Origin of the sequence: Mesorhizobium sp. CA14, from assembly GCF_020165195.1 — a bacterium.
GTDB lineage: Bacteria > Pseudomonadota > Alphaproteobacteria > Rhizobiales > Rhizobiaceae > Mesorhizobium.
Window position 1 is genome coordinate 1 of the sequence record NZ_JAIUHR010000026.1, and the last position, 57671, is coordinate 57671.

The 57671-nt window shown below is 64.4% G+C and carries 49 protein-coding genes and 2 pseudogenes (1 of these 51 running past the window's edge); 17 read left to right on the forward strand and 34 right to left on the reverse strand.

Features of this window, described 5'->3' with window-relative positions; all coding sequences use genetic code 11:
* The coding region (locus LB565_RS22890) for a hypothetical protein (RefSeq protein WP_224588044.1) at positions 1-289 on the forward strand (289 nt) is incomplete at its 5' end.
* A 64-nt stretch (positions 290-353) separates the two neighbouring features.
* Positions 354-2675: a PAS domain-containing sensor histidine kinase gene (locus LB565_RS22895; protein ID WP_224588047.1), complete on the forward strand. Its 2322-nt coding sequence runs from the start codon at positions 354-356 to the stop codon at positions 2673-2675.
* Between the two features lie 131 nt (positions 2676-2806).
* Here LB565_RS22895 and LB565_RS22900 read toward each other — a convergent pair whose 3' ends face one another.
* The 14 genes from LB565_RS22900 to LB565_RS22965 form a co-directional block, all read right to left on the reverse strand.
* Positions 2807-3049, reverse strand: coding sequence for a hypothetical protein (locus tag LB565_RS22900; RefSeq protein ID WP_224588049.1), 243 nt, complete (start codon positions 3047-3049; stop codon positions 2807-2809).
* 242 nt (positions 3050-3291) lie between these two features.
* Positions 3292-6267: a bifunctional [glutamine synthetase] adenylyltransferase/[glutamine synthetase]-adenylyl-L-tyrosine phosphorylase gene (locus LB565_RS22905; RefSeq protein WP_224588051.1), complete on the reverse strand. Its 2976-nt coding sequence runs from the start codon at positions 6265-6267 to the stop codon at positions 3292-3294.
* A gap of 12 nt (positions 6268-6279) precedes the next feature.
* Complete coding sequence (locus tag LB565_RS22910) at positions 6280-7761, reverse strand: sensor histidine kinase (protein ID WP_224588052.1); 1482 nt, start codon at positions 7759-7761, stop codon at positions 6280-6282.
* A gap of 8 nt (positions 7762-7769) precedes the next feature.
* Positions 7770-8444 carry a response regulator transcription factor gene (locus LB565_RS22915; RefSeq protein ID WP_224588053.1) on the reverse strand — a complete coding sequence of 225 codons (675 nt, stop codon included), beginning with the start codon at positions 8442-8444 and terminating at the stop codon, positions 7770-7772.
* A 308-nt stretch (positions 8445-8752) separates the two neighbouring features.
* Entirely contained in the window at positions 8753-10309 is a 1557-nt protein-coding gene (locus LB565_RS22920; protein WP_224588054.1) for a Do family serine endopeptidase, read from the reverse strand.
* A 272-nt stretch (positions 10310-10581) separates the two neighbouring features.
* Positions 10582-11046: a cytochrome c-type biogenesis protein gene (locus LB565_RS22925; protein ID WP_224588055.1), complete on the reverse strand. Its 465-nt coding sequence runs from the start codon at positions 11044-11046 to the stop codon at positions 10582-10584.
* Complete coding sequence (locus LB565_RS22930; protein WP_224588056.1) at positions 11043-13028, reverse strand: heme lyase CcmF/NrfE family subunit; 1986 nt, start codon at positions 13026-13028, stop codon at positions 11043-11045. Before LB565_RS22930 ends, LB565_RS22925 begins: the two co-directional genes overlap by 4 nt.
* On the reverse strand, positions 13028-13468 hold the full coding sequence (gene ccmE, locus LB565_RS22935; RefSeq protein ID WP_224588057.1) for a cytochrome c maturation protein CcmE: 441 nt from the start codon (positions 13466-13468) through the stop codon (positions 13028-13030). Before ccmE ends, LB565_RS22930 begins: the two co-directional genes overlap by 1 nt.
* Before the next feature lie 4 nt (positions 13469-13472).
* On the reverse strand, positions 13473-14609 hold the full coding sequence (gene ccmI / locus LB565_RS22940) for a c-type cytochrome biogenesis protein CcmI (protein ID WP_224588065.1): 1137 nt from the start codon (positions 14607-14609) through the stop codon (positions 13473-13475).
* A 130-nt stretch (positions 14610-14739) separates the two neighbouring features.
* Complete coding sequence (locus LB565_RS22945) at positions 14740-15177, reverse strand: hypothetical protein (protein WP_224588066.1); 438 nt, start codon at positions 15175-15177, stop codon at positions 14740-14742.
* The gene (locus LB565_RS22950) at positions 15174-15314 is read right to left on the reverse strand and encodes a hypothetical protein (RefSeq protein WP_224588068.1); all 141 of its coding nucleotides are present in this window, start codon (positions 15312-15314) and stop codon (positions 15174-15176) included. Before LB565_RS22950 ends, LB565_RS22945 begins: the two co-directional genes overlap by 4 nt.
* Positions 15314-16702 (reverse strand): ATP-binding protein, encoded by a 1389-nt coding sequence (locus tag LB565_RS22955; protein ID WP_224588069.1) that lies wholly within the window; start codon positions 16700-16702, stop codon positions 15314-15316. The genes LB565_RS22950 and LB565_RS22955 overlap by 1 nt, the downstream gene beginning before the upstream one ends.
* A gap of 22 nt (positions 16703-16724) precedes the next feature.
* Entirely contained in the window at positions 16725-17390 is a 666-nt protein-coding gene (locus LB565_RS22960) for a response regulator transcription factor (RefSeq protein ID WP_224588071.1), read from the reverse strand.
* A 65-nt stretch (positions 17391-17455) separates the two neighbouring features.
* Positions 17456-17755 carry a hypothetical protein gene (locus tag LB565_RS22965; protein WP_224588081.1) on the reverse strand — a complete coding sequence of 100 codons (300 nt, stop codon included), beginning with the start codon at positions 17753-17755 and terminating at the stop codon, positions 17456-17458.
* Positions 17756-17964: 209 nt separating this feature from the next.
* Between LB565_RS22965 and LB565_RS22970 the strand changes: the two genes are divergently transcribed.
* Positions 17965-18351, forward strand: a complete 387-nt coding sequence (locus LB565_RS22970; RefSeq protein ID WP_224588083.1) for an ester cyclase — start codon at positions 17965-17967, stop codon at positions 18349-18351.
* A 198-nt stretch (positions 18352-18549) separates the two neighbouring features.
* Here LB565_RS22970 and LB565_RS22975 read toward each other — a convergent pair whose 3' ends face one another.
* From LB565_RS22975 to LB565_RS22985, 3 genes and pseudogenes are all read right to left on the reverse strand, one after another.
* Positions 18550-18957 (reverse strand): DUF3168 domain-containing protein, encoded by a 408-nt coding sequence (locus tag LB565_RS22975; protein WP_224588085.1) that lies wholly within the window; start codon positions 18955-18957, stop codon positions 18550-18552.
* Between the two features lie 144 nt (positions 18958-19101).
* Positions 19102-20654 (reverse strand): annotated as a pseudogene (locus tag LB565_RS22980) (trimethylamine methyltransferase family protein).
* A gap of 12 nt (positions 20655-20666) precedes the next feature.
* Positions 20667-23077 (reverse strand): annotated as a pseudogene (locus LB565_RS22985) (GcvT family protein).
* Positions 23078-23188: 111 nt separating this feature from the next.
* On the opposite strand from LB565_RS22985, the gene LB565_RS22990 reads away from it, so the two are divergent.
* The 5 genes from LB565_RS22990 (at position 23189) to LB565_RS23010 (ending at position 28756) form a co-directional block, all read left to right on the forward strand.
* The gene (locus LB565_RS22990) at positions 23189-23827 is read left to right on the forward strand and encodes a TetR/AcrR family transcriptional regulator (RefSeq protein WP_224588087.1); all 639 of its coding nucleotides are present in this window, start codon (positions 23189-23191) and stop codon (positions 23825-23827) included.
* 166 nt (positions 23828-23993) lie between these two features.
* Complete coding sequence (locus LB565_RS22995; protein WP_224588089.1) at positions 23994-26150, forward strand: transglycosylase domain-containing protein; 2157 nt, start codon at positions 23994-23996, stop codon at positions 26148-26150.
* An 80-nt stretch (positions 26151-26230) separates the two neighbouring features.
* The gene (locus tag LB565_RS23000) at positions 26231-26815 is read left to right on the forward strand and encodes a DUF1214 domain-containing protein (RefSeq protein WP_224512332.1); all 585 of its coding nucleotides are present in this window, start codon (positions 26231-26233) and stop codon (positions 26813-26815) included.
* Entirely contained in the window at positions 26808-27356 is a 549-nt protein-coding gene (locus tag LB565_RS23005) for a DUF1254 domain-containing protein (RefSeq protein WP_224588091.1), read from the forward strand. Before LB565_RS23000 ends, LB565_RS23005 begins: the two co-directional genes overlap by 8 nt.
* Before the next feature lie 392 nt (positions 27357-27748).
* Positions 27749-28756: a hypothetical protein gene (locus LB565_RS23010; protein ID WP_224588093.1), complete on the forward strand. Its 1008-nt coding sequence runs from the start codon at positions 27749-27751 to the stop codon at positions 28754-28756.
* Between the two features lie 5 nt (positions 28757-28761).
* Here the strand turns inward: LB565_RS23010 and LB565_RS23015 are convergent, their stop codons facing one another.
* The 3 genes from LB565_RS23015 to LB565_RS23025 all read right to left on the reverse strand — a co-directional run bounded on the left by LB565_RS23015 (position 28762) and on the right by LB565_RS23025 (position 31680).
* The gene (locus LB565_RS23015) at positions 28762-29109 is read right to left on the reverse strand and encodes a DUF1491 family protein (RefSeq protein ID WP_224588095.1); all 348 of its coding nucleotides are present in this window, start codon (positions 29107-29109) and stop codon (positions 28762-28764) included.
* A 71-nt stretch (positions 29110-29180) separates the two neighbouring features.
* Complete coding sequence (locus LB565_RS23020; protein WP_224588097.1) at positions 29181-29972, reverse strand: peptidoglycan-binding protein; 792 nt, start codon at positions 29970-29972, stop codon at positions 29181-29183.
* Positions 29947-31680, reverse strand: coding sequence for a sensor histidine kinase (locus LB565_RS23025; RefSeq protein WP_224588098.1), 1734 nt, complete (start codon positions 31678-31680; stop codon positions 29947-29949). The genes LB565_RS23020 and LB565_RS23025 overlap by 26 nt, the downstream gene beginning before the upstream one ends.
* 555 nt (positions 31681-32235) lie before the next feature.
* Here LB565_RS23025 and LB565_RS23030 point away from each other — a divergent pair.
* Positions 32236-32628: a DUF5330 domain-containing protein gene (locus LB565_RS23030; RefSeq protein WP_224588100.1), complete on the forward strand. Its 393-nt coding sequence runs from the start codon at positions 32236-32238 to the stop codon at positions 32626-32628.
* Between the two features lie 293 nt (positions 32629-32921).
* Positions 32922-33350, forward strand: a complete 429-nt coding sequence (locus LB565_RS23035; protein WP_224588106.1) for a SufE family protein — start codon at positions 32922-32924, stop codon at positions 33348-33350.
* A 70-nt stretch (positions 33351-33420) separates the two neighbouring features.
* Here LB565_RS23035 and LB565_RS23040 read toward each other — a convergent pair whose 3' ends face one another.
* Complete coding sequence (locus LB565_RS23040; RefSeq protein ID WP_224588108.1) at positions 33421-33846, reverse strand: MucR family transcriptional regulator; 426 nt, start codon at positions 33844-33846, stop codon at positions 33421-33423.
* A 418-nt stretch (positions 33847-34264) separates the two neighbouring features.
* Positions 34265-34519: a hypothetical protein gene (locus tag LB565_RS23045; RefSeq protein ID WP_318012186.1), complete on the reverse strand. Its 255-nt coding sequence runs from the start codon at positions 34517-34519 to the stop codon at positions 34265-34267.
* A 222-nt stretch (positions 34520-34741) separates the two neighbouring features.
* Between LB565_RS23045 and LB565_RS23050 the strand changes: the two genes are divergently transcribed.
* Both LB565_RS23050 and LB565_RS23055 read left to right on the forward strand, forming a co-directional pair.
* A complete protein-coding gene (locus LB565_RS23050; RefSeq protein WP_224588112.1) occupies positions 34742-36853 on the forward strand; it encodes a S9 family peptidase in 2112 nt (703 codons plus the stop codon).
* 112 nt (positions 36854-36965) lie between these two features.
* Complete coding sequence (locus LB565_RS23055) at positions 36966-37355, forward strand: SET domain-containing protein (protein WP_224512317.1); 390 nt, start codon at positions 36966-36968, stop codon at positions 37353-37355.
* Between the two features lie 15 nt (positions 37356-37370).
* Here the strand turns inward: LB565_RS23055 and LB565_RS23060 are convergent, their stop codons facing one another.
* The 4 genes from LB565_RS23060 to LB565_RS23075 all read right to left on the reverse strand — a co-directional run bounded on the left by LB565_RS23060 (position 37371) and on the right by LB565_RS23075 (position 40705).
* Complete coding sequence (locus tag LB565_RS23060) at positions 37371-38315, reverse strand: cytochrome c (protein ID WP_224588113.1); 945 nt, start codon at positions 38313-38315, stop codon at positions 37371-37373.
* A gap of 10 nt (positions 38316-38325) precedes the next feature.
* Positions 38326-38763, reverse strand: coding sequence for a c-type cytochrome (locus LB565_RS23065; RefSeq protein WP_224588116.1), 438 nt, complete (start codon positions 38761-38763; stop codon positions 38326-38328).
* Positions 38764-39014: 251 nt separating this feature from the next.
* Positions 39015-39617, reverse strand: a complete 603-nt coding sequence (locus tag LB565_RS23070) for a superoxide dismutase (RefSeq protein ID WP_224588119.1) — start codon at positions 39615-39617, stop codon at positions 39015-39017.
* A gap of 209 nt (positions 39618-39826) precedes the next feature.
* A complete protein-coding gene (locus LB565_RS23075) occupies positions 39827-40705 on the reverse strand; it encodes a branched-chain amino acid aminotransferase (protein ID WP_224588121.1) in 879 nt (292 codons plus the stop codon).
* A 254-nt stretch (positions 40706-40959) separates the two neighbouring features.
* Between LB565_RS23075 and LB565_RS23080 the strand changes: the two genes are divergently transcribed.
* Positions 40960-41622, forward strand: a complete 663-nt coding sequence (locus LB565_RS23080; RefSeq protein ID WP_224588123.1) for a haloacid dehalogenase type II — start codon at positions 40960-40962, stop codon at positions 41620-41622.
* Positions 41623-41794: 172 nt separating this feature from the next.
* Positions 41795-42616 carry a L,D-transpeptidase gene (locus LB565_RS23085; RefSeq protein ID WP_224588126.1) on the forward strand — a complete coding sequence of 274 codons (822 nt, stop codon included), beginning with the start codon at positions 41795-41797 and terminating at the stop codon, positions 42614-42616.
* Between the two features lie 12 nt (positions 42617-42628).
* Here LB565_RS23085 and LB565_RS23090 read toward each other — a convergent pair whose 3' ends face one another.
* Complete coding sequence (locus tag LB565_RS23090) at positions 42629-44044, reverse strand: PLP-dependent aminotransferase family protein (RefSeq protein WP_224588228.1); 1416 nt, start codon at positions 44042-44044, stop codon at positions 42629-42631.
* A gap of 86 nt (positions 44045-44130) precedes the next feature.
* Here LB565_RS23090 and LB565_RS23095 point away from each other — a divergent pair, with 86 nt between their 5' ends.
* A complete protein-coding gene (locus LB565_RS23095; protein WP_224588128.1) occupies positions 44131-44754 on the forward strand; it encodes an FMN-binding negative transcriptional regulator in 624 nt (207 codons plus the stop codon).
* A 49-nt stretch (positions 44755-44803) separates the two neighbouring features.
* On the opposite strand, the gene LB565_RS23100 is transcribed toward LB565_RS23095, so the two are convergent.
* From LB565_RS23100 to LB565_RS23130, 7 genes are all read right to left on the reverse strand, one after another.
* Positions 44804-45280, reverse strand: a complete 477-nt coding sequence (locus LB565_RS23100) for a DUF4189 domain-containing protein (RefSeq protein WP_224588129.1) — start codon at positions 45278-45280, stop codon at positions 44804-44806.
* 49 nt (positions 45281-45329) lie between these two features.
* The gene (locus LB565_RS23105) at positions 45330-46049 is read right to left on the reverse strand and encodes a hypothetical protein (protein ID WP_224588132.1); all 720 of its coding nucleotides are present in this window, start codon (positions 46047-46049) and stop codon (positions 45330-45332) included.
* Between the two features lie 12 nt (positions 46050-46061).
* A complete protein-coding gene (locus LB565_RS23110; RefSeq protein ID WP_224588134.1) occupies positions 46062-46601 on the reverse strand; it encodes an invasion associated locus B family protein in 540 nt (179 codons plus the stop codon).
* A 100-nt stretch (positions 46602-46701) separates the two neighbouring features.
* Complete coding sequence (locus LB565_RS23115; RefSeq protein ID WP_224588137.1) at positions 46702-51087, reverse strand: YadA-like family protein; 4386 nt, start codon at positions 51085-51087, stop codon at positions 46702-46704.
* Positions 51084-51539 (reverse strand): hypothetical protein, encoded by a 456-nt coding sequence (locus LB565_RS23120; RefSeq protein ID WP_224588138.1) that lies wholly within the window; start codon positions 51537-51539, stop codon positions 51084-51086. The genes LB565_RS23115 and LB565_RS23120 overlap by 4 nt, the downstream gene beginning before the upstream one ends.
* A 191-nt stretch (positions 51540-51730) precedes the next feature.
* The gene (locus LB565_RS23125) at positions 51731-52036 is read right to left on the reverse strand and encodes an AraC family transcriptional regulator (RefSeq protein ID WP_224588140.1); all 306 of its coding nucleotides are present in this window, start codon (positions 52034-52036) and stop codon (positions 51731-51733) included.
* Between the two features lie 512 nt (positions 52037-52548).
* A complete protein-coding gene (locus LB565_RS23130; RefSeq protein WP_224588142.1) occupies positions 52549-54072 on the reverse strand; it encodes a helicase HerA-like C-terminal domain-containing protein in 1524 nt (507 codons plus the stop codon).
* A gap of 247 nt (positions 54073-54319) precedes the next feature.
* Between LB565_RS23130 and LB565_RS23135 the strand changes: the two genes are divergently transcribed.
* Both LB565_RS23135 and scpA read left to right on the forward strand, forming a co-directional pair.
* Positions 54320-55762 (forward strand): methylmalonyl-CoA mutase subunit beta, encoded by a 1443-nt coding sequence (locus LB565_RS23135; RefSeq protein ID WP_224588143.1) that lies wholly within the window; start codon positions 54320-54322, stop codon positions 55760-55762.
* A protein-coding gene (gene scpA / locus LB565_RS23140) for a methylmalonyl-CoA mutase (protein ID WP_224588145.1) crosses the window boundary here: on the forward strand, positions 55759-57671 show its 5' portion. The gene runs 208 nt beyond the window's last position; only the first 1913 of its 2121 coding nucleotides appear in the window; it begins with the start codon at positions 55759-55761; its stop codon lies off the right edge, out of view. Before LB565_RS23135 ends, scpA begins: the two co-directional genes overlap by 4 nt.

Consider the following 57671-nt stretch of genomic DNA (forward strand, 5'->3'; position numbering starts at 1 on the left):
TCTGCTTCACCGCCATTGCGATTCCCTCCGAGCTTCCTTCTCAGAGAATCACAACCAGCCAATTACGCAACAGGCCCCTTGCGGGAGAAGGTCGTCGCCGAAGGCGACGGATGAGGGCAGCTCCAGGGAAAACCAGCGTCTCACTCCGCTGGAACACCCCTCATCCGTCTCGGCGCTATCGCGCCGATCCACCTTCTCCCACAAGGAGAAGGAAAAGACGAATTTCAATCAATTTTTAATCTTTTTCGCCCGCGCCTCTGGACAAGGCGAATCGGCTTTGATTCTTTAATGGCGATTCGGGCGTGCGGCGTATCCGGATCATCCAGTATACGGCAGATCGGGGAGTGCCATTTATGGCCAAGGCGGACGCGTGGGGCGCGCCCGGAGGGAAGGCTTTTGCGCGTCGCAAGGCAAGGAACGATGGACTTGCCGGCAATACGCGCCTGATCGCCGAACCTGCCTATCAACGGCTCTTAGCCGCCGAGCCGCTGCTGCGCCGTTCGATCCCGGCTCTGATCATCATCTTCCTGATCGTCATCGCCGCGCTGCGCTTCCTGTCGCTGATGAACGAGCATGATGAGATCGAGCGCGACGCCAAGGCCGTGCTGGCGCTGGGCGCCGGCCAAATGGCGCAGGCCGTCACCGCCGACCCCAGCGCGGCCGGCACCAACGCCATAAGCCTCCTGGAGAACACCAGCCGCCAGGGCGCCATGAGCCGCGCCCATGTGCTTGCCATCACCGACGCCGACTTCAAGGTCATCGCCGTCTCGCCGCTATCCACGGGCTGGCAGGGCCGCACGCTCGACAGCCTCGTGCTGGGCGGCCAGCCGCTGTTCATGTTCGGCGACCGCGCCGGGGTGATGGATGTCAGCATCTCGGGACAGGACTGGTTTGCCGCCGTCAGCCTCGGCGGCGATCGCAAACATGCAGCCGCCGTGCTGGTGCCGCAGGAAGCGGTGTTCGACAGCTGGCGCAAGTCGATGTCGCTCAACGTCACGCTGTTCGTGCTGACGGCGGGCGTGCTGATCGTCATCCTCTATGCCTATTTCGGCCAGGCGGCGCGTGCCCAGGCCGCTGACCGCATCTATCTCGAGGCGCATCAGCGCATCGACATGGCGCTGGTGCGCGGCCGTTGCGGCCTGTGGGACTGGGACATGGTGCGCGGCAAGATGTATTGGTCGCGCTCGATGTACGACATGCTGGGCTACGAGCCCTGCGACACGATGCTTTCCTTCGGCGAGGTCGACGAGATCATCCATCCCGACGACGGCGACCTGTTCGAGCTCGCCAACCGCATCGTCGAACGCGAGATCGACCATATCGACCAGGTGTTCCGCATGCGACACGCCGACGGACAGTGGGTGTGGATGCGGGCCCGCGCCCAGGTGATCGATCCGGAAGCGCCGGAGATCCAGCTGATCGGCATCGCCGTCGATGTCACCGAGCAGCGGCACCTGGCGCTCCGGTCGGAAGCGGCGGACATGCGGCTCAGGACCGCGATCGAGAACATCAACGAATCCTTCGTGCTGTGGGATGCCGCCGAGCGGCTGATCATGTGCAATTCGAAGTTCCAGAAGGACAATGGGCTATCGGACCGCGATGTCGTGCCCGGCATTCTCCGAGACTCGGTGGAGGAGCGGATGCTGGCCTTCGCCTCGGAGCGCAGGCTTGCCAACGCCAACGGGCCGCAGGGCGGCGTCAGCTTCGAGCGTCAGCTCGCAGATGGCCGCTGGCTGCAGGTCAATGAGCTCAGAACCCGCGACGGCGGCATCGTCTCGGTCGGCTCCGACATCACCCAGATCAAGCTGCATCAGGAAAAGCTGGTCGATAGCGAGCGCCGGCTGATGGCGACGATCCACGATCTCAGCCTCGCCCGCCGCGCCGAGGAGGAACGCGCCAGCGAGCTGGTCGAGCTCAACCGCAAATACATGAAGGAAACCGAGCGCGCGGAGGCGGCCAATCGGGCAAAATCCGAATTCCTCGCCAACATGTCGCATGAGCTGCGCACACCGCTCAACGCCATCATCGGCTTCTCCGAATTGATGCAGCAGGGCCTGTTCGGGCCGCTCGGCTCGGAGCGCTACGAGGAATACGCGACCGACATCAACGGCAGCGGCAAATACCTGCTCGGCGTCATCAACGACATCCTCGACATGTCGAAGATCGAGGCCGGCCAGTTCTCGCTCGACCGCGAGGAGATCGACCTCTGCCCGCTGATCAAGGAGACGGTACGGGTGATCTCGCTGCAGGCGGCGGAAAAGTCGATCAATGTCGAGACGCGCATCGCCGACGCGATGCGGGTCTACGCCGACCGCCGCGCGATCAAGCAGATCGCCATCAACCTTCTTTCCAATGCGGTGAAATTCACCGGACAGGGCGGCAAGATCACGGTCAGGGCGCGCAACACCTCAGGCGCGCTGCTGCTCACCATCGAGGACAATGGCTGCGGTATCCCCAAGCAGGCGCTGAGCAAGCTCGGCCGGCCCTTCGAGCAGGTGCAGAACCAGTTCTCCAAAAACCACACCGGCTCGGGCCTCGGGCTCGCCATCTCGCGCTCGCTGGCCGAGCTGCAGGGGGGCGCGCTAAAGATCCGCTCGACCGAAGGCGTCGGCACCATCGTGTCAGTGCGAATCCCGCTGAAGAAGGCACCGCCGACGGTGAAGGCGGCGGCTTAGGTCGGAATGCGGAATTTCCAAAAGCTCCGGCGGACAGCGCCCGCTCCGTCCTGCTGGACATCTCCTCACTTCCGGCTTGCCCCGGGCCGGTCAGGGCGGCAGTCAGTCAAACCCAACGGACTGTCGGGTCGCTAAACTGGACCGGTAGGGTTTAAATCATTTGCTGCTGCAGATGCCGGACTTGCATCGGCGCCATTCGATGCCCGTCTATAGGTCAAGCTGACGACCAGACCGATATATCCGACCTGCAGAATGATCATGGCCAGGATTGCCCATCCAAGCATCGCCCAGACAAAACCAGTTTCGTTGTAAGCCCAGATCGCCACGATGAATGACGTCGTGAACATGCCTACTAAAAATTTCGGAAGATCCATAGTTGCCCAGCGCCCCAATGCATGGCGATTTAGGCGGCTTTCAAATCAGCCGTTAAGAACCCGCCGCTCCATTTGCGAAGCGGCGGGGCCCCCCATCGTCGGGGTGATGGTTGACCCCGGCATTGCTGACAGTGCAATTGCGGTGCCAGACCTATTGACCCGTTACGGGACACCTCTGCCAATGACGCAAGACCGGATCCCCGATTAATATTAACTGTGGCTAATGTGCCACCCGGAGAATCTCATGGCGACGATGCGGTTGATGGCGACGCTCCCGCACGAAGCAGACGGTCGAAATCTCTCCTGACCTTCCGCGACGTCTCCCTAAGATGCGCTTCCAGCACAGCGAAATCCGGCAGGTCGGTAACCGCCAGCAAGAGATCCGCAAGCCCCGGAGGGACATCGTCGCGCTGGAACTCGCCGGTGAGGCAAAGCCTGATCATCTGCGTCAGCGCCAGATAGAGTCTATCGGCTTCATCAAGCTCTTCGCGGATATCAGCTGTGGCGAAATCCGGAGAAAGGCGGGCCAAAATGTCGGCGGTCGCCGTAACCCGACGGCCGGGCTCGACATTGCCGGTGATAGTCGCGACCTGGGCGATGAATTCGAGATCGATGAGCCCGCCCGGGATCAGCTTGATGTCCCAGAGGTCGCGCGGCGGCTTCTCATTCTCGATCAAGGCCCGCATGTCCGAAGCTTCGGCTTTCACCTTGGCGGCATCGCGCGGCTGCGCCAGCACCGCCGCCACTTCCGTCTCGAGCTCGGCGCAGAGCTCGGCATCGCCGCCGATGGCGCGGGCCCGTGCCAGCGCCATATGCTCCCAGGTCCAGGCGTCCTGGCGCTGATATTTCTTGAACGCGTCGATATGGGTGGCGACCGGTCCCTTGTTGCCGGAGGGGCGCAGGCGCAGGTCCAGATCGTAGAGCACGCCTTCGGCCGTCGGCGCCGAGACGGCGGCGATCAGGCGCTGCGTCATGCGGGTATAGTAATGCGAAGGCGCCAGCGGCTTCTCGCCGTCGGAGTCCTCGGCATCGGCATCATGGTCGTAGAGCAGGATGAGATCGACATCCGAACCCGCCGTGAGCTCGCGGCTGCCGAGCTTACCCATGCCGAGCAGCGCCACCCTCCCGCCGGCGATCCTGCCATGGCGCAGCGCGAATTCGCCGATCACCGCGTTGAGTGCCGCCTCGATGGTGAGGTCGGCGAGATCGGAAAAGGCGCGGCCGGCCCGCGCGGGATCGATCGAGCCGGCAAGCAGGCGCACGCCGATCAGGAATTTCTGCTCGGAGGCGAAGATGCGCAGGCGGTCGAGCACATCCTCATAGGCGCGGTCGCCTTCGATGAAGGCGGCAAGCCGGGCCGAGAGATAGGCGCGATCCGGCAGTTCGGTGAGCAATGCCGGATCGAGCAGGCCGTCGAAGACGTGCGGGCGGCGCGTGATGATGGCCGCCAGCCGAGGCGCGGCCCCCATGATGGTCGCCATCAGCTTGAGCAGCGCCGGGTTCGACTGCAGCAGCGAAAAAAGCTGGATACCCGCCGGCAGGCCGGCGAGGAACTCGTCGAAGCGCATCAGGGCCTCGTCGGCGCGCCGCGTCTGGCCGAAGGCCTTGAGCAGCGCCGGGGCCAATTCCGTCAGCCGCTCGCGGGCTTCGGCCGATTGCGTGACGCGGTAGCGGCCGAAATGCCAGCCGCGGATGACGCGGCAGATGTCACTCGGCCGCTGGAAGCCCAGGCGATGCAGCGTCTGCAGCGTGTCGGGATCGTCGACATCGCCGGTGAAGACCAGATTGCCGACGCCGGCCGAAAGCTCCGGAGCGGTTTCGAACAGCGCCGCATAATGGCGCTCGACCTGCTGCAGCGAGGCGCGGAAAGCCTGCGTGAATTCCGCCTCGCCGGCAAAACCCAGCATCAGCGCGATGCGTTTCAGCTCCTCGTCTTCCTCCGGCAGGATATGCGTCTGCTCGTCCGCCACCATCTGGATGGCGTGCTCGACGCGGCGCAGGAACCAGTATTGCCGGGTGAGTGCATCGCGCGCGTCGGCGGTGATCCAGCCTCGCGCGGCGAGCGCTGCGAGCATCGGCACCGTCTCGCGGCCGCGCAGTTCCGGGAAGCGGCCGCCAGCAATGAGCTGCTGGGTCTGGACGAAAAACTCGATCTCGCGGATGCCGCCGCGGCCGAGCTTGACGTTGTGGCCCTTCACCGCGATCTCGCCATGGCCCTTGTGGGCATGGATCTGGCGCTTGATCGAATGGACGTCGGCGATCGCCGCATAGTCCATGTATTTGCGCCAGACATAGGGCTGCAATTCCTTGAGGAAGGCCGCGCCCGCGGCAAGGTCGCCCGCCACCGGCCGCGCCTTGATCATGGCCGCGCGCTCCCAGTTCTGGCCGCGCGCCTCGTAATAGCGAAGTGCCGCCTCGACAGGGATCGCCAGCGGCGTCGAGCCGGGATCGGGGCGGAGCCTCAGATCGGTGCGGAAGACATAGCCATGCTCGGTGCGGTCCTGGAGGATGCGCACGAGACGACGGGTAACCCTGGAGAACAGCTCGGTCGCGTCGAGCGGATCGATGACGGCCGGCGCTTCCGGATCGAAGAAGACGACGAGGTCGATGTCGGAGGAGAAATTCAGCTCATGCGCGCCGAGCTTGCCCATGCCGAGCAGGATCCAGCCCGAACCCTTTGCCGGTTCCGCCGGATCCGGCAGCTTGAGCTTGCCTTGCCGGTGCGCGTCGAGCAGCAGGAAATCGACGGCGGCTTTTGTGCAGGCATCCGCGAGATCGCTGAGACGGCGCACCGTCACCGAGGTCTCCGCTTCGCCCGAAAGATCGGCCAGCGCGATCAGGAAATGCGCTTCGGTCTTCCATTGGCGGAGCGTCATCATCAGGCTCGATTCGGAGGCGTCATCCGCGCTGGCCGCGCCGCCGATCGCCTCGCCGATGGCGCCGAGCCGCGCTTCGATCGTCCGGTCGAACAGCGTGTCGAGAATTGCCGGCCGCCGGCGCGCGACATCGCGCAGGAAGGGCGAGAGGTCGAAGATGGCCGCCAGCAGGTCCTGCAGCGGCCCCTCGCCCGCCAGGAACGCAGCGAGGCGGGAAAGCCCGTCTTCCTCGGCGGCATCGGCGATTTCCGACAATTCGCGCCGGGCATGGCCTGCATCCAAGGGGCGGAGCGCCAGCGTCGGGCTAAGCCGGAACTCGGATTCGATTTTCTTCTTCGCCATTTATCCGCGCCATCAATGCGTCTCCCGCAACGGGAAACTCATGACCACGGACAATCCGGGATTGGCGGGTAAAAGATCAAGCCTTCCATTGTGGAAAGTCATGATCGCCTTGGCCAAGCTGAGGCCGAGGCCCGAGCCCGGCTGCGAGCGGCTCTTTTCCAGGCGCACGAAGCGCTCGGTGGCGCGGGCACGATCGGCGTCGTCGGGAATGCCGTGGCCATTGTCGGTGACCGTAAGCTTGATCTCGTTGCCGAGGCGCTCCAGCACCACCCGCACTTTCGGCGCTTCGGCAGCGTCGGTCGAATATTTGATGGCGTTGTCGACGATGTTGGACAGCGCCTGGCCGATCAGCTCGCGATTGCCGTTGATCGTGAGGGCTTCGGGCGCGGTCGCTTCCAGCGCGACGCCCGCTTCCTCAGCCACCGGCTCGTAGAGCTCGACAACATCGCTCACCGTGGCGGCGAGATCGACGGGGCCGGTCTGTTCCGAGGAATAGCCGGCCTCCAGGCGCGAGATCATCAGGATGGCGTTGAATGTCTTGATGAGCTGGTCGGATTCCGCGATCGTGCCTTCCAGCGCCTGGCGGTAATCCTCGATCTTGTGCCGGCCGGCAAGAGTCGCCTCGGCGCGGTTGCGAAGCCTGGTCAGCGGCGTCTTCAGATCATGGGCGATGTTGTCGGAGACCTGCTTCAGCCCTTCGTTCAGCATGGCGATCCTGGCCAGCATCGAATTGAGGTTTTCGGACAAGCGGTCGAATTCGTCGCCGGCGCCGGTGACCGGCAGCCGTCCGGACAAATCGCCGCCCATGATGCGGCGGCTGGCGTCCGAGACACTGTCGATGCGCTTCAGCGCGGCGCGCCCGACAAAGAACCAGATCAGAATGCCGCCAAGTCCCATCATGCCGAGCGCCAGGGTCAGCGCGCGGCTGATGACCGCGCGGAAGCGCTCCGGCTCACCGAGGTCGCGGCCGACCAGCATGATCATCTGGTTGGGCAGTCTCAGCACCAGCGCGATGGCGTTGTGGCCCTTTTCCCCTGTCGACTGGGGAGTGTTGCTGCTGTCGCCGGTCTGGGGTGCGGGTTGGTCGGTAGCCCCACTGCGCAGCCGGTCGAGTTCGCCCTCGCCGAAGCGCTGGTAGGAGAAGGGCTCCGTCGTCCAGCCCTCGGTCTCTATCACCCCGGGCTCCAGGCTCTGCACATTGCCGGTCAGGATCTGGCCGTTGGCATCGGCGATAAGATAGAGATTGGCGCCAGGCTGGCGCGAACGGGCTTCGACGACGCGCACCAGCACCGGCAGGCCGCCGCGCTGATAGGCGCGGGCCAGGCCCAGCACCTCGTCGTTGATGGTCTCCTGCGTCTGCGCGGTCAGCATGCGCGCCGACAGCGACGTCATGTAGAGGACGAGCAGCACCGCGCAGAGCGCGAAAAGCAGAAGATAAAGCGCCGAAAGCCGGGCCGCCGTCGTCTTCATGATGGCCGGCAGGGAAAGAGCCATCTTGCTCCCTAGCCGCCTTTCAGCATGTAGCCGGCGCCGCGGATCGTGTGCAGGATCGGCTTGTCGAAACCTTTCTCGATCTTGCCGCGCAGGCGCGAGACGTGGACATCGATGACATTGGTCTGCGGATCGAAATGATAGTCCCAGACATTTTCCAGAAGCATGGTGCGCGTCACCACCTGGCCGGCATGGCGCATCAGATATTCGAGCAGGCGGAACTCGCGCGGCTGCAGCGTGATTTCGCGGCCAGCGCGCTTGACCGAGTGCGACAGCCGGTCGAGCTCAAGATCGCCGACACGGTAGACGGTCTCGGACTCGCGCGCGCTGGCGCGGCGGTTCAGCACCTCGACGCGGGCAAGCAATTCGGAAAAGGCATAGGGCTTGGTGAGATAATCGTCGCCGCCGGCGCGTAAACCGGTGACGCGGTCGTCGACCTCGCCCAGCGCCGAAAGGATCAGCACCGGCGTGGTGTTGCCGCGCGAGCGAAGCGCGGCGATCACCGACAGGCCGTCGCGGCGCGGCATCAGCCGGTCGACCACCATCACGTCATAGTCGCCGGCATCGGCGAGCGCGAAGCCGGTCTCGCCATCGCCGGCGACATGGGCGGTGTGGCCCGCCTCGGCGAAGGCTTTCTGCAAGTAGTCCGCCGCCTCGCGATCGTCTTCCATGATGAGAATCTTCATGGAGCCGTTATACGCGATTTCATTGGAAAGTTGAGGGGCAGTCATTCTTCATGCCTTGCATTCATTAGTCGCATATCTTCTTCCCAAAACCGGCGACCACTTTTGGGCGACATGCATTTCGTTCCGCATGTCGTGATCCCAAAACCGGTGCCCACTTTTGGGCGACATGCGATAAGCGGCAGCGGGTGATGGGAAACCCGCTGCCGCCAGGAGCGAAACACGGTGACTGACTTACGTGCTCGGCCCCATGTTTCCCCACGGCGGCTCGGGGGTGTTGATACCGCTATGGGGAAAGCTGAAAGTCGATGTCAGCCCTTGCCGACCGGCAACGCGACGAAGCGGTTCGAGTCGTCGCGGGTGATCTGCATCAGCACGGCCTTGCGGCCGGCCTTGGCGGCATCGGTCATCGCCTTAGAGACGTCGTCGGTGGTGTTCACCTCGTTCGAGTTGATCGAGGTGATGACGTCGCCGGGCTGGATGCCGCGATCGGCCGCGTTGCTGTCGGGATCGACGTCGGTGACCACGAGGCCCTTGCCATTGTCGGCCTTCGTGACGGTCAGGCCGAGATCGGCGAGCGTGTCGGGTTTGGCGGCGGGCGCCGACTGCTTGTTGCTGTCGCCGTTCGAGGCCTGCTTGTCGCTCGCGGGCAGCGTGCCGAGATCGACCTTGACCGTCTCGTCCTTGCCGTTGCGCCAGACGGTGACATCGACCGGTTTGCCCGGCGCGAATGCACCGATCATGCGGGCGAGTTCCTTCGGCGAGGCAACGTCCTTGCCGTCGACCTTGGTGATGACGTCGCCGGCGGCGATGCCCGCCTTCTTGCCGGGCCCGCCGTCCTGGGCGCTCGAGACCAGCGCGCCCTTGTCCGACTTCAGGCCGAGCGACTCGGCGATGTCGGAGGTGACCGGCTGAATCTCGACGCCGAGCCAGCCGCGCTGAACCGAGCCGCTCTTCATTAGATCCTGGACGACCTGCTTGGCGGTCGAGGCCGGGATGTCGAAGGCGATGCCGACGCTGCCGCCCGACGGCGAGAAGATGGCAGTGTTGATGCCGATCACCTGGCCGTTGAGGTTGAAGGTCGGACCGCCCGAATTGCCGCGGTTGACCGAAGCGTCGATCTGGATGAAGTCGTCATAGGGGCCGGCGCCGATGTCGCGGCCGCGGGCCGAGACGATGCCGGCGGTGACGGTGCCGCCAAGGCCGAAGGGATTGCCGACGGCAACCACCCAGTCGCCGATGCGGACCTTGGAATCGTCGGCGAAGTCGACATAGGTGAACTTGTTGCCGCCGCCATCGACCTTGAGCACGGCAAGGTCGGTGCGCGGGTCGGTGCCGATCAGCTTGGCGTCAAGCTCCTTGCCGTCATTGGTGACGACGCTGAAATCCGAGCCTTCCGACACGACGTGGTTGTTGGTGACGAGATAGCCGTCTTCCGAGATGAAGAAGCCCGACCCTTGAGCGACCGGACGCGGCTGGCCATTGCCATGGTCGCGATGGTTGAAGCGGCGCATGCCGAACTGGCCACCCTGACCCTGGTCGCCAAAGCCGCGGAATTCCTTGAAGAAGCGGCGCAGCTGGGGATTGTCGGGCAGATTGTCGAAGCCGTCCTGATCGTCCGAGCCGTCGTCGGCCGTCGGCTGGATCTTGGCCTTGACCTTGACGCTAACGACCGCCGGCGAGACATGCTCGACGACATCAGCGAAGCTCGGCACCTGCGGGGCTTCGACGCGCACGGCATCGGCCAGCACGGGGGCGGTGCCGGTGGCAAGCGCGCCCGCGCCGACCGCACCGATAACGGCCAGGGACGCTGCAGCCGCCATTAGGCGCTTTCGGGTGCGGGAATATGAATTGGGGGCAATGTTCATGGATTTCGTTTCCTCTTTCGAAGGGATGCGCTCAGGCGAAGCATCCTCGGGCAAGAGGATTAGAGAGCCGCACATTACGGCGCCATTTCCACTACATGAAAGTTTTGTAATGTTGGGATTGGCGACGTGCGCGAGATCACGAGGTTCAAATTGACCAAAGGCCGTACCAACCGAACTCGAGTCTCAGTCGAATCGGGGACCAAGACGATCGAAAGCATCAAGCGCACGATAGCCAAGGGCGGTTGCGGTCAATCGCCAAGCTCGGCATGGCGCTAGTCGCGCAGCATCTTATCCAGCGCCGCCTGTTCCTCGGCGCTCAAGGTGCTGTCCGGCACAGTTCGGCGCGAGCGTGCGCTGAATACGATGAAGATGCCACCTGCGATAAGCAGAAGCACCGGCGTGCCCCACAAAAGCGCGTTGCGCAGGCTGAAACGCGGCTTCAAGAGCACGAACTCGCCGTAGCGCGAGACGATATAGTCCATCACCTGCTGGTCGGTGTCGCCGGCGAGGAGGCGCTGGCGCACGAGGACGCGAAGATCGCGGGCAAGATCGGCGTCGGATTCGTCGATTGACTGGTTCTGGCAGACCATGCAGCGCAGGCCTTCCGACAGCACGCGCGCCCTCGCCTCCAGCGCCGGGTCCTGCAACACTTCATCGGGTTTCACCGCCTGTGCCGCACCAGCGAAAAACAGCGCCAGCAGCAGGACCAGCGAGGCGAGTGAAAACCTCGCGCTCATGTCGGGTTCGCCAGGGCTGCGGCCGGCGTTCGCCGCTTTGCCGGCGCGCCAACGCGCAGGCGACGGTCGAGCAGCGACACGGCCGCCCCCGCCATCATCACCAGCCCGCCGCCCCAGATCAGCGTCACCAGTGGCTTCCACCAGAGGCGCACGACGACGGAACCGTCATTGTTCTCGTCGCCGAGCGACAGATAAAGCTGGCTCAATCCAATCGTCCTAATGCCGGACTCCGTCGTCACCGTCTGGCGCACCGGGTAGAAGCGTTTTGCGGAGGTGATCGCGCCATCGGCGTTGCCGTCGGCGCCCATCAGCAGGAAGCGGCCGCGATCCTCGGTGAAGTTCGGACCTTTCTGCGGAGAGAGCCCTTCGAAGCGCAGCGTGTGGCCGGAAAGCTCCACCGTTTCGCCGGGGCGCATGGAGAGGATTTTTTCGGTGCCGAAGCAGAGCGTGCCGACGATGCCGAGCAAGGTCAGCCCGAGGCCGAGATGGGCCAATGCCGTGCCGAAGACGGAGCGCGGCAGACCGACGAGGCGGCGAAGCATCACGGCCGGCGCCACGGAGCCGAAGCCGGATTTGACGGCAAGGTCGGTCAGCGCGCCGCCGACCAGCCAGACGGCGAGGCCGACGCCGAGGGCGGCAAAGACCGAAGCGCCGTCGATGAACAGGCCGGTGACCAGCATCGCTGCGATCGCCGCCGCGAAAGCCGCCATCAGCCGCTGCGAGGCGGCAATGACGTCGCCGCGTTTCCAGGCGAGCAAGGGGCCGAACGGCACGATCGCCAATAGCGGCAGCATCAGCGGGCCAAAGGTCAGGTCGAAGAACGGCGCGCCGACCGAGATCTTGCCGCCGGTCAGCGCCTCCAGCGCCAGTGGATAGAGCGTGCCGACCAGCACCGTTGCCGTGGCGGTGGTGAGGAACAGATTGTTCAGCACCAGCGCGCCCTCACGCGAGATCGGATGGAACAGGCCGCCCACCGTCAGCCGCGAGGCGCGCAGCGCAAAGAGCGCCAGCGAGCCGCCGATGAACAGCGTCAGGATGCAGAGGATGAAGACGCCGCGCGCCGGGTCAGTGGCAAAGGCGTGCACCGAGGTGAGCACGCCCGAACGCACCAGGAAAGTGCCGAGCAGCGACAGCGAGAAGGTCAGGATGGCCAGCAGCAAGGTCCAGATCTTCAGCGCCGAGCGCTTCTCCATGACAATCGCCGAATGAAGCAGCGCGGTACCGGCAAGCCATGGCATAAAGGAGGCGTTCTCGACCGGATCCCAGAACCAGAAGCCGCCCCAGCCGAGCTCGTAATAGGCCCAGTAGGAACCCATGGCGATGCCGCCGGTCAAAAACATCCAGGCGACAAGCGTCCAGGGCCGCACCCAGCGCGCCCAGGAGGCGTCGATACGACCCTCGATCAGCGCCGCGACCGAGAAGGAGAAGCAGATCGAGAAGCCGACATAGCCGAGGTAAAGCATCGGCGGGTGGATCGCGAGGCCAAGGTCCTGCAGGATCGGGTTGAGGTCGCGGCCTTCAATCGGCGCCGGATTGAGACGGATGAACGGGTTGGAGGTCGCCAGGATGAACAGGAAGAAGGCGGCGCCGATCATGCCTTGCACGGCCAGCACATTGGCCTTGAGCGTCGCCGGCAGATTGTTGCCGAGGACGGCGACGAGCGCGCCGAAGAAGGTCAGGATCAGCACCCAAAGCAGCATCGAGCCTTCATGGTTTCCCCAGGTGCCGGTGATCTTGTAGATCATCGGCTGCAGCGAGTGGGAGTTCTCCCAGACGCTCGCCACCGAGAAGTCCGAGCCCGCATAGGCGCTTGCAAGGGCGGCGAAGGACAGCGCGGTCAACGCGAAGCCGGTGACCGTGACCGGACCGCCGACCGCCATCAGCCGCTGGTTGCCGGTGCGGGCGCCGACCAGCGGCACCAGCATCTGCACGAGCGACAGCGCGAAGGCGAGCACAAGCGCGAAGTGTCCAGTCTCAACCATCAGTTCGTGCTTTCCTGCCAGACGCCCTTAGCCTTCAGGCCGTCGGCGACTTCCTTGGGCATGTAGCGCTCGTCATGCTTTGCCAAAACGCTGTCGGCGACGAAGACGCCGTCCGGGCCGAAGGCGCCCTCGGTGATGACGCCCTGCTCCTCGCGGAACAAATCGGGCAGGATGCCGGTATAGGTAACCTTGACCGATTTCTGCTTGTCGGTGACCGAGAAGGCGACGGTGGCGCCCTGCCCGCGCACGATGGTGCCCTTCTCGACGAGCCCGCCGAGCCGGATGCGCTGGCCGGGCGGCACACTTGCCGTGGCGAGATCGGCCGGCATGTAGAAATAGGAGGCCTTCTGTCCCAACGCATAGAAGGTGAGCCCGGCAGCGGCACCGAGGAAAGCCAGCCCCGCCAGGACCACCGACATACGCTTCTGCTTGCGCGTCATTGCCTTACTCCGTCGCCGTCACGCCGAGCGAGGCGGCGAAGGCGGTGAATTTCTTGGCCTGTTCACTGTCCGCGCCAAAGGCGGCGACAGCGCGGCCGAGCGCGTCGCGCGCCTGGTCGGCCTTGCCAAGCACGACATAGGAACGGATGAGCCGCATCCATCCTTCCTCGTCGCGGGGATTCTGCTTCAATTTGTCGTCGAGACCGGCAACCATGGTCTCGATCATCGCCCGCCGGTCCTGCGGCGACATCTGCTGCGCGGCTTCCACCTGTTGCGCGCCGGGACCTTTGGCCGGCGCGGCATCGGCGACAGCAGGTTCCCCGGCCTCGCCAAGCGCCTGCTGGACGGCGCTGCGCCAGGGCGAATCCGGCGCGAGCTGGCCGAGCATCTTTTGCCAGGCGGCAACGGCATCGGCCTTCTTGCCTTCCTGGGCGAGGCCCATCGCCAGGTAGAAATTCGCCTTGGCGTTGGCCGGATCGAGCTTCAGGGCCGCCTCGAAGGCTTTCTGGGCGTCGGCCGAAACGATGCCGCCTGCAGCGCTGGCGATCGCCTCGCCGAGACCCGACTGGCGCACGGCGCTGTCGCCGTCGAGGCGGATGGCGTTGCGGTAGGCGGTCACGGCGTCAGGAAAGCGCTGCAGCCGAAGATAGATCGGCGCCAGCACGTCCCAGCCCTTGCCGTCCGACGGATTGGCGGCGAGATGGGCTTCGGCGCGGGCGACCAGTTCGTCGACCGAGGAATCGGCCGGGTTCTTGGCCAGACGTTCGGCGAGCGGCTGCGAAGGCAGATCGGGAGAGCCGAGCATGCCGTAAAGCCCCCAGCTCAGCAGGGGAACCGCAAGCACGGCCACGCTGGCGACCCATCTGGCGCTGCGCGCGGGCTTGGGCATTGCCGCGCCGGGTTGCGCAGCCGCGCCCAGACGCAGGATGCGCCGGCCGATCTCGGCACGCGCCTCTTCGGCCTCCCCGGGCTGGATCAGGCCGCGCGCCATGTCACGGTCGAGCTCCGACAACTGGTCGCGATAGACTTCGAGATCGTGATCGCCGGCCGGCGACGCGCCTTTCATGCCGCCGGTAAGCGGCAACAGCACCGCCAGGCTGGCACCCAGCGTGAGGATTGCGGCTATGACCCAGAACAGCATGCCCATTCCAATAACGGCAGAGCCCAGTCCTGCCAACACGACCATCGTGCGACGCTTTGACGGCAGGCGCGCCGCCCGGCCTTGATCGAACTCAACCCGAGCAAATAATTAGGCAGGCCCGGCTTGTCTTCTAGCTCAGCGGCGTCCAGCTGCCGTCGGCGTTGCGGCAGGCGGTGCCGCGCGCGGTGACGCCCGCGCCGCTTGTATAGACGGTGTGGGTGTACTGGCGGCAATCCTGCGAGCCTACCCGGTAGGGCTGGGCGGCGACGACCTCGCCGTAATGCGAGGAGTTGTCGCTCTTCCACGTCACCTTCTGGCCACTGGTGTTGTATTCCAGCGCCTTGTATTCCGCTTCCAGGCCCTTGCGCTTTTCGGCATCGCTGAGGCCCGAACCGATCGACCCGCCGATAAGCCCGCCATTCATGGCCGAAACGATGCCGGTCGAGACCTTGCCGCCGGTCGGCGGCGTGGAAACAGGCGTGGCAGGAGAGGTCGGACCACCCTTGCCCAGCGTCGTGCAGCCGGAAACGGCGAGCAGGGCGGAAACGAGCGCGACGCGAATCTTCATGCCGACAACCGGTTCTCTTCAGCGGGATGGAACTGGATGGACTGGGGGCGCGCCATCAGGACGTTTTCATCGCCATAGTGTTGATATTTGTCGGAAATTTGGCCGTTGGCAGCCGCACGCAAATCGATAAAAAACATCACTGAAGGCTCCGCAATCTCACCACCACCCTCAAGCCGCCCATGCCGGACCGTTCCAGCGCCAGCGAGCCTCCATACTCGTTGACGAGGTCGGCGACAATGGCAAGGCCAAGCCCCGTTCCCGGCTTCGTCTCGTCCAGTCTCTTGCCGCGCTTCAACACTTCCCGCGCGCTGTCCTCGGGAATGCCCGGACCGTCATCCTCTATAACGATTTCAAACAGGTTGCCGCTTCCCGAAGCAGTGGCGATCGTCACGGCAACGGCGCTCTTTGCCCATTTCATCGCATTGTCGAGCAGATTGCCGAGCAGTTCCTCGAGATCCTCGCGCTCACCCGCAAAGACGATCTCGGCCGACGGCAGGGACAGCGTCAGCCCGGTTTGCGGGTTGAGCTTGCGCAGAACGCGCACCATGCGCTCGATCAGCGGCGAAACCGGCGTGCGGAAGACGACGCTGTCGCGCTGCGCGGCGACACGCGCGCGCTGCAGATAGTGGTCGACCTGTTTCTGCATGGAGGCAGCCTGCTCGGCGATCAACTGGCCCTTGGCGCCGCCGAGCGCGCGCCCTTCGTTGATCAGCACGGCTAAAGGCGTCTTCAGCGAATGGGCAAGGTTGCCGACTTGCGTGCGCGAGCGCTCGACGATGCGCCGGTTGTTCTCGATCAGAGCGTTGGTCTCGCTGGCCAGCGGCTCGATCTCGGCCGGGAAGCTGCCGTCGAGCCGCTGCGCGGTGCCTTCGCGCACCATGGCCAGCGCGTTGCGGACCCGGCGCAAAGGCTGGAGGCCCAGCAGAATAGCGATGGCGTTGATGGCGATCATGCCGACGCCGAACAGCGAGAGATAGGTGAGCAGGCGGCGCTGGAAGCTCGCGATCTCCTGTTCGAGCTCGCTGTGGTTGCCCATGACGCGGAAGCGGGCCGCGCGGTTCTTGGCGTCGAGGACGAACTCGCTCTCGAACACTTCGAGCCGCTCACCCTTGATGCCTTCCATCGAATAGCTGCGCTGGAAATTCGCGTTGAAAGGCACCTCCGCCACGCTCGGCGACAGAAGCGAGGTCGTCATCGAGGAGGAATGGATTTCGCCATGCACGCCTTCGGAGGCAGGCTCCACCGACCAGTACCAGCCGGAATTCGGCTCGGAAAAGCGCAGGTCGCCAAGGTCGGGCGAGCCGGTCAGCGCGCCGCTGTCGGAAATGCCGACGGAGCCGATCAGGTTGAACAGATGCGCCGAAAGCAGGCTGTCGAAGCCGCGTTCGCTGGCCTGGCGGTAAAGCGTGGTGATGAGGGTGAAGATGACGACCAGCGTCAGGATCGCCCAGATGGTCGAAAAGGCGATGACGCGAAAGGTCAGCGAGCGCGGCCAGAGCCGCAGCCTTGAAAGCCACGTTCTCATCGTTGGCTTCAGCGGTTCCGCGTCACGCCTCCGGCTCACGCATGCGATAGCCCATACCACGCACAGTTTCGATCATGTCGATGCCCATCTTCTTGCGAAGCCTGCCGACAAACACCTCGATGGTGTTGGAATCGCGGTCGAAATCCTGATCGTAGAGATGCTCGACCAGCTCGGTGCGCGACACCACGTCGCCCATATGATGCATCAGATAGGCGAGCAGCCGGAACTCGTGCGAGGTGAGTTTGAGCGGCACGCCGTTCACGTCGGCCTTGGACGCCTTGGTGTCCAGCCGCAGCGGTCCGCAGGTAAGCTCGGACGAAGCATGGCCCGCCGCGCGACGGATCAGCGCCCGCACCCGGGCCAGCACCTCCTCGATATGGAAGGGCTTTGTCACATAGTCGTCGGCGCCGGCGTCGATGCCGGCGACCTTGTCGCTCCAGCGGTCACGCGCGGTGAGGATCAGCACCGGCATCTTGCGCCCGCCGCGGCGCCAACGCTCGACGACGCTGATGCCATCCATTTGCGGCAGTCCGATATCGAGGACCACAGCGTCGTAAGGCTCGGTGTCGCCGAGGAAATGCCCCTCCTCGCCGTCATAGGCGCGGTCGACCACATAGCCGGCATCGACCAGCGCATCGGCCAATTGCCGATTGAGATCCTTGTCATCCTCGACGACGAGTACGCGCATGGGTTGAAGCCCTATTGTTGGGTAGACGTATAGGCCGATTCCGCCAGCCAGGGAAACGAGAGGGGTCAGCCCATCGGGACGACGATTTCCGAGCGGCGCGGACGCTGTCCATCCTTACCGGGAACGAGCACGACGATAACGCAGACCTGCTGGCCGCCCCGCGTCGCTTGCGAGGCCTTGGCCAGCGTGCCGCCGTTCTGCGCGGCGACCTGCTGACCGATGGCGTAGCAATCGTTGGCGGCAAGCACGACCGGCTGGTCGACCGACGGGTCGATGACCGGCATTGCCGTCGTCTGCGACGCAAAGAGGCCGGCTGCGGCAAGCGCCAGCACTGCTTTGCGGAGATGGAAGCCAAGATTTTTCATGATCACGGTTCTAACGCATATGGGCTGAACGTGAAATGAACGGTGAACGATCGAAAATCCATGCCCGCCATTCCCCTGCGCGTGCCGCCCCAATCCCGGCTTTGAATTCATAGCCGGAAAAACAGTCGATCCGCTACGCTTTTTGGCCTGCCGATTCCGTGCCCCGCGCTACCTAGTGTAGAAACGCCGGACGGCCATGGGAGGATGCGATGACGCGCGAGGCTATTGCCGATCTCTACCGGGGCTACATCGCCTGCCTGAATGAGCAGGATTGGGACAGTCTCGGCCGCTTCGTCGGCGAGGAGGTGCAGTATAATGGCGAGACGATCGGGCTTTCGGGCTATCGCCGCATGCTCGAAGGCGATTTCGAGGCCATTCCCGACCTGCGCTTCAACATCGAGCTTCTGATCTCGGAGCCGCCGCGCGTGGCGGCTCGCCTGCATTTCGACTGCCGGCCCAAGGGCGTGCTATTCGGCCTGCCGGTCCACGGCAAGCGCGTCAGCTTTGCCGAAAACGTCTTCTACGAATTCCACGATAGCCGCATAAGGGAGGTCTGGTCGGTCATCGACAAGGCTGCCATCCAGGCGCAGCTTTAGGGTGTGTTGATGTTCAGGTGAGGCCGGCCTTCAAATGCCGGCTTCCTGCGCTTCCGGCCTTCGCCGGCCGAAGCACTCGTAAGACGCCGCGCAGCCAAGGCTACGGCCGGCGTAGGCCGGTTCTCGGAGGCCACCCCGTTTGGTCGCTTCGCGCCCGTCTTCGACTCCGACTCGGCCTGACCTGAATCTCAACACACCCTATGCACTTTCCTGGGTCAGCGCGCGGAAGCGCAGCAATCCATGATGGACCGCAAGGTCCTCGTCATAACGCGCCTCGGCGAATTCCAGCGACAGCCGCGTCTGGCCGCGCGGACCGATGGACAGCGCCGCGCCATCGAGGCTCGCCTTGATGCTGTCCATGATGAGGCGTGTCTCGGCCTCGCCTTGAGCTTTCGACCAGACGTGCAGGGTGACCAGCTGGTCATTGTCGTTGTCGGCGCCGGTCTCGAGGTCGAAGGCGCTGGTACGGCCGTAGGTGACGTTCGGAAAGGCGGCCTTGTCGTTCGCCTGCTCGAGCAGGCCCGCGCCGCCGAGCAGCGCCGACAGCGACGCGTCGGTTTTTAGCCTCAGGAACAAGGCCTGCATCAAATCGCCAGGCGCCGTCATCTACCGTCCATCGCCAACACATGTCTCCGCGCCGCGGCCAATCTCCGGCAACGTAGCCGCGCTCGCGATCCGATGCCAGACCGCGAATCGTTCTGACTATAACGTGAAGGGCGAAGGTCTCGAATTTGTTACGTTTTCGTCAAATCACGAGACCGGCGCCGCACCACCCTCCTCGGTGCGCTTGGCAATGAACTCGTCGAGCACGCCCGCGGTAGCGGCGGCGGAGGCCGGCGGCTGGAAGTCGGCGACGATCCGCTTCCATATGCCTGTCGCGCGTTCCGTCGCCGTCTTCGAGCCGGATTGCGTCCAGTTGCCGAAATTCGACCAATCGGCCACGACCGGCTCGTAGAAAGCAGTGCGGTAGCGAGCCATCGTGTGCGCGGCCGAGAAGAAATGGCCTCCGGGCTGCACTTCGGCGATCGCTTCGAAGCCGATGGCGTCGGCGTCGCCCGGCGTCGTGGCGCAAAGCTCGGCGACGGTCTGCAGCGCCTCAACGTCGGTGATCAGCTTTTCCAGGGAGACGCTGAGACCACCTTCCAGCCAGCCGGCAGCGTGGATGCAGATGGTGGCGCCGGCCAACACCGAGCCCCATAGCGCGAACTGTGTCTCGTGCGCGGCCTGCGCATCGGAGACGTTGGCGGCGCTGCCGCCGCCGGAGCGCCAAGGCAGGCCGGTGTAACGGGCGAGTTGCCCCGCCCCAAGCGTCGCCTTGATGTGTTCCGGCGTGCCGAAGGCCGGAGCGCCGGACTTCATGTCGACATTGGAGGAGAAGGAACCATAGACCACCGGCGCGCCGGGCTGCACGATCTGGGCCAGCGTCAGGCCCGCCAGCGCCTCGGCATGCTGCAAGGTCAGCGCGCCGGCGACCGTGATCGGCGCCATGGCGCCGGCCAGACAGAAAGGCGTGATGAGCAGAACCTGGCCGGCCTTGGCGAAGTCGATGATGCCCTGCGCCATCGGGATATCCAGCTGGCGCGGCGAATTGGTGTTGATGACGGTGTAGCAATGGGCGCCGGCGCGGAACTCGTCCTGCGAAAGGCCGCGCGCCAGGCGGATCATCTCGAAACCGTCTTCGACCTGCGGCGTGCCGCGCGCAAAGATGAAGGGGAACTTGTCCGACAGCGTCAGCTGCGCCCGGTTGACAGCATAGTGGCGCAAGCGGCTGTCGATGTCCTGCGGCTCGACGCAGGGCCCGAGCATGTGCAGCACGTCGAAATGCTGGACCAGCTTGACGAATTCCTCAAAAGCCTGGAGCGTTCCGGGCCGGCGTCCCGCTCGAGATCGGTGACGTTGGGAGCGCCGGAGCCGGCCAGGAAAGCCATCGAGCCGAGCTCGAGCGTCAGGTCGCGCGAGCGGTCGCCGCCAAGAGCGGGAATGGAGCGCGGCGCCGAGGAAAGTGCTTCCTCGACCATGTCGCGGCCGATCCTGACCATCTGGCTGTCTTCGTCGACCAAAGCGCCGGCCTTGGCATAGATGGCGCGGGCCTCGGGCAGCAGCACCTTGATGCCGAGCTCTTCCAGCACGCGCAGCGCGGCAGCGTGGATGGCCGCGACCTGGTCGTCGGAAAAGATCGGCTGCGGCAGGAAGGGGTTCTTCAGCGACCGGTAGTTCGGGTGCCGGCTCGACTCGCTGCCCGCCTCACCGGTGCGTCCCCGCCGGCGCTCGCGCCGGAGATCACGTGCGGCCTCATCGATCATGGCGGTTCCTCCTCATTGCCGCATCGCCTTGCCTTCGGCGTCGTAGGGCGAGGCCGCAATGACGCGCGCCGGCCGCTCGACCCCGACAATGTGTACGGAAAGCTCGGTCCCCTCCCCGGCGAAACCGTCATCGACCAACGCCAGGGCGACGCTCTTGGCGATGCCGTAGCCGTAGCCGCCGGAGGTGACGAAGCCGACGCGCCGGCGTTTGTGCCAGACCGGCTCGAAGCCGCTGGCATCGGCGTCGACGGCGTCGATTTCCAGCGTCACGATTCGCCGCGAAACACCGGCTTCGCGCTCTTTCAGCGCCGCGTCACGGCCGATGAAATCGCCCTTGTCGAAAGCGATGAAGCGGTCGAGCCCGGTCTGGCCGGGCGTGTAGCCTTGCGTGAATTCGCGCGACCAGATGCCGAAACTCTTTTCCAGCCTGAGCGAATTCAGTGCGTAATAGCCGATCTCGGCCAGGCCGAGATCCTCGCCTGCAGCGAGCAGCGTTTCGCGCAGGCTCGAATGCAGGGTGGCCGGGCAGTTGATCTCGAAACCGAGCTCGCCGGCGATGGACAGCCGGGCCACCCGGGCGCGCGCCATGCCGATGTCGAATTTGCCGCAAGCCATGAACGGCAAGGCTGCCGCCGAGACGTCCTGATGCGTGGTGCGTTCGACGATCCGGCGTGCGTTCGGACCGGTGACGAGGAAACCGGAGATGGCGTCCGAGATGTCGGTAACGGAGACTCCTTCGGCGATGTGTGCCTCGAACCAGCGCATGTGGAATTCGCGCAAATAGTAGGAGCCCATGATCCAGTATTCGCCGCCGCCCCAATTGAGCACGGTGAGATCGCCCTTCAGCCTGCCGTCGGAGCCAAGCATCGGCGCCAGCTTTGCGCGGCCGGGCTTCGGCAGCCGGCAGGCAAGCAGCCGGTCAAGCCAGGCCGCGGCACCCGGGCCTGACACCGCATAGCGCGAGAAGGCCGTGGTATCGACAAGGCCGGCGGCGCGGCGCACCTGCAGCACTTCGTCGCCGACGATCTCGAAAGCATTGGAGCGCTTCAGCGTGGCCTCCTCGCGGAACCCCATTGGCGCGAAATAGGCCGGGATTTCCAGGCCCCACGACGACGCCCACTCGGCGCCGGCGGCGCTCATGCCGTCATAGGCGCCGGGACGCTTCAGCGGCCGGCCGGCAGGCAGGCGCTCGTTGGGGAAGGTCATGACGAAGCGGCGGGCATAGAACTGGCCGGTCGTCTGCCGGAGATACTCCCGGTTGGCGGCGAAGGCGCCGTAGCGCGCGATGTCCATGCCGAAGATATCGGCTTGCGGCTCGCCGTAAATCATCCATTCAGCCAGCGACTTGCCGACACCGCCGCCCTGGCTGAAGCCGGCCATGACGCCGCAGGCGACCCAGTAGTTTCTCAGCCCCCTGACCGGGCCGACCAGAGGATTGCCGTCCGGCGTGAAGGTGAAGGCGCCGTTGACCCATTTGCGGATGCCGGCCGTAGCCAGGCATGGAAAGCGCTCATAGGCCTTGGCAAGCTCGGGACTGATGCGGTCGATATCCTCCGGGATCAGCTCGATGCCGTAATCCCAGGGCGCGCCGTCCATGTTCCAGTGTTTCGGGTTCTGCTCGTAGACGCCGAGCAGCACGCCCTTCCGCTCCTGCCGCAGATAGGAGAAGCCATCGAGATCGACGGCCAGGCCGAGCTCCTTGTCCAGTGCCGCCACTCGGGAATGTCCTCGGTGACGAAATAATGATGCTCCATCGGCGTCACCGGCAGGTCGACTCCGGCCATCAGCCCGACCTGCTTGGCCCAAAGACCGCCGGCGTTGACGACGTGCTCGGCGACGATCGTGCCTTTTTCGGTGACGACGTCCCAGCCGCCGTCGGCGCGCTGCATCAGCTCGACGACGCGGTTGCGCAGGATGACGTCGGCGCCGCGCTTCTTCGCGGCGCCGGCATAGGCGTGTGTTGTGCCATAGGGGTCGAGATGGCCCTCGTTGGAATCATAGAGCCCGCCCAGCACGCCATTCACATCCACGATCGGGCAGATCTCCTTGATTTCATCCGGCGTCACCAGTCGCGCCGTTTCGATGCCGACCGACTGGAACACCGCCCAGGCCGATTTCAGCCACTCCCAGCGCTGCGGGTCGCTCGCCATGTTGACGCCGCCTGTCATATGCAGACCGGCATTCTGGCCGGATTCGGCCTCGATCTCGCGATAGAGCTTGATCGTGTAGTCCTGCAGGGCCGCGACATTGGGGTCAGCGTTGAGCGCGTGGAACCCGGCCGCGGCATGCCAAGTCGAGCCTGCCGTCAGCTCGGCGCGCTCGATCAGCGCCACATCGCTCCAGCCGAAACGCGTCAAGTGATAGAGCACCGAGGCGCCGACCACGCCTCCTCCGATGACCACTGCCCGGTAATGCGACTTCACGAGCCGCTCCCTCTCGTTGGAGGCCCTCACGATATAGCTCCTGGACATATGTGTCTAGACACTTCTGTCCAGAGCTTGCGCGTCGCCCCGTACCGTGCCACTTGTTCGGCCATGACGATGACAGTTCCCCAGGACGAGCCGGCGCCCGGCAATATCAAGGTGACCCGCGCGGACTGGATAAACCTCGCGCTGCGGACGCTGGTTTCAGACGGAATCGAGAGCGTGCGCGTGCTGACGCTGGCACAGAAGCTCGGCGTCTCGCGCTCGAGCTTCTACTGGTATTTCGAAAGCCGGCAGGATCTGCTCGACCAGTTGCTCAAGCATTGGCACGAGACCAACACCACGGCGATCGTCGAGCGTGCCCGCCGCCCGGCAGACACCATCATCATGGGTGTGATGAACGTCTTCGAATGCTGGGCCGACGAGCGCCTGTTCGATCCCAGGCTCGATTTCGCCGTCCGCGAATGGGCAAGGCGCTCCGACGACGTGCGGCGCATGATCGACAAGGCCGACGAGGAGCGCCTGCTTGCCATACGCGACATGTACCGTCGGCATGGCTATGAGAGCGAGGACGCCTTCATCCGCGCCCGCGTCCTCTACTACATGCAGATCGGCTATTACGTGCTCGACCTGAAGGAACCGGTAGAGGCGCGCGTCAGCCATCTGGCCGCCTATCTGCGCTCCTTCACCGGCCAGGAGCCGACAGAGACGGATGTGGCGCATTTCATGCGCTTCATCGCGTCGCGGTGATTGAGATCGGCCGCCAACGGCCAGCGTATTTCCAACAAAGCTTGCGCTGTGGCTTCGCTGCCCTTGTGGGCGGTGATAAAATGGTCGAATAATTTGGCGGGGGCGCCACCCTGAAACTGCCCGCATGCTGTTTTCGGGCGAAAGCGCATTAGGGCGGAAGTCTGGAATGGCAGGTCCTTCGAAACCACGCAAGAGAAGAGGCAGGATCGCCTCGGCGGCTCTTGCCGTCGATGCGTGGCTCGATTCCTCGCTCTATGAGATCGGCTTCAAAGCGCGCGAATTCTGGGAAGCCGCGACCATCTTTTCCCGCCGTTTCCGTGTGCATGGCTGGCGCCGCGCCATCATCGAGGTGCTGAGCGAAGGTTTCACCATGGGCGCGGGCGGCTTCGTGGTGCTGTTGGCGCTCGCCATGCCGGCCTTCGACATCACCGCCGGCGACTGGCGCAGCCAGGGCGATTTCGCCGTGACCTTCCTGGACCGCTACGGCAACGAGATCGGCCAGCGCGGCATCATCCAGCGCGATTCCGTGCCGGTCGACGAGATGCCCGATATCGTCATCAAGTCGGTGCTGGCGACCGAGGACCGGCGTTTCTTCGATCATTACGGCATCGACATTCTTGGCCTGTCGCGCGCGCTCTTCGAGAATATGCGCGCCAATTCGGTGGTCCAGGGCGGCTCCAGCATCACGCAGCAGCTCGCCAAGAACCTGTTTCTGTCCAACGAGCGCACATTGGAGCGCAAGATCAAGGAAGCCTTCCTGTCGCTATGGCTGGAAGCGAACCTGTCCAAGAAGGAAATCCTGCAGCTCTATCTCGACCGCGCCTATATGGGCGGCGGCACGTTCGGCATCGAGGCGGCGGCGGATTTCTATTTCGGCAAGAGCGTCAAGGATCTGAGCCTGGCCGAAGCGGCGATGCTGGCCGGCCTGTTCAAGGCGCCGACCAAATACGCCCCGCATATCAACCTGCCGGCGGCGCGCGCGCGCGCCAATGTTGTGCTATCCAACCTGGTCGACGCCGGCTTCATGACCGAGGGCCAGGTGCTGCAGGCGCGGCTGCATCCGGCCGACGTCGTCGACCGCGGCGAGCAGAAGAGCCCGGATTATTTCCTCGACTGGGCCTTCGACGAGGTGAAGAAGATCGCCAAGCCCGGCCAGCATTCGCTGGTCGCCCACACCACTTTCGACGCCAACATCCAGAAGGCCGCGGAAGAGTCGGTCGAGTTCCATCTCCGGCAGTTCGGCAAGGAATACAACGTCACCGAAGGCGCGGTTGTGGTGATCGAGACCAATGGCGCGGTTCGCGCCATCGTCGGCGGCCGCGACTATGGCACCAGCCAGTTCAACCGCGCGACCAAGGCGCTGCGCCAGACCGGCTCCTCCTTCAAGCCCTATGTCTATGCCACCGCCATGGAGCATGGCTTCACGCCGGATTCGGTCGTTTCGGGCGGCGCGATCACATGGGGCGGCTGGTCGCCGCACAATTACAATGGCGGCTCGGCCGGCAATGTCACGCTGATCACGGCGATCGCCAAGTCGATCAACACCGTGCCGGTGCGGCTCGCCAAGGATTACCTAGGCATCGGTCCGATCAAGGCGATGGCGGAATCGATGGGCGTCGAATCGCCGCTGGAATCGCACAAGACCATGGTGCTCGGCACATCGGGCATGACGGTCATGGATCAGGCAACCGGCTACAGCGTCTTTGCCCAGAACGGTTTCGTCGGCTCCCGCCATGGTATCACCCAGCTCGTCACCCGCACCGGGGAGGTGGTCTATGACTGGGCCAAGGATGCGCCGCCGCCGCACCGCGTGCTGTCGGAAAAGGCGCTGAAATACATGAACACGATGCTAGCCGCGGTGCCGGCGATCGGCACGGCGCGGCGCGCCCAGTTGCCCAACATCGTCGTCGCCGGCAAGACAGGTACCACGCAATCCTATCGCGACGCCTGGTTCGTCGGTTTTACCGGCAACTACACGGCCGCGGTCTGGCTCGGCAACGACGACTTCACGCCGACCAACAAGATGACCGGCGGCACGCTGCCGGCGATGGTCTGGCAGCGGTTCATGGTCTATGCGCACCAGAACATCGACCTGAAGCCGATCCCCGGTCTCGATCATCCTTGGGTCGATCCGGAGGTCGCGGCCAAGGCAGAGGAAGCGGCAAAGAAGGAAGCCGACGCGGCGACAGCGCAGGCCGAAGCCGAACGCCCGCCGGTGCTTTCGAGCCGCACCAGCCAGACCTTGCGGGACATGACCAAGGTGTTCCAGGCCGCGCCGGTGCTGGACGCCCCCACTCCGCCGGAGACGCTTTCGGCGCTTTAGGGCGACGCTTGCGCGAAGCCGGCTTGCCACGGCACCCCGCGCCGCGATATCCCGGGCAATCTCCTCTGTTTGCGGCTCTCATGCTCAAGAACGCCATCCTGACGCTGCTTTCGCTTGCCATAGCCATCGGGCTTGGCGGCTACAGCGTCTGGTATGCGCTCAATGCGCAGGACGGCGTCGGCGCGATCCGCATCGGCCAATGGACCGCTTTCCCCGAAGTCGGGACTTTAGCCGCCGACCCCTACTCCAAGGCGCGTGTGGCACGCGAGGGCGTGCTGGCGCTCGGGCAGGCCGAGGGGCTTGCCTTCGTCGCCGAGCGCGACGATGCGGGCGAGCCGCTGAAACGCGAATGCACCTACACGATCGAAGGCGGCTATCCCACTGCCCGCTTCTGGACGCTCTACGCCGCCGACCAGTCGCTTGGCGTGATCGACACAGGCAAGCCGAGGCAGTCGGCGCTGCAATCCTACGAAGTGCTGCGCCGGCCCGACAATTCCGTCGTCATTTCCGTCGGCAGCCGACCGGCTCCCGGCAACTGGCTGCTGACCGGCGGCTCCGGCAAGATGTATTTCGTGCTCACCTTCTACGACACGCCGATCGCATCGAGCACCGGCCTCTCGGACGTCACGCTGCCGCGCATCCTGAAGGCGGGCTGCAATGCGTAGCCTGCTGCATGCCCTGATCCTCGGCCTGCTCGGCGCCGGCATCGTGCATATCGTGGTGCTGTTCCTGGTGCCGGAATTTTCCGAACGCGATGCCTGGTCGCGGCTGGCGATGGCATCCGACCTCTACAAGATGAGGCGGCTCGACGCCGAGGCCGGCGGCGCGCCGGTGGTGAAATCGGTCGATCCGTTGTTTTATGCCGCCGCCTGCCGCTTCGACCTTGCCGACGGGCTGGTCAGGATCAGGGCGCCGGGCGACGTGCCGTTCTGGTCGGCCTCGGTCTACGACCGCAGCGGCCACAACATCTATTCCTTCAACGATCACAACGCCAATGGCGAGAAGCTCGATGCGGTGGTGCTGACGCCGGCGCAGATGATCGACGTGCGGCGCGACCTTCCGGAGGATCTGCAGGGCGCGATCTTCGTCGAAGCGCCGATCGAGGAAGGCATTTTCGTCGTCCGCGCCTTCGTGCCGGACGAGAGCTGGAAACCGATCGTGTCACGCTTCCTCGAGCAGAGTGCCTGCGAATTGCAGGACTACTGAGAAAACTCGATCAGTGATGCGGCTTGGCAGGTGGCGGGGAGCCTGGCCTGTCGGAACCGCCTTCACCCGGCCGGGCCTTATCGGCCTGGGGGTGCAACTCGTAACGGACGCCGGGGAAAATGATGACCGCCGCCGCCGTCGTGGTGTCGTGACTTGCTCGATTTATAGGTGCCGCACGCGGCACAAAAGACAGGACCATGCCCATGGTTCGCGTATTCCTCTCGGTTTGACCGGAGCACAACGCAACGCCTCCAAAGTTGATTAAGGGGCGTAGAGGGTTAACGGAGCGCTAACGGATCGCGGCTAATTTGATGTTTGTTTCCTGGAGTTGCGGAACCGGCCTGGCCGGATTGCGCGGTTCGGGCGTGTGTCGAGTATCGGGCGTATCCTCCGTGTCATCTTCGGATTTCAGGCAAATTGCTATCCGGACCGAAGCGGGAAAAGCCGAAAGGCTGTTCCGCGCCGCCGTTTCGGCCTTTTGCTCGCTGACGCGCCCGTCGCGCCGCGAGATCGCCCAGTTGGAGGACCTGACGCTGCCGCTGTTCGACGAGGTGTCGGTCGAATCGCGCCGCTACGTCGCCGCCGCCCTTTCCGAATGCGACTACGTGCCGACGGCCTTGGTGCGGCGGCTGGCCGAGGAGCCGGTCGAGATCGCGGCACCTTTGCTCACCCGCTCCAACGCGCTGAGCGATGTCGACCTTATCGCGCTGATCGGCCGGCACGGGCTGCCGCACGCGCGCGCCATCGTACGCCGCAAGGAGCTCAACCCGACGATCGCCGACCTGATCCGCGCGCTGGAAAGACCGACGCTGGTCAAGACGCGGCCGCCGGAAACGGTCACCAAGCTCACACCGAAATCGGAGCCCCTGGCCAAGGCGGACACCGACCGTCCCGCGACCGGCGAAGCAGCGGAGAACGCGCGGCGCCGCTTGCGTACGATGATGCGCCCGACCGGCGACGCTGCCGACGTCAACACCTTCCTCGGCCAGCCGGCCTATGTGAAACTGCGCGAGACGGCGCTGACCGGCAACGCGGCCTTCTTCCAGACCGCGCTAGCCGATGCGCTGGGGATCGACTTCGCGATGGCGCGCTCGGTGACCGGGCAATCGAGCTATGGCGCATTGCTGGCGGCGCTGCGAGCCCTCGACCTCAGCGAAGACAGGGCTTTCCTGATCGTGGTCGCAGTCTATCCCGGCGAGTTCCCGCACCCGCAGGCGATCCGGCTCTTCCTCGACCGCTACCGGCTGCTGCATCGCGAGGCGGCGCTGGACAAGGTACGCACCTGGAAGGCCGAGACGCTTTCGCGGGCGATCCGCGGCGATGCTCCCGATGCGGTGGATATCGAAAGCCGCGAAGCCTCGAACAGCGACGAGGCGAGCGCCGGCCTCAAGGCCTCCTGACGCGGTCAATCCGCCTTCACGGAAAGAAGCTCTTCGACGGGAACGGTCCCGCCCTCGATCTCGACCACCCAGATGTCGGGATCGAATTTCTTCTCCCGCTCCAGCCGCGCATCGAAGGACGAGCCATCGTCGCTCGCACCGAGCGCGACGAAGAAGCGCTCATCGGGCTTGGCCGAATCGTAGCTGGTCTGCGGCGCCGGTCCATAGAGGGCGATCTCCCCCAGACGTCCGCGCGACAGCACGAAGATGGCGCCCGCCTCGGTCGCGCCGCGCTTGACCACCGCAGCAAAACCGCCGGCGCTGAAGACGCGACGCACAAGGGCCGAGACCCAGAGGTCGGTGGTTACGCGCATGGAAGGTTTCCGGATGGCATGCGCGGTTTCTTACAGCAAGGATGAAGGAACCGAAACGACCTTACCGCCGCTCAGTTCGTCAGGCCGATCTGGCGCATCTTGACGTAGACCGCTTCGTCCGGCTCGCCGGTCTCGGGCAGGCCAAACAAGGCTTGGAATTCCTTGATCGCGGCTTTGGTGCGGGCGCCGACCTTGCCGTCGAGCTGCATGTCGTTGTTGCCGAAGGCCTTCAGGCCAGCCTGGATCTTGACGATGCGGGCATCGGGCGATTGCGTGGCGCCGTCGGCCGGGGCGGAGACCGGGATCACCGGCGGCTTGGCGGCGGAAACGTTGGCCGCGCCATTGGCCGGCCGCGGCGCCGGGTGGGGAATGGCCGCCGTCGTCTGGCGGGCGCCAAGCTGGTCGAGCAGCGCCCCGTCGATCTCACCCGACCCCGGCAGCCCGACTTTCAGCTGATAGGCCTGAATCGCCTTGCGCGTGGCCGGGCCCGTAAGGCCATCGACCGTGCCGTCGTAGAAATTGAGGTCCTTCAGAATGGCCTGCACCTGTTGGACCACCGGATCCGGCTTGGCCACGGGCTGCGGCGGTGGCTGGCGCACGATGTTGATGGTGGTTTCCGGTTCGTTGGAGACGGTATGCGGGAAATTCTCGATGCTGCGGGTGGCAAAGAAGGCGCTGGTATGCGGAAAAGGCTGATACCAGAGCGCATTGGCCGAGACATAGAACAGCGTCACCAGGAAGGCGGTCGAGCCGCCGACCAGGACCGGATTGCTCGCGATCAGCTGACCGACCGCGACCGCGCCTTCGGCAAGCACGCCGCGCTCGGGTTCGACCACCTTAGGCCGTTTTGCGGAGCGAGCCATTTCTCTCCCCATCTCTGTCCCCCTTCGGCTTCGCCGGCATGGCCAGCACGCCGGAAGGCGCGCCGGAATGCCGCTTCGGCCCGCTTACCGGCAGACCGATGGTCACCGTGGTGCCCTCACCCGGTGCGCTCTCGATCGACATCGTGCCGTCGTGCAGCGCCACCAGGCCCTTGACCAGCGACAGGCCGAGCCCGGTTCCCTCGAAACGGCGCGTGTAGTCGTTCTGGATCTGCATGAACGGCTTACCGAGATTGGCCATGTCCTCCTCGGCAATGCCGATGCCGGTGTCGCTAACCCAGAAATGGAGGCGCGAGCCGACGCGCTTGGCGCCGATCACCACGTTGCCCCCATCGGGCGTGAACTTCACCGCGTTCGAAGCGAGATTGATCAGGATCTGCTGCACGGCGCGGCGATCGGCATTGATCTCGCCCGCATCCGGCGCGATCTGCGTGGCAAGAACTATGCTCTTGGCGTCGGCCAGCGGCCGCATCATCGAGCGGCACATGTCGACAGCCTCGACGAAGCGGAACGGCTCCAGCTCGGTCGCATAGGCGCCCGCCTCGATGCGCGAGACGTCGAGGATCGAGGTGACGACCGATAGAAGATGCTGGCCGGACTCCCTGACCAGGCCGACATATTCCTTCTGGCGCGGGTCCTTGAAGGCGCCGAACATCTCATGGAGCAGCATGTCGGAAAAGCCGATGATGGCGTTGAGCGGCGTGCGCAGCTCGTGGCTGACCACCGCAAGGAAGCGGCCCTTGGCAACCTCGGCGGTCGCGGCCGCCTCCTTCGCTTCCACCAGCTCCTCGCGAAGTGCTGCAACATCGTCGTTTTCGCGCAGGACCAAGGTGAAGAGGTCGCGGTCGGCTTCGCCGCGCAGCAGCTCGAGGCTGAACGGGCGGAAATTGTCGGCGGCGCTCGAACCCTCGCGCGGCAAGCGGATGCGCAGGTCAAGCCGGCCCTTCGGCGCGCCCTCGCGCATGTCGGCCAAGGTGGTGAGATAAGCGACGCGGTCGGAAAGATGAACGCGATCGAACAGGCCGGTGCCGAGCAGGAGCTCCGGCGCCAATTTGAGGATCGAGCGCGCCTTGGCGGATGCATCGAGCACGTCGCCCTGGCGCCCGACGCGCAGGACGACGGCGTCGATGACGTCCTCAAGACGATCGCCGGCAGGTTCCACCAGCCGCGAGCCTGCCGGGTTGGCGAAGTCGGCGGCGCGCGGCAACAGCGTCAGCGCCCAGGCGAGCGGTAGCAGCCAATGCCAGGTGGCGATCTCGCCGAGCGGCAGGAACTGCCCGGCAAAGGGCTGCAGCACGATGGCGGCAAGCGCCGCCAGCGCGCCCGACAGAGCGGCGCGCCGCGATCCCGAGACCCACCAGGTTTCGACCGGCAAGGCGACGGCGAGCAGTGCGACCGGCGAGGCCAACCCGCCCGCCGCGGCAATAGCGCCGGCAAGGGCGACGCCGCCCAGCACGACCGCCATGCGGCCGGCGAGCGCCATATGGCCGGTGGCGGCCACCAGAAGCGCCGCGAACCAGCACAGGCCGAACGCGGCAAAGATCGCGGCTATCGTGACGGCCGCGCCGAGGCTGGACGTGACAAGCGTGACCGCGGCACCCGCGGCAAGGAAGGGCGCGGCGAGCATGACGCCGATGAAGCGGCGCTGGCGCAAGCGTTCGGCCTCATCCGTCACGGTCGGGTGAACCATGCGTTCGCAGCCAGCGGAAACCGCGCCGGGCAATTGAACGTATCTGGCTGGAATAGAACTCAACGCACACATACCCGGTCGTAAAAAAACCTGCCTGGCAGGTGACTCATCAATTGGCTTGAAACTCGCATCCACCGTTTAAGGAATGGATAAGGCTGGCGCGGCCCGGCGACGCGCTCATGGCAAATATTGTGATGCCGGCCTCGCAAAGCACGCCGAGTTGCCGCCATGGTAAACGGCGGGTTAGCCGCGAAGCCTGTGCCAAAACGGGCCGCAACTTGATCCGGCTAATTTATGACGGGAATAAAATCTTTTAATTACAAAGATATATATGGTTATCATAAAGTTAATGCGTTCGATGAGATTCGAGGCGAGTCCGTTTCAAAACCAGTTCCTTTCGAATTTGCCTAAAATTTGAGGAAAATTGGCGGCTTCGATGCAAGCCGTCCTTTGCGTGGCTATGCCATTATCGTGCTCATAAAAGAGGTCATGCCAACGGATGCATGATCCGTCACGGATGGATGCATCATTCATCCCGGATGAGAGGCAAATAAGATGGGCTTTCTGATCAGGATGGCTTTCTGGTTTTCGCTGGTGCTGCTGGCGCTGCCGCTCGGCGTCGGCCCGGGCGAGGACGGCCAGCAGAGCGTCGGGCCGATCCAGGCGCTGTTTGCGGCTCGCGAGGCGGTCGGCGACATTGCCGGGCTCTGCGAGCGCAAGCCCGATGTCTGCGAAACCGGCAAATCGGCCATGTACACCATTACCGTTCGCGCCAAGGAGACGGCCAAGATCGCCGCGGCCATGATCGACGACAAGCAGTCCGGGCAGGCAGGCACGCCCGAGACGAAGGTCGCGGATGGATCCGTCACGACCACCAGCAGTGTCGCCGAGGACATCGTGTTGCCCGCCAAGGTCAACATTCCGGTGATGTTGACGGCGAAGAACTGACTTCTTTCCGGCCGTTTTGCTCGGCTCTTTGGTTTCGGTGCAATTCCGGACGGAAGGCTACGGCGAAGTCGCCGAACCTAACCGCTACGCACTTTTCCTGGAATTGCTCTTTCTTTGGTTTGGCGCAATTCTGAACGGAAGGCTACGGCGAAGTCGCCGAACCTAACCGCTACGCACTTTTCCTGGTATTGCTCTAACGCCGCGGGCCCGTCGGACCTCTCGACGCCCGCGGCGTCTTTCTTTTTCCGTGCTTTTTCCGTGACGCGGCGGTGCCGGGCCACTATATGCGGGCAATGATCACCCCGATCCAGACGATCCGCGATGACTTTTCCCTGCTCGACGAGTGGGAGGACCGCTATCGCTATGTGATCGAGCTCGGCGAAGGACTACCGCCCTTTCCCGAGGCGGAACGCACGGCCGCGAACAAGGTGCCCGGCTGCGTGAGCCAGGTGTGGCTCACCACCGAGCAGGGCGCGGGCGCCGATCCGGTGATCCGCTTCCAGGGCGATTCCGACGCCCATATCGTGCGCGGCCTCGTCGCCATCATGCTGGCCTTGTTTTCGGGCCGGCGGGCAAGCGAAATCCAGAGCACAGACGCCGAAGCGACGCTGAAGGGGCTCGGGCTGGACGAGCACCTGTCGCCGCAGCGCGCCAACGGCCTGCGCTCGATGGTCAAGCGCATCAAGCGCGACGCGGAAGCGGCGTTGAAGCAGACGGCCTGATCCGGAGCTTCAAAAAAGCAAAACGGCGCCGCAAGGGCGCCGTCGAACTGCTTGAAAGAGCAGAAGCCTGTCAGCGGCCCTTGCGCTTGCGGCCCAAGCCCATCTTCTTGGCCAACTGCGAGCGGGCGGCCGCATAATTAGGGGCGACCATCGGGTAGTTGGCGTCGAGGTCCCACTTCTCACGGTATTCTTCCGGCGTGAGATTGTAGTGGGTCATCAAATGCCGCTTCAGCGACTTGAACTTCTTGCCGTCCTCGAGACAGACGATGTAGTCGTCATGGACCGAGCGCTTCGGGTTAACGGCTGGCTTCTGCTTCTCGGCCGACGGCTGCTCCGGCGAGCCGCCGACGCGGCCCAAGGCGGCATGGACGTCGGCAATAAGGTTCGGCAGTTCCCCGACCGGCACCGGGTTGTTGCTGACATAGGCGGCGACGACATCGGCGGTCAGCTCGATCAGCGCATCACCGTTTTTCGAAGGTGTTTCGACGATTTCCATAGTGCTAAGGCCCCAACGAGAGTTGTTTCTAAAACTGCGCCCTTTTTCTAGGATCGGGCATTGCGCGAATTCCATTCAGGAAAGGCTCTGAGATTCGCGTCGGTTATCTTAATGACGCCGCATTGAAAGTAAGTCAATTCGCATATTGACTTATATTGGTCGATATTCATCAACTATTGCCGATTCAGCTTCAAAAATTCGTGCGCCGTGTAACTTCGCGAGATTTTTCTGGTCAGACCAGCATGGCATGACGTTGCGTCATCCACATGTTAGACATCCGATCGCCACTCGACACGGCGTTCAATGCTTAGCTAATGCTTGGGTGCCCTTTCGCCCGCACAACGAATCCTGCGGCACAACGAAGCGCAAGGACATCGCCTTGGCGGCTGGACCCGACAAAGCGACGCGACGGGATCCATCAGTAAGGCGCGATATATTTGCCGTAGACCCAGCCGGTGACGAAATGACTATTCTGCGCCGGATCGTGCCAGATCTCGCACCAGCGATAGCGGATCGCCTGGCGCTGCTTCCATTGCGGCTGCCGGTCGATATCGAGCAGGTTTACGCCACCGGTGCAGCGGCCGGTCGTCTGCAGCACGGTGCCGTTCGGATAGGCGGCCTGTTTCTGCGATGCATTGGACGGATATTTTCGCGCACTGAGCGTATCGCCCAACGGCACCCCCGCCACTTGCCAGGCGGCAAAGACAGTTGCATGAGACTGGCTGGAAAAAGCCAGAACGGATACTGCGACCGCAACTGCCACCGCGATAAGAGCACAGGATTTCATCTTTCCCCCTCAACTTGGCTTCTGAAGACCAACTTGGACCGTGCCCCTTGAACCGCCGCCGAGCGGTGTGTTCATTCGGCATTCAAGCAAATTCCGCAGCGAGACGTAATGACCAGAGCTTCCGCCTTGACTTCCGCCTTCCCGGCCGCCAACCCGCCTATCCCCGAGAAACATCCGGTTTCGAACACGCATCACGGTATCACCCGCAGTGACGACTATGCCTGGATGCGGGCCGACAACTGGCAGGCCGTGTTCCGTGACCCTTCGCTGCTCGACGGCCGCATCCGCTCCCATCTCGAGGCCGAGAACGCCTATCAGGCGGTGCTGATGGCGGGCACGGCGGACCTGCGCAGCAAGCTGTTTGCCGAGATGAAGGGGCGCATCAAGGAAGACGATTCGACGGTGCCGATGAAGGACGGCCCCTATGCTTATGGCTCTTCCTTCCGACTGGGCGGCGAGCACCCGCGCTATTTCCGCACGCCGCGCGATGGCGGCGCCGAGGAGATCCTGCTCGACGGCGACAAGGAGGCCGAGGGCAAGGCCTATTTCAGGCTCGGCGGCGTCGACCATTCGGCCGGCCACAGGAAGCTCATCTGGGCCTTCGACGACAAGGGCTCGGAATTCTTCACGCTCCGCGTGCGCGATCTCGCGAGCGGCGAGGATCTTGCCGACCGGATTCCGGATACGGGCGGCGGCGGGGTCTGGGACGCCGGCGACGACGGCTTCTTCTATACCCGTCTCGACGACAGCCACCGCCCGTCGAAAGTGTTCTTCCACGCGCTCGGCGACAGGCCGGAGAACGACCGGCTGATCTACGAGGAAACCGATCCGGGCTTCTTCATGGATGTCAGCGGCACGCGTGCCAATGACTGGATCATGATCGGCATCAACGACCACGAGACTTCGGAATACCGCCTGCTGCCCGCCAATGATCCGTCGGCCGAACCGAAGCTGGTAGCGGTGCGCGAGACCGGGCTGCAATATGACCTGGAAGAAGGCGGCGACATCTTCTTCATCCTCACCAATGCCGACGGCGCCAAGGACTTCAAGATCATGACCGCGCCGGTCAGCAACCCGGTGCGCGCCAACTGGCAGGAACTGGTGCCGCACGAGCCCGGCCGGCTGATCCTGTCGGTGCTCGGCTTCAAACATCACATGGTCCGCCTCGAGCGCAAGGAAGGCCTGCCCCGCATCGTCGTGCGCGAACGCGCCAGCGGCGAGGAGCATTTCATCTCTTTCGACGAGGAAGCTTTTTCGCTCGGTCTCTCCGGCTCCTACGAATACGACACCGAAGTGATGCGCTTCACCTATTCGTCGATGACCACACCGGCGCAGGTGTTCGACTACAATATGCGCAGCCGCGAACGCGTGCTCCTGAAGACGCAGGAAGTGCCCTCCGGCCACGATCCGGAGCACTATGTCACGCGCCGGCTGATGGCCCCCGCCGCAGATGGCGAGCTGGTGCCGATCTCGTTGCTGCACCATCGCGACACGCCGCTCGACGGTTCCGCGCCCTGCCTGCTTTACGGCTACGGCTCCTACGGAATCACCGTGCCTTCCGCCTTCAATACCAACTGCCTGTCGCTGGTCGACCGCGGCTTCGTCTATGCCATCGCGCATGTGCGCGGCGGCAAGGACAAGGGCTATGGTTGGTATGAGGACGGCAAGCGGGCAAAGAAGATGAACACCTTCGCCGATTTCATCGCCTGCGCCCGCCATCTCGTCGCCGAGCGTTACACAAAGCATGACCGCATCATCGCGCAGGGCGGTTCCGCCGGCGGCATGCTGATGGGGGGGATCGCCAACATGGCGCCGGAGGATTTCGGCGGCATCGTCGCCGAGGTGCCGTTCGTCGACGTGCTTACCACCATGCTCGACGCCAGCCTGCCGCTGACGCCGCCGGAATGGCCGGAATGGGGCAATCCGATCGCATCCGCCGCCGACTACGAGACGATCGCGGCCTATTCGCCCTATGACAATGTGGCGGCGCTCGACTACCCACCGATCCTGGCGCTGGCGGGCCTCACCGATCCGCGCGTCACCTATTGGGAACCGGCGAAATGGGTGGCGCGGCTGCGCGAGCGCAAGGCAGGCGACAATCCGGTGCTGTTCAAGATCAACATGGAGTCCGGGCACGCCGGCGCGTCCGGCCGGTTCTCGCGGCTGGAGGAGATCGCCTACATTTACGCCTTTGCGTTGAAAGTGACCGGCAAAGCCTGATTTTCCGCTCGCAATCCGCAAGATCGCGCGTTACGCAATGCACGTTCGTCTTGGACGCGGTCATTTTGGATGCCGCGTCCGGGCCGGCCGATCTCCATTAACAAGGTTCGTCATGCTTCTCGTCGACACTTATCTCGACAAATCGTCCATCCAGGGCATCGGCGTCTTCGCCCGGCATCGCATCCCGAAGGGAACGCTGATCTGGAAGCTCGACCCGCGGTTCGATCGGCGCATTCCCGTCGACACCTATGAGAGCCAGACGGGACCGGTGAAATCCTATCTCGACCGCTATTCCTATCCGGACCGGCACGACCCGAGCTACATCGTGTTCGAAGCCGACGATGCGCGCTACATGAACCATGACGACGATCCGAACTGCGACGTCTCCTCGCCCGAGGAGACTTATGCGCTGCGCGACATCGCGCCGGGCGAGGAACTTACCTGCAACTACAATCACTTCTTCGAAAGCGGCTTCGATTTCCTGGGCGACCGGCACCCGTAAGGTAAAGGTAGAAGGTCAGCTCGCCGGCTTGCGCGCCGGATAGCCGTTCGGATGCGGCGGGACGGCCTTCAGATAGGCCGCGATCGCCGCCCGGTCGTCGGCGGTCAGCTGCGCCATGTTGCGCTGTACGTCGACCATAGCGCCGCCGACCGAATCGAAATCGGGTGTGAAGCCGGTTTCGAGGTAATTGGCGATGTCGGCCTCCGACCAGCTTTTGGTGCCGCCCTGCGGGGTGATGTTGGGCACGACGCCCGAGCCTTCGGCGGCCACGGCGCCCGCCAGCCACTCGGCCTTCTTGACGCCGCCGGCGAAATCGCGCGGCGTGTGGCATTCGCCGCAATGGCCGGGCCCTTCGACGAGGTAGCGGCCGGCCAGCACCTTGTCCGGCGTGCCAGCGGGCAGGGCGATCACCGGTTCGGGGCTGAGATAGAGAAGCTTCCAAAGGCCGATGCCGCGGCGGATGGTGAAGGGGAAGGAGAGCTTGTGGTCCGGCGCCTTGCCGGCAACCGCCGGCAGCGTTTTCATGAAAGCATAGAGATCGGCGATGTCGGCCGGCTTCATGCGCGCGTAGGACGCATAGGGAAAGGCTGGATAGAAATGCTCGCCCGAAGGCGAAACGCCTTTCAGCATGGCGTTGGCGAAGTCCTCCTCGCTCCAGGCGCCGATGCCGTCCTTCCGGTCCTGCGAGATGTTGGGCGGAACGAAAGTGCCGAACGGCGTCTTGAGTTCCAGACCGCCGACGAGCTCGAGGCGGGCGTCGCCCTGGGTGCCGGGTTTGGCGTGGCAGGAGGTGCAGCCCCCCGCGTAGAAGATGCGCTTGCCCTTGGCGGCGTCGCCGGGGCCGAGTTGCGCGACGGTGCCGGCGTCCGGCCTGACCGGCGCCGACAGGACCCAGCCGGCGGCGGCCGCGGCGCCGCCAAGCACGATGACGGCGGCGACAAGCTTCTTCAGCCAGGCCATCGTCAGGCGATCAGCTCTTCTTGATCCGGTAGGTCTGATGGCAGGTGCCGCAATCGCCGCCCAGCGTGTTGAGCTGCGCCTTCAATCCATCGACATCGCCTGGCGGCGAGGCGACCGCTTCCTTGGTGTTGACCAGGAACTTGTCCTCGGCAGCCTTGAAGCCGGCCATGTCTTGCCAGATTTTCGGCGCGGCGGTGGTGTCGCCTTTGTCGCTGCCGGTCGGGAAGAGCTTTTCGGCATCGAACTTCTCGGCATTGGCCTGCAATGCCTTCAGCGTCGTCAGCACGGCGGCCGCGTCGAAATCCTCCTCGCCCTTGACCACCTTGGACAACTGGCCAGCGAGCTTGCCGCGTTCCTTCATCAGGGCCTGGCGATCCTGGATCGGATCGGCATAGGCGGCCGACCCGACAAAGGCGAGCATAGAGATGGCGATGACAAGCTTTCTCATTCAATTGGCTCCATGGTGAAGATACTTCGCGACCAGAGCGCTTCACCGTTTCACGGCGAAATGCCCTAGCTCCTTGTTGGCGCAATTCCGGGCGGAAAACCGGTCCATGCTTTTCCTGGAATTGCTCTGAACGCTAACGGGCGTCGCGGCGGGATTATTCCCTTCGCCGTGACGATTTTGCGGGCTGTCCTGTGGTTTCCCTCAGCCGAAAAAGAAAAGCCCCGGCGTGCCGGGGCTCTTCAGTGAATCGCTCAACCTTTGGCCTTCTCGTACATCTCCAGGACGTGGTCCCAGTTGATCAGGCTGTCGACGAAGGCCTCGAGATATTTCGGGCGCGCGTTGCGGTAGTCGATGTAATAGGAGTGCTCCCAGACGTCGACGCCGAGGATCGGCGAACCGCCATGAACCAGCGGGTTCTCGCCATTCGGGGTCTTGGAGATTTCCAGCTTGCCGTTCTTGACCGCGACCCAGGCCCAGCCGGAGCCGAACTGGGTGGTGCCGGCGGCGATGAAATCCGCCTTGAACTTGTCGTAACCGCCGAGGTCGCTGTCGAAGGCCTTCTGCAGCGCGCCCGGCAGCTTGTTGCCGCCGCCGCCCTTCTTCATCCACTTCCAGAAATGGATGTGGTTGTAGTGCTGGGCGGCGTTGTTGAAGAGCCCGGCATTTTTGCCGAAGGACTGCTTCACGGCCTCTTCGACCGATAGGTCGCCCATTCCGGCCTCGGCGGCGAGCTTGTTGCCGTTGTCGACATAGGCCTTGTGGTGCTTGTCGTGGTGATACTCCAGCGTCTCCTTCGACATGTAAGGCTGCAAGGCCTCGTAGTCATAAGGCAAAGCGGGCAACTCAAAAGCCATGGATGGTACTCCCTCGAGGAAAAAGTCCGGTGAAACTACCGAGCTAAGATAGGTCTGGAATGGATCGGGGCAACTCCGGAATGGAGCGCCGAGCGACTTTTTAGAGCAATTCCGGGGAAAGTGTGAAACGGTTTTCCGCCCGCAATTGCGCAAACAAGAAAGATGGAGCGGTTCGCTATTTCAACGAAACGGTGAGCCGCTCCCGCGGCTCAGGCGGCGGACGTCGAATGCGCCCACTCCCAATAGAGCTCGCGCGCCTTCTTGGCCACGGGTCCGGGCTGCAGATCGCGGTTCTCGATGCAAGTGACCGGCACGACCTTGGAGTGGTTGCCGGTCGAGAAGATCTCGTCGGCTTCGAGGAAATCGTGAACCGACAGCGTCTTCTCGGTGGTCCTGAAGCCGTAGTCGCCGAGCAGGTTGATGGTACGCGAGCGGGTGATACCCGACAGGAACGTGCCGTTCGGCGCCGGCGTCATCACATGACCGTCCTTGACCAGGAAGATGTTGGAGGTTCCGGTCTCGGCGACATTGCCCAGCATGTCGAGCACCAGCGCGTTGTCGAAGCCGCGGTTCTTGGCCTCCAGGATGGCGCGGCCATTGTTGGGGTAGAGGCAGCCCGCCTTGGCGTTGGTGGGCATGGTCTCGATGGTCGGGCGCCGGAACGGCGAGACGCCTACCGAAAAGCCGGAAGGCGGGATCATCGGCGATTCATAGAGGCAGAGGCAGAAGCGGGTCGAGTCCGGGTCGGCCGGAACGCCCATATAGCCGCCATGCTCGGCCCAATACATCGGCCTGATATAGACCGCCGTCTTGCCGTCGAATTTCTTCAAACCGTCCCAAGTCAGGCCGACGATCTCTTCCGTCGTCATCGAAGGCTTCAGGCCAAGCGCGATCGCGGAAGCGTTGACGCGAGCGGAGTGCAACTCGAGGTCGGGCGCGACGCCTTCGAACCAGCGGCCGCCGTCGAAGACGCTGGTGCCAAGCCACATGGCATGGCTGCGCGGCCCCAGTATCGCGACATTGCCTTCATACCAGTCGCCGTCCACATAGGTCCAAGTCGCGGTTTGCGCCGCTGCCGCCAGTGTCATGCTCGCCGTCCATATGAGTGATTTCAGGCCGTCATTGGACGATGCTTTGACGGTTGGCGTCAACCAACATGGCCGAAAATCGTTGAGGCCAGCGGCACTTGCAGGGCGTCGCGCGAACGGATCGTGCAACGCCCTGTTAAGTCTTATGTTTGATGCATGCCGGTTTCCTAAAACTGCGACACACTTTTGGGAGATATGCATTAAAGCGCAATCAGCGCTTGCGCGGGACGCATCCCCGCCTCAAAACTCTTGTCATGCATCATGCGGCCTATGTCTTCGACGCCTATGGCACGTTGTTCGACGTGCACGCCGCCGTGCGCCGCCATGCCGGCGAGATCGGCCCGGACGGCCAGCTGCTCTCCGAAATCTGGCGCGCCAAGCAGCTCGAATATTCCTGGGTACGGACCCTGATGGGCGCATACGCCGACTTCTGGCAACTGACCGAGCAGGCGCTGGATTTCGCTTTGCGCAAGGTGCCCTCGGCCGATCCGGCGCTGCGGCCGAAATTGCTCGAGGCTTACTGGCGGCTCGATTGCTACCCGGAGGTGCCTGCCGTGCTGAAGGCGCTCAAAGCGTCGGGCGCGAAGCTTGCGATCCTCTCCAACGGCTCGCCGGAAATGCTCGACGCTGCGGTCAAATCCGCGGCGCTCGACCAGATCCTCGACGACGTGTTTTCGGTCGACCAGGTCAAACGCTTCAAGACCGACCCCTCGGTCTACGATATGGTGGTCACCGGCTGGCGGCTCTATCCGGGCGCGGTGTCGTTCCAGTCGTCGAACCGCTGGGACATAGCCGGCGCCGCAAAGTTCGGTTTCCGTACGGTCTGGATCAACCGGACCAATCAGCCGGACGAATACCGCGACTTTCCGCCGGGGCTGATCCTGCCATCCCTGGAAGGTCTTCTGGCGGCCGTCTGAGCCTTCTGTTGCTGCAGCGCAACAGCTGCGGCGCGGTCACAGCTTCGCCTTTTTCTGTCCACCCTCAGGCCAGAATTGGAACCGCCTATCGCCGCCGACTGTTATGAATGCCGCCTGCGACGTGCCCGCGAATTCATGCTTTCTTGCGAATTACGACCTAGAAAAGGCAACCATGTCAGACGCTTCCTTCCGCATCAGCCGCCGTGGCTTTCTCAATCTCACGGCCCTTGGCGCTGCTTCGGCCGCCGTTTCCGCCTGCACCACCACCGGTCCGGCCCCTGCCCCCATCCAGCCGCCGCCGCCCACCTATGTCGAGCCGCCGCTCGGCGATTACGCGACGATGTATGGCGCCATGTCCGACAATGGCTTTGACCTGCCGGCCATTCCGGTGAACAAGATTGATCACCAGTTCTTGCGCCAGATCGTTCCCGATCCGACCGGACAGCGCCCGGGCACTATCGTCGTCGATACCACTGGTCACTTCCTCTATCTGGTACGCGAGGGCGGCCAGGCGATCCGCTACGGCGTCGGCCTCGGCCGCGCCGGCTTCGAATGGTCGGGCGACGCGGTCGTGCAGTGGAAGCAGAAATGGCCGAAATGGACGCCGCCGGACGAGATGGTCGCCCGCCAGCCGGAACTGACGCAATTCAGCGCCAAGAATGGCGGCATGCCGGGCGGCCTGAAGAACCCGCTCGGGGCGCGTGCGCTCTATCTCTTCCAGGGCAACCAGGACACGCTCTATCGCTTGCACGGCTCGCCCGAATGGTGGTCGATCGGCAAGTCGGTATCGTCGGGCTGCGTGCGGCTGATCAACCAGGACATCATCGACCTCTACGACCGCGTGCCGACCAAGACCCCGGTCATCGTGACAGCCAATATCGGCGCGCCGGAAGAGAACATGCCGGAGCGCAAGGCGATCCCGATCGACAACGGTGTGCCGACGGGCTCGATCCTGCTCGGCCCGGTCAAGAATCTCACCAACGAGATTTTCTAAGACGGTAATCGGTCAGCGGTGCTCGGCCAAAATCGTGGCCAGCACCGCGACGCCGCGTCGCAATGCCTCCGCGTCGAGCCCGGCGTAGCCCAGGATGAAGCCGGCCGTTTCCGGCCTGGGTCCGCCCGGATCGTAAAGGGGCGACACCGGATAGAGGCCGATGCCGGCAGCGCGCGCCGCCGCGATGATCGCCGGTTCGCGTCCGGCATCGATGCCGTTCATCCAGGCGACGACATGCAGGCCGGTATCGGCTCCGGCGACAGTGACCCTTGGCCCCAGTCGATCAATCAACGCCTTGAGCAGGATGTCCCGGCGCTCGGCGTTCTTCCTGCGGATGCTGCGCACGTGGCGTTCGTAGGCGCCGCTCGCCAGCAGCTCGGCCAACACGTCCTGCTCCAGCATCGGAGCATGCCGGTCGGTCAGGCGCTTGGCCTCGCCGAATGCCCGGCGAAGGCTCAGGGGAACGACGAGATAGCCGAGCCTCAAGGTCGGCGAGAGCGTCTTGGACAGCGTGCCGACATAGATGACGGTGTCCGCGTCCAGCGCCTGCAGCGGCGGAATGGGGCTGATGTCGTGACGGTATTCGCCGTCATAATCGTCCTCCACGACATAGGCCCCCGTGCCGGCGGCCCAGGCCAGCAGCGAACGCCGCCGTGTCGCCGAAAGCACGCCGCCGAGCGGAAACTGATGCGAAGGCGTCACATAGGCGAGACGGGCCGGCGGCAGCTTTTCCGTCCGTAGCCCATCGGCATCGACAGGAACGGGCACGGCAATGCCTCCCGCCGCCACGAAGGCGTGACGTGCCAGCAGATAGCCGGGGTTCTCGATCACAAAAGGATCGCCGGGATCGAGCAGCAGCCGCGCGCAGAGGTCGAGCCCCTGCTGCGAGCCGTTTACGACGACGATCTGGTCCGGCGTGCAATTGATGCCGCGAGCCCGCCAGAGATAGGCTTGAAGCGCATTACGCAGACCGGAAGACCCCTGCGGGTCGCCATAGCGCAGCCGCGCGGCGCGATTGACGATTGCCTTGTTTGACGCCCGCCGCCAGGCCAGCACGGGAAAGTCCGCTCCCGACAGGTCGCCATAGCGGAAATCCGCAATCTTGGCCGGCTGCGCCAACGCCGTCGGAGGCAGGGTCAGCAACCGTCGCGCGAATGCCGACAGGTGCCGCGGCGAAGCGGCCGCGACGGGCGCTTCGCCCGATGCCTTCTCCAGCCCCGGAGCAACGATTGCGCGCGCCCCTTGCCGGATGATCAGGTAGCCCTCGGCATCGAGTTGGCTGTAGGCCGCGGTCACCGTGGTCCGCGACGCGCCCCATTCGGCGGCAAAGGCCCGCGTCGACGGCAAGCGGTCGCCGGGCCTGTAGGCGCCGCTGTGGATCTGCTCCTTGATGGCCGCGATTATGCGGCGCGCGACGCCATCCTCCAACTGGACCACCAATAACCTTCAAAACTGGATATTCCAAGCAAGCCAGCTTTCCGGCATCTTGCTGTGCAACGCAAGGAGTTTTCATCATGTACATCCCGCCTGCCTTCCGCGACGACGATCAAGAGAGCCTAATGGCCACGATCCGCGCGGCGCGTCTGGCGACGCTGATCACCGCCACGGCGGAAGGTCCGCTGGCGACGCCGTTGCCGCTTTTGCTCGACGAGAACGAGGGCGAGCATGGCGTGATCTACGGCCATGTCGCAAAGGCAAACCCGCAATGGCGCGTGCCGCTGGTGGGCGATGGCCTGGCGATCTTCATGGGGCCGGACGCCTATGTGACGCCGACCTGGTACCAGACCAAGCAGGAGACTGGAAAGGTCGTCCCGACCTGGAACTATGTCGCCGTCCATGCCCATGGTCCTGTCGAATTCTTCGAGGACGCCGGCAGGCTGCTCGAGGTCGTGACCCGGCTGACCAACCTGCATGAAGGCGGGCGCACCGCACCCTGGGCCGTATCGGACGCGCCGGCGGATTTCGTTCAGTCGCAGCTCAAGGGGATTGTCGGCCTGCGCATGCCGATCACGCGGCTCGAGGGCAAGCGCAAGATGAGCCAGAACCGCAACGCCGCCGATCGCGCCGGTGTTATATCCGGCCTGTCATCGAGCGACAGTCCGTCGGACCGCGAGGTCGCGCCGCTCATTCCAGTGTGAAAGGCGCGACGTCGGCCAACCGCCGCGGCTGCTTGAGTTCCGCATCAAGTCAGGTGCAGACCCACTCGCGGATCTTGCATTCCTTGTTCTCGCCTCCGCACTGGGCTGTCGCCTTGTCCTCGGCTTCGCGGCGGGTCGTGGCCGACGCTGCACCCCAGAATGGCGTCGCCGCGCCACGGCTCTTGCCGACCGAGAGCGCCGCGCAGTGCTCGTAGGGAAAGCCGGTGCCGTCATCATCGTCCCAATGGCGATGGTTGCGGAACACCTCGACCACCCGGCAGCCCTTGCCGTCCGCGTTCTCGCAGTGCTTGAGCGCGATGTCTTCCGCCTCTTGCCGTTTGTCGGCGCCCCAGAAGAAGCCGTGACGGCCGTCGCCCGGCGAATAGGCGATCGCGCCCCAGATGCCCTTTTCCTCGCTCGCCGACGCTGGCGGTGACGGGGCGACCAGGTCAGCGGCGTTGCTCGCAATCGTAAGCCCGGCGAGCGCCGCAAGCAGCGGGATCGAAAGGCGGGGATTGATCAGCATCTTCGTGCTCCAGTTGCAGCTATTCACCAGTCGACCGTCATGCCCGGCTCTAGCCGCCCATGCGCGCGACCGAGACGACGATGCAAGTATTGCCGGTCGGGACCAGCAGCGCCTGGCCGGCATTGTCGGCCAGGTTGAAAAGCATCGAGTTCGAAAGATTGTCCGCCAGCAGGCTGCCCTTCGGAAGCGTCCCGGCGACTTCCTGGCAAGAGCGAGGGAACGGCGCCACGCGCACGAAGCCGCCCTCGCAGCTCTGGCCGAGAGGCGAGGCAAAAACGACGCCCGCGGCCTGTGTCTTGTAGTTCGGCAGGTTATAGCTCATCCCGGCGACGGCCTGCACGGCGTGGGTGTCGGGCGAAGTGTTGTCCCATTGCGTCTGGATCGCATAGGTCGACCCGGCAGTCAGAGCCTGCCCCATCGTGGCAAAGAGATTGGCGCAGGTGCGGACGCCTGCCTGCGCGACATGCGCCTGAAAGGGATTCTTGTTTGCCGAGGCGTCGGCCGTCGCGGGCAAGGCTTCTGCCGGCTTGCCCTGCATGGGCGCCTGCGCCTGCGCGGAGGCCGTGCCCGCGACGAATGTTCCAAGCGCGGGATAGAGGCGGAACGACAGGACCACCGCCGCCGCGACCAAGACCGCGAACGCGCCGAGCAGCGCCGTGTTTCGCACCAGGCGCCGGCCTGGCGAACGCTGTGGCGGCGGACTCGCCGGCGGCTCCGGCAGCGCGACCGGCTGCGTCAGGATTCTGTCCTCGATGGATTGGCGTGTCATCTCAAAGTCTTTCTAGTTGATGGCCGACAGCGCGGTCTTGAGTCCCTTGAACGGGGCATCGAGGCTGACGGTCGCTCCCGACGGCAGGGAATAGGAAACCTGGACCGTGGTCTCTTTGCCGATTTGCTCGCGAAGCACCGGGCCGACGGGCATATAGCCGACGCAGACCGACGCATCGCAACCCTGCAGTTGAACGTCGACCGGCTGTTTGCGGCCGGCAAGTCTCAGCGAAAGCTTGCTGCCCTCACCTGCCGCGCTCGGGGTTCGCAATATCATGAAGGGTTTGCCTTTCTCGTCGGCCGCGAGCGACCAGCTGAAGACCAGCGCCTGGCCCTGATCGACGAAGGACTGGCTGATGTTGCACACCTTCTTCCTGGCCTGCAGGTTCTCGTCGCAGATCAGCGTCCAGTTCTCGAACGGACGGGTGGTGCGCTGATAGTCGCCAAGCTTCACGCCCGCGGGCACCGCGACGTCGGAAGGCTTTATCCGATAGGCGGGCCGGGCCGCCTCCTGCCCGACCGCGCGCGGACCGGACAGGAGCAGGCAAGCCATGCAAAGCGCCACGGCAGAGACGGTTCGCCCGGCCGAGGACGGGCTCCTTGCCTGAGCATGATCATTCGCAGAACCGCTACGCACTTTTCGTGATCACGCTCTAGTTCAGGGTAAAGCTGACACCCGCGCCGACACCCCAGTGTCCACCCGCCGTCGTGCCGGATATGTTTGCCCGGGCTCTGCCATCTTCGCTGGTGTAACCGGCGCCGAACGCGACGGCGCCTTCGCCACGCCAGTAGCCGCCGCCGGCCGCCACGCTCAGCTTGCCCGGACGGTCGTCATAGCGCAGCGAGGCGGCCGCAAGGCCGATCGCGGCGGCCTGACGCGCCTCGCCCCGCGCCTCGCCCATATCCATGTTGAGCTGGCTGAGCTTGGAGTCGGTATAGGCATTGGCCTGCTGCAGCGTGGTGGCGGCCACCTGGTTGGTGTAGGCCTTGGAGTTGTCGAACGTTGTCGCCAGCCCGTTGTTGAACTGTAGCACGTTGACTGCATCGGTGTCGGCGGTACCGGCGCCGACATTGTGGATGACGACGGGCGCATTCACGTCGCCGCCGACAAGCGTCAGCGAATTGGACTTGGTGCCGTCCGGGTTCTTGTCATACTGGACGGCGAACTCATTCAGATTGCCGACACTTCCCTGCACTGCTTCGACAGCCTGATTGGTCGCGTAGAGCTGGCTGCCGTTGATGGCGTCGGTCGAAGTCTGGCTGATCCGGCCCGCTGCCACATTGGTGACGGTGCGCTCCTTACCGACGTCGCCCACGCTCACCGTGCTCGTCGGAGCGGTTCCGGCGAAAGTGTAGTTGACGCCGTTGATCGTGGTGCCGGTGGTGGCGACCGCCGCGGCGGTCGTCGACCCGGCGCCGAGAGCGACGCTGCCCGGTTCGTTAGCCGTTGCGCCGGCGCCGAGCGCCATTGACTGGGCGCCGTTGGCGGTCGAGTTGGTGCCGAAGGCGATGCTATCGGCCTGATTGGAGGTCGCGTTCTGGCCGATCGCGATACCGCCCGGTGCCGTCTGCTGGACGATGGCGCCGTTGCCCATGCCAATGCCGTTGTCACCGTTGACGGTGGTGCGCGGACCGATCGCGACCGACTCGGCGCCGACAGCCAACGAGTCCGGGGCGGACGAATTGGCGTGGAAGTACATGGTCCCCGTCACCGCGAAGGAGCTCAGCGCGCCCTTCAACTGACGGAGCGTGACCGCGTCCTGGTCCTGAGTGCCGTCGGCCACGTTGATGATCTGGCGATAAGCGGTGGAGGTACCCACCGAGACGGCGCCGAGTAGGGTCATGTCCGCGGTGTTGTAGGGAATGAGGCCGGTGCCAGAGAGGATCGATCCCGACACGGGCGCGACCGCACGGTCCGAGACCGAGCCGGAGCCAAGCGCCACGCCGTCAGCGATGGTGACCGCTGTGCCGCGGCCGAGAGCCAGCGAATTGGCGGCGGATGCCGTCGCCTGGTAACCGAGCGCCGAGGAGCCAACCCCTTGCGCGAAGGCGTCGGTGACCGGCAGCGTGGTGTCGTTGGTACGGACGTAGCGGATGCCGTCGCCATTGGCGTCAGTGTATGCAGTCGAGGTGTCGCCGGCAAAATTGTTGATCGTGTTGCCGAGCGTGGTGATATCGGCGGTGTTGGCGGCGATGTCGGTGGTGTTCTGCGTCACCTGCTGGTTGGTGGCGAAGAGCTGCGAGCCGTTGACGGCATCGGTCGAGGAGTTGCTCAACCGCCCGGCCGCGACGTTCTGGATCTGGCGCTCCGCGCCCACCGAACCGACCGAGAATGCGCCGGCCGGCGTTCCGCCGGCAAAGGTGTAGTTGACGCCGCCGATCGTCGTGCCGCCGACATTGGTCGTGGTTCCGGAAACCGAATTCAGGCCGATCGCCACGTCGCCGGCATTGTTGGCGACAGCATTCGGGCCAATCGCGACGGAATCGGTCCCCAGGGCCTGGGAATCGGCAAGCGTCGAATTGGCGTGGAAATATTTGATGCCGCCGCCGGTGTTGATGTTGTTGATCGTGTTGCCGAGAGTGGTGATGTCGGCGGTGTTGGCGGCGATATCGGTGGTGTTCTTCGTCACCTGCTGGTTGGTGGCGAAGAGCTGCGAGCCGTTGACGGCGTCGGTCGAGGAGTTGCTCAACCGCCCTGCCGCGACGTTCTGGATCTGGCGCTCCGCGCCCACCGAGCCGACCGAGAACGCGCCGGCCGGGGTTCCGCCGGCGAAGGTGTAATTCACGCCACCGATGGTCGTGCCGCCGACCACCGTCGTGGTGCCGGATACGGAGTTCAGGCCGATTGCCACATCGCCGGCATTGTTGGCCACAGCATTGGGGCCGATCGCGACCGAATCCGTCCCCAGAGCCTGGGAATCGGGCAGCGTCGAATTGGCGTGGAAATACTTGATGCCGGCACCGGTGTTGATGTTGGTGATCGTATTTCCGATGTTGGCGATATCGGTGGTGTTCTGTGTCACCTGCTGATTGGTCGCGAAGAGCTGGGAGCCATTGATGGCGTCGGTCGAGGCATTGCTGAGCCGGCCCGCCGCGAGATTGGTGAGGGTCCGCTCCGCGCCCGGAGCGCCGATGCTGACGGTCGATGTCGGCGTCGTGCCGGCGAAGGCGTAGGTCGTGGTGCCAATCGCCGTGCCGCTGGTGCCGACGGCAGCGACGGTCACCGAGCCGGAGCCCAGGGCGACGTCGCCGGATTTCGCCGCCGCGGTCGCGCCGTCGCCGAGCGCGATATTGCCGGCGAGTCCGGCGGCACCAGCGGTGGAGCCGTTGCCCAGCGCAACCGAGCCTTGCCCGATCGCCTTGTTGTTGTTGCCGATCGCCACCGCGCCGGCGGCCTGGTTGGCGGCGGTGGCGCTTGCCGTGCCGTCGCTGTTGGCGATGTTGTTGGCGCCGCCGGTGAAGGCGCCGGCGCCGCTAGCATAGCTCGGATCGCCGATGGCGACCGCGCCGTTGCCAAAGGCTTCGTTGCCGTAGCCGATGGCGACCGCCTTGCCGCCGTCGGCCACCGCGCCCGTGCCGATCGCGACGGAATCGGCGGTGATCGCGCTGGCGGCGGTGCCCATGGCGACCGCGTTTACGTCCTGTGCCACCGCGCCCGCTCCAACTGCCGTCGAGCCTGCCGCTGTCGAGACGGCTGACGTGCCGATGGCGATGGAATCGTCACCGCCGGCAGTGGACGAACGGCCACCCGCGAACGCGCGGGTACCGGTGGCTTTGGAGGCGGCACCAATCGAAGCGGATTCCGCTCCCGTCGCATTGGCTCCGCCGCCGAGTGCGGTACTGCCGATCCCACCAGCGTTGGCGCTGACGCCGGCGGCGAGAGAATTGTCTCCCGCCGCATTCGCCCCAGACCCGAACGAGGACGCGTTTTGGCCGCTGGCTACGGCAGTGTTGCCCACGGCCGTGCTGGCGGAGTTGCTCGCAATTGAAGCAGTGCCCATCGCGACAGCGAAAGCACCGGAAGAGAGCGAATTGGTGCCGATCGCGATGCTGTTAGGCAGCGCCGTGTTGGCCTGAACGCCGGCCTGCGCTCCCAAGCCGAGTGCGATGGACTGGTTGCCCCAGGCGCTGGCCGTGTTACCCATCGCCGTGGCGCTCGTTCCCGTTGCCTTGGTCAGGATGCCTATGGCAACGGTGTTTTGCTGGGACGCCGTCACATCTGTGCCAAGGGCGATGGCGCCCTGCGCAGTAGCGCCCGCTCCCGCAAGAGTGCGCCCGCCGATATTGATGGAGTTGATCTGTGTAGCGACCGACTGGAAGCCGATCGCGATGGCATTCTGATTGCTTGCGGTGGCGGAAGTACCTTGAGCAAAGGCGTCTATTCCCGACGCGACCGATGAAGTGCCAATCGCGGTACTGCGCTGCCCGGTGGCTTGGGTCCCCCAGCCGCCGGCGAAGGAGGTGGCGCCGCTGGCCAAGGAACTGACGCCGACGGCGGTGGCGTTGCCACCCGAAGCAACGGAGAAGGTTCCCAAGGCGCTGGCACCGGCGGCGGTGGCACTGGAGCTGACGCCGATCGCTACCGTATTGACGTTGTTCGAGATTGTGCCGGAGCCCAGCGCCACCGCGCCGCCGGGGCCCGTGGCTGAAGCGGTTCGGCCGATGGCGACAGAGTATTGCGCTGTCGATTGAGCCTGGTAGCCGAGCGCTATGGCCCAGTTAAGGCTGGCGGTTGAGCCATTTCCGATCGCTATGGTCTCGGGAGCGGTCGCGGACCCGCCGTCCTGGGCATATTGCGCTTGTGCCGGCGCCGCGAACAGGAACAAAGCGGCGGCGGATGCAACATACCTAAGGCTTGCGCCGGCGCCGAGCATGCCGAGCCCATGTCCCTTGCGCCGCATGCCGAGCACGCGATGCGCATTGCGAAGCGCCGCCATCAGGCGACGACGGAGCGAGCGGCTGTCGGTGGCGCCGGAGACCCAGTTTCCAGCAAATCGGGCCGACCCGCGCCGAGTGGTACGTTCTTGCCTGAAGTTCATTGCGAGAATGCCTCCTTTGGTGGGTCGCGCTCGATCACGGCAGGTTCCGCCGACCCTGCCGCCAAAGCGTGTCTGCTCGAAAATGGGACGATCACATCGGCGCCGCGCGCCAGCAGCGCATGGCCCTGTTTTTCCCCAATCGCCTCGACGCGATCGAGCGTGTTTTCAAGCCAGGCGTCACCCGCCTCGGGCACAGCCTGGAGCGCCGCCGCAACCCGCTCGGTTGGGATCAGCCGCTCGAGATAGGAGCGCACCGCCGCCAGATGCACGGCAGGCGCGTCATGCGCGTGAACGACAGCGGTCAGGCCGTAGAGATAATGGGCCAGCAGCATGTCCTGCTTGGCCAGGGGCACGCCATCTCCATAGCGCTTCTCAAGCGTCCTCGATGCCGACTCCAGCCAGTAACCGATCTCCTCGGAAAGGCTCCGGCGAACCGCCGTGTCGTCGCTCATGTCCCCTCGGCCAGCTAGAATCCGAATACCGGATTTGCTGCAGAAAGACAGGTTTTCATGGGTTCGTATTCCAACAAATTGCTGTTTATCTGAAAATACACCGTAGATCTTCCATAGGTTAACGCAAAATTACTTTAGATATACCTTTCATAAGCCGACATATAAATAAATATCGCTAAATTAGCATTCTCTTACTCGACGGCCGACGATCGAACCAGCCTCTCTCGCACCTGCATTGGTGTCACGTCGCGATATTTCTTCATCGTGGTGGTGAGGTGGCTCTGGCTCGAGAAGCCGCTCAGATAGGCGATGTCCGTGATCGACATGCGCCTTTCGGCCAGCAGCTTCTCGGCAAAGTCGAGGCGAAGGGCAAGAACATATTGATGCGGCGTCACACCGAACGTCTTGGAGAAAGCGCGGGCGAAATGGTAGGGCGACAGCCCGCACACAGCCGCCATCTCGGCGAGTGAAAGCTTGCGCGAAAAGTTCCCGCTCAAGAATTGCGCCACGAGGCGAGTATGGCCGATCGACAGCCCGCCTTTCGCGTTCAGCAGCGGCCGCTTTTCAGCAGGAATTTCCGAATACCAAGCTTGCAGATCGTCATCGCGCCGCAACTTGGACTCCTGATGCCCAGCCCTCCGCAGTCTTGGCCCAACCTTAGAGGGCGCTTTCGGTTCCCTGGCCACAATGATTCGTGATCGCACGTGCTGTCGGCGCTATCGAGTTTGCCCCCCGGCAACAGCACGTCAAAGGCCATGATTTGGCCCATCCGGTATTTCATGAAATTGCGGTTCCGTCGGGAAAAGTTCCGTAGCGAAAAGTTTTAGCCGCCACTGAGGCGGCTCACCCGTCGACGGGTAAGATTTGATCGTCGAGAGGTAACGAGAATGACTTTCGGGGCGGCACATCTCCGTGACGGATTCGCCCGACGGCAAACGGGTCTCGCCCGATATCAAAGGTTACGGGGACGTGATTCGCGTCGCGCTCAACTCGGTGCCGCCTCTTTGCTTCAGCGGCCTCGCGCCAGGCTTCCCAAAATCCCGCGCACGATGGCGCGGCCGACGGACGAGCCGACCGAGCGCACCACCGACTTGATGGCGGCTTCGGCAACGGTCTGGCGGTTTGAGGACCGCCGGTTGCCTGTCCCCAGGACATCGTCGAAGCCCGGAATAGTCCAGCGCGAACCGCCGCTGTTTTGCTGCTGTGCCTGGGCCTCGGCGTCCTGCGCCTCCTTGGCCTTTTTCTGCAGCATTTCGAAGGCCGATTCGCGATCGACGACTTCGTCGTACTGGCCGGCGACCGGGCTCTCGGCGATGATCTTGCGGCGCTCATCGGGCGTGATCGGGCCGAGCCGCGATGAGGGCGGCCGGATCAGCGTGCGCTGGACCATGGCCGGCACGCCCTTGTCCTCCAGCATCGAGACAAGCGCCTCGCCGGTGGCAAGCTGGGTGATGGCGGTGGCGCAGTCGAAATCGGGATTGGGCCGGAAGGTTTCGGCGGCCGTGCGCACCGCCTGCTGCTCGCGCGGCGTATAGGCGCGCAGCGCATGCTGAACGCGGTTGCCGAGCTGGGCCAGCACCTTTTCCGGGATGTCGAGCGGGTTCTGGGTGACGAAATAGACGCCGACGCCCTTGGAGCGGATCAGCCGCACCACCTGCTCGACGCGATCGATCAGCACCTTCGGCGCGTCCTCGAACAAAAGATGCGCCTCGTCGAAGAAGAACACCAGCTTCGGCCGGTCGAGATCGCCGACCTCGGGCAGTTCCTCGAACAGCTCCGACATCAGCCAGAGCAGGAAGGTGGCGTAGAGTCTGGGATTCATCATCAATTTGTCGGCCGCCAGGACGCTGATCGCGCCGCGCCCGTCGCGCGTGGTGCGCATGATGTCGGCGATGCGCAGCGCCGGCTCGCCGAAGAAGTTCGCGGCACCTTGGCTCTCCAGCACGAGCAGCGTGCGCTGGATAGCGCCGACCGAAGGCTTAGTGACATTGCCGTAGCGTGCGCTGAGTTCGTCGGCGCGCTCGGCGATGTTGGCGAGCAGCGCCTGCAGGTCCTTGAGATCGAGCAGCAGCAGGCCTTCCTCGTCGGCGATGCGGAAGGCGATGTTCATGACGCCTTCCTGCGCTTCGGTGAGGTTCATCAGCCGCGACAAGAGCAGCGGCCCCATCTCGGAAATGGTGGCGCGGATCGGATGGCCCTGCTCGCCGAACAGGTCCCAGAAGATGACCGGAAATTCCTGGAACTGGTAGGGATCGAGCTTTATCTGCTCGGCGCGCTTGACGAGGAAATCCTTGGCCTCGCCCATCATGGCTATACCGGAAAGGTCACCCTTGATGTCGGCGCAGAAGACAGGCACGCCGGCATTCGAAAAGCCTTCGGCCAGAATTTGCAGGCTGACGGTCTTGCCGGTGCCCGTGGCCCCGGTGACGAGGCCATGGCGGTTGCCGTAGCGCAGCAGCAGCTCTTCGGCGCGCTGATAGGAATCGTCGGGCTTGCGGCTGGCGCCGATGAAGATGCTGGTCTCGTCAGCCATATCCGGTCTCCGCAATCTATTTCGCTCAAGGGCCTCGCCCCGACGTATAGTAACGCCAGCTGCATGCGGCAATGCCCCGTGTCGAGTTGGGGCGCATCGAATTTGGCCTTTGGCGCTTGCGGATTTTGCGCATGTTTGGCAATCGATTGGCTGGCCGCGAGAACCGGCCGGATGACGCATTGTGATATCCGGTTCCTGACCTTAGATTGGTTGGACCGGCTGATGCGGCCGAGAAGCGAGGAGAGCCATGGGCGCCGGCGCCTTGACCAGGGATGTCGACCTTCCGAACCCGGACGCCAAGCGTTGGCTGGCGCTGGCGGAAAAGGCCCTTGCCGGTGGTTCCTTCGAGGAAAAGCTCGTCTCCCACACCGATGACGGCATCCGCATCGAGCCGCTCAGCCGACGCTCGACGACCGCCGAGCCATTGCCGCGCACAAATCCGACCGCGCCCTGGATCGTCAGCCAGCGCGTCGACGACCCGGACGTTGCCCGGGCCAGCGCGCAAGCCCTGGAAGACATCGCCCAAGGCGCCACCGGCCTTTCGCTTGTCTTCGAGGGTGCGCCGAATGCCTTCGGCTATGGCCTGCCGCGCACCGCGGAAGCCTTGGAAAGAGTGCTCGACGGCGTGCCGCTCAACCGCGTGCAGGTGCGCATCGACGCGCATCCCTGGAGCCGCGCCGTGGCCGACTGGCTGCTGGCTTTCCTCAGCCGCCGCCGCTCCGATCCGGCCAAGCTCAACCTTTCCTTCGGCATCGATCCGGCGGCGATCTTCGCCGGGACCGGGCGGCTGCGCACCTCGATCGAGGCGCTGCAGGAATCGATGCCGCAGTCGCTGGCGCATTTCTTCTCGATGGGTGTGCCGGGCGTGCTGCTCGAGGCCGACGGCCGCGTCTTCCACAATGCCGGCGCCACCGAGGCGCAGGAGCTCGGCACGATGATGGCATCGGTCGTGTCCTATCTCAGAATGTTCGAGAAGGCGCGCCAACCGCTGGTCTATGCGGCGCCCTATATCGGCTTCGCGCTCAGCGTGGACCAGGACCAGTTCCTGTCGATGGCCAAGGTGCGGGCGTTGCGCAAGCTCTGGGCGCGCGTCCAGGAAGCCTGCTCGATCCAGGCATCGACCGCCAGCATCCATGCCGAGACCTCCTATCGCATGATGACGATGGCCGACCCGGAGACCAACATCCTGCGCACGGCGATCGCGGCTTTCGCGGCGGCAACCGGCGGCGCCGATTCGATCTCGATCCTGCCGCACACCATCGCGCATGGGCTGCCGGCCGGCTTTGCCCGCCGCATCGCCCGCAACGCGCAGCTCATCATGGCCGAAGAAAGCCATATCGGCTATGTCGCCGATCCTGCCAGCGGTTCGGGCGCGGTGGAGTCGCTGACCAACGATCTCTGCGCTGCGGCCTGGGAAGAATTCCAGCGCATCGAGGCCGAGGGCGGCGTGCTCGCCAGCCTGCAGCAGGGCTATATCCAGAATCGCGTCCAGACGGCCGCCGCCAAGCGCAACGGCGCCTACCGGTCGGGCGAACGCGGCATTGTCGGCACGACGCTTTACCGCGCCGGCACAGAGCGCCCGGTCGAGACACTGCCGCAGGAGCGGCGCCCGGCCCTGACCGAAGGCGTTGCGACCTGCGAGCCGCTGTTTCCGGTGCGCATCGATCAGTCGATCGGAGCCGGATCATGATCCCGGATTTCAGCCGGATCGGCTGGTCGGAGCCGCGTCGCGCGCCGGTCGAGCTCAAAGGCCAGCGGATGACGCCGGAAGGCATCGCCGTAAAGCATCTTTACGACCAAGGCGACCTCAAGGGTCTCGCCAATCTCGACACCTATCCGGGCCTGCCGCCCTTCATGCGCGGCCCCTACCCGACCATGTATGTCCAGCAGCCCTGGACGATCCGGCAATATGCCGGCTTCTCGACGGCCGAGGAATCCAACGCCTTCTACCGGCGCAACCTCGCGGCCGGCCAGAAAGGCCTGTCGGTCGCCTTCGATCTCGCCACGCATCGCGGCTATGACAGCGATCATCCGCGCGTCGCCGGCGATGTCGGCATGGCGGGCGTGGCGATCGATTCCATCCTCGACATGCGCCAGCTTTTCGACGGCATTCCGCTCAACGAGATGACGGTGTCGATGACGATGAACGGCGCCGTGCTGCCGATCATGGCGCTGTACATCGTTGCAGCGGAGGAACAGGGCGTTGCCCAGCAGGATCTGGCCGGGACCATTCAGAACGACATTCTGAAAGAGTTCATGGTCCGCAACACCTACATCTATCCGCCGAAACCTTCGATGCGGATCGTGTCGGACATCTTCGCCTACACCTCCAGGCATATGCCGAAGTTCAACTCGATCTCGATCTCCGGCTACCACATGCAGGAGGCCGGTGCGACGGCCGACCTCGAGCTTGCCTATACGATCGCCGACGGCATCGAGTATGCGCGCGCCGGCGTCGCCGCCGGTCTCGACATCGACCGCTTCGCGCCGCGGCTTTCCTTCTTCTGGGCGATCGGCATGAACTTCTTCATGGAGATCGCCAAGCTCAGGGCCGCGCGGCTGCTGTGGTCGAACCTGATGAAGAAGAATTTTGCGCCGAAGGACGAGCGCTCGCTGTCGCTGCGCACCCATTGCCAGACCTCGGGCTGGTCGCTGACGGCGCAGGACCCATACAACAACATCACCCGCACGATGCTGGAGGCGATGGCCGCGACGCAGGGGCATACCCAGTCGCTGCACACCAATTCCTTCGACGAAGCGATGGCGCTGCCGACCGACCATTCCGCACGGATCGCCCGTAACACGCAGCTCATCCTGCAAAAGGAATCCGGCACCACGCGCATGATCGATCCGTGGGGCGGCTCGGCCTATGTCGAGCGGCTGACGCATGATCTGGCAGAGCGCGCGCTCGCCCATATCGAGGAGGTCGAAAACCTCGGCGGCATGGCGGCGGCGATCGAGAAAGGCATTCCGAAGCTGCGCATCGAGGAAGCCGCCGCCCGCACCCAGGCGCGCATCGATTCCGGCGAGCAGGTGCTGGTCGGCGTCAACGCGCACCGGCCGCAGACGGATATCGAAGTCGATGTGCTGAAGATCGACAATGCCGAGGTGAAGGCCAGGCAATTGGCGAAGCTGCAGCGGCTCAAAGGCACCCGCGACGTGGCAGCGCTGGAGGATGCGCTTGCCGCCCTTTCCCGCGCGGCCGAAGGCGACGAGAACCTGCTCGAATTCGCGATCCGCGCCGCGCGCGCCAACGCCACGGTCGGCGAGATTTCGCTGGCGCTGGAAAAAGTGTTCGGCCGCCATACGGCCGCGGTGCAGACGATCTCCGGCGTATATCGCGACGCGCTCGGCGACAACCCGGCGCTCGACCCGCTGCAGGAGAAGATCCAGGCATTTGAGAAGAGAGCCGGCGGCAAGCCGCGCATCCTGGTCGCCAAGATGGGCCAGGACGGCCATGACCGCGGCCAGAAGGTGATCGCCAGCGCATTCGCCGATCTGGGCTTCGACGTGACCGTCGGGCCGATGTTCCAGACGCCGGACGAGATCGCCAAGCTCGCGGTGCAGCACGACGTCGACATTATCGGCGCCTCCTCCTT

Bases quoted from the DNA above. Each gene is read 5' to 3' on its own strand.
- LB565_RS23025 (WP_224588098.1), bottom strand. From the start codon at position 31,680: ATGGTTCACCCGACCGTGACGGATGAGGCCGAACGCTTGCGCCAGCGC.
- LB565_RS23110 (WP_224588134.1), bottom strand. From the start codon at position 46,601: ATGGCTTGCCTGCTCCTGTCCGGTCCGCGCGCGGTCGGGCAGGAGGCG.
- LB565_RS23080 (WP_224588123.1), top strand. From the start codon at position 40,960: ATGCATCATGCGGCCTATGTCTTCGACGCCTATGGCACGTTGTTCGAC.
- LB565_RS22895 (WP_224588047.1), top strand. From the start codon at position 354: ATGGCCAAGGCGGACGCGTGGGGCGCGCCCGGAGGGAAGGCTTTTGCG.
- LB565_RS22990 (WP_224588087.1), top strand. From the start codon at position 23,189: ATGACGATGACAGTTCCCCAGGACGAGCCGGCGCCCGGCAATATCAAG.
- LB565_RS22965 (WP_224588081.1), bottom strand. From the start codon at position 17,755: ATGAAAAATCTTGGCTTCCATCTCCGCAAAGCAGTGCTGGCGCTTGCC.
- LB565_RS23015 (WP_224588095.1), bottom strand. From the start codon at position 29,109: ATGCGCGTAACCACCGACCTCTGGGTCTCGGCCCTTGTGCGTCGCGTC.
- LB565_RS23005 (WP_224588091.1), top strand. From the start codon at position 26,808: ATGCGTAGCCTGCTGCATGCCCTGATCCTCGGCCTGCTCGGCGCCGGC.
- LB565_RS23130 (WP_224588142.1), bottom strand. From the start codon at position 54,072: ATGGCTGACGAGACCAGCATCTTCATCGGCGCCAGCCGCAAGCCCGAC.
- LB565_RS22970 (WP_224588083.1), top strand. From the start codon at position 17,965: ATGACGCGCGAGGCTATTGCCGATCTCTACCGGGGCTACATCGCCTGC.
- LB565_RS23030 (WP_224588100.1), top strand. From the start codon at position 32,236: ATGGGCTTTCTGATCAGGATGGCTTTCTGGTTTTCGCTGGTGCTGCTG.
- ccmE (WP_224588057.1), bottom strand. From the start codon at position 13,468: ATGACGCGCAAGCAGAAGCGTATGTCGGTGGTCCTGGCGGGGCTGGCT.
- LB565_RS23095 (WP_224588128.1), top strand. From the start codon at position 44,131: ATGTACATCCCGCCTGCCTTCCGCGACGACGATCAAGAGAGCCTAATG.
- LB565_RS22945 (WP_224588066.1), bottom strand. From the start codon at position 15,177: ATGAAGATTCGCGTCGCGCTCGTTTCCGCCCTGCTCGCCGTTTCCGGC.
- LB565_RS23060 (WP_224588113.1), bottom strand. From the start codon at position 38,315: ATGGCCTGGCTGAAGAAGCTTGTCGCCGCCGTCATCGTGCTTGGCGGC.
- LB565_RS23065 (WP_224588116.1), bottom strand. From the start codon at position 38,763: ATGAGAAAGCTTGTCATCGCCATCTCTATGCTCGCCTTTGTCGGGTCG.
- LB565_RS23070 (WP_224588119.1), bottom strand. From the start codon at position 39,617: ATGGCTTTTGAGTTGCCCGCTTTGCCTTATGACTACGAGGCCTTGCAG.
- LB565_RS22900 (WP_224588049.1), bottom strand. From the start codon at position 3,049: ATGGATCTTCCGAAATTTTTAGTAGGCATGTTCACGACGTCATTCATC.
- LB565_RS22905 (WP_224588051.1), bottom strand. From the start codon at position 6,267: ATGGCGAAGAAGAAAATCGAATCCGAGTTCCGGCTTAGCCCGACGCTG.
- LB565_RS22915 (WP_224588053.1), bottom strand. From the start codon at position 8,444: ATGAAGATTCTCATCATGGAAGACGATCGCGAGGCGGCGGACTACTTG.
- LB565_RS23100 (WP_224588129.1), bottom strand. From the start codon at position 45,280: ATGCTGATCAATCCCCGCCTTTCGATCCCGCTGCTTGCGGCGCTCGCC.
- LB565_RS23105 (WP_224588132.1), bottom strand. From the start codon at position 46,049: ATGACACGCCAATCCATCGAGGACAGAATCCTGACGCAGCCGGTCGCG.
- LB565_RS22910 (WP_224588052.1), bottom strand. From the start codon at position 7,761: ATGGCTCTTTCCCTGCCGGCCATCATGAAGACGACGGCGGCCCGGCTT.
- LB565_RS22950 (WP_224588068.1), bottom strand. From the start codon at position 15,314: ATGTTTTTTATCGATTTGCGTGCGGCTGCCAACGGCCAAATTTCCGAC.
- LB565_RS23020 (WP_224588097.1), bottom strand. From the start codon at position 29,972: ATGGCTCGCTCCGCAAAACGGCCTAAGGTGGTCGAACCCGAGCGCGGC.
- LB565_RS22920 (WP_224588054.1), bottom strand. From the start codon at position 10,309: ATGAACATTGCCCCCAATTCATATTCCCGCACCCGAAAGCGCCTAATG.
- LB565_RS22995 (WP_224588089.1), top strand. From the start codon at position 23,994: ATGGCAGGTCCTTCGAAACCACGCAAGAGAAGAGGCAGGATCGCCTCG.
- LB565_RS22930 (WP_224588056.1), bottom strand. From the start codon at position 13,028: ATGGTTGAGACTGGACACTTCGCGCTTGTGCTCGCCTTCGCGCTGTCG.
- ccmI (WP_224588065.1), bottom strand. From the start codon at position 14,609: ATGCTGTTCTGGGTCATAGCCGCAATCCTCACGCTGGGTGCCAGCCTG.
- LB565_RS23085 (WP_224588126.1), top strand. From the start codon at position 41,795: ATGTCAGACGCTTCCTTCCGCATCAGCCGCCGTGGCTTTCTCAATCTC.
- LB565_RS23040 (WP_224588108.1), bottom strand. From the start codon at position 33,846: ATGGAAATCGTCGAAACACCTTCGAAAAACGGTGATGCGCTGATCGAG.
- LB565_RS22960 (WP_224588071.1), bottom strand. From the start codon at position 17,390: ATGCGCGTACTCGTCGTCGAGGATGACAAGGATCTCAATCGGCAATTG.
- LB565_RS23075 (WP_224588121.1), bottom strand. From the start codon at position 40,705: ATGACACTGGCGGCAGCGGCGCAAACCGCGACTTGGACCTATGTGGAC.
- LB565_RS22975 (WP_224588085.1), bottom strand. From the start codon at position 18,957: ATGACGGCGCCTGGCGATTTGATGCAGGCCTTGTTCCTGAGGCTAAAA.
- LB565_RS23055 (WP_224512317.1), top strand. From the start codon at position 36,966: ATGCTTCTCGTCGACACTTATCTCGACAAATCGTCCATCCAGGGCATC.
- LB565_RS23000 (WP_224512332.1), top strand. From the start codon at position 26,231: ATGCTCAAGAACGCCATCCTGACGCTGCTTTCGCTTGCCATAGCCATC.
- LB565_RS23115 (WP_224588137.1), bottom strand. From the start codon at position 51,087: ATGAACTTCAGGCAAGAACGTACCACTCGGCGCGGGTCGGCCCGATTT.
- LB565_RS23135 (WP_224588143.1), top strand. From the start codon at position 54,320: ATGGGCGCCGGCGCCTTGACCAGGGATGTCGACCTTCCGAACCCGGAC.
- LB565_RS23035 (WP_224588106.1), top strand. From the start codon at position 32,922: ATGATCACCCCGATCCAGACGATCCGCGATGACTTTTCCCTGCTCGAC.
- LB565_RS23050 (WP_224588112.1), top strand. From the start codon at position 34,742: ATGACCAGAGCTTCCGCCTTGACTTCCGCCTTCCCGGCCGCCAACCCG.
- LB565_RS23120 (WP_224588138.1), bottom strand. From the start codon at position 51,539: ATGAGCGACGACACGGCGGTTCGCCGGAGCCTTTCCGAGGAGATCGGT.
- LB565_RS22925 (WP_224588055.1), bottom strand. From the start codon at position 11,046: ATGAGCGCGAGGTTTTCACTCGCCTCGCTGGTCCTGCTGCTGGCGCTG.
- LB565_RS22955 (WP_224588069.1), bottom strand. From the start codon at position 16,702: ATGAGAACGTGGCTTTCAAGGCTGCGGCTCTGGCCGCGCTCGCTGACC.